This is a genomic window from Dorea sp. AM13-35, from assembly GCF_003473885.1.
GTDB classification, from domain to species: domain Bacteria; phylum Bacillota; class Clostridia; order Lachnospirales; family Lachnospiraceae; genus Dorea_D; species Dorea_D hominis.
On record NZ_QUCZ01000004.1, the window covers coordinates 57,672 to 115,342 of the forward strand.

General features: G+C 41.7%; 51 protein-coding genes, 1 tRNA gene, 1 other RNA gene and 1 pseudogene (2 of these 54 cut by a window edge). 47 read left to right on the forward strand and 7 right to left on the reverse strand.

The window, feature by feature from the left end; all coding sequences use genetic code 11:
- From DW152_RS05995 to DW152_RS06020, 6 genes are all read left to right on the forward strand, one after another.
- On the forward strand, positions 1-296 hold the final stretch of the coding sequence (locus tag DW152_RS05995; RefSeq protein ID WP_117536807.1) for a hypothetical protein. It extends 502 nt beyond the left edge of the window; 296 of the gene's 798 nt are visible here — the last part of the coding sequence; the start codon falls outside the window, past its left edge; the stop codon is at positions 294-296.
- Positions 271-1,176 carry an ABC transporter ATP-binding protein gene (locus DW152_RS06000; RefSeq protein ID WP_117536806.1) on the forward strand — a complete coding sequence of 302 codons (906 nt, stop codon included), beginning with the start codon at positions 271-273 and terminating at the stop codon, positions 1,174-1,176. The genes DW152_RS05995 and DW152_RS06000 overlap by 26 nt, the downstream gene beginning before the upstream one ends.
- Positions 1,173-2,294 carry an ABC transporter permease gene (locus tag DW152_RS06005; RefSeq protein WP_117536805.1) on the forward strand — a complete coding sequence of 374 codons (1,122 nt, stop codon included), beginning with the start codon at positions 1,173-1,175 and terminating at the stop codon, positions 2,292-2,294. Before DW152_RS06000 ends, DW152_RS06005 begins: the two co-directional genes overlap by 4 nt.
- Complete coding sequence (locus DW152_RS06010; protein WP_117536804.1) at positions 2,291-3,451, forward strand: hypothetical protein; 1,161 nt, start codon at positions 2,291-2,293, stop codon at positions 3,449-3,451. The genes DW152_RS06005 and DW152_RS06010 overlap by 4 nt, the downstream gene beginning before the upstream one ends.
- 107 nt (positions 3,452-3,558) lie before the next feature.
- A complete protein-coding gene (locus DW152_RS06015; protein WP_117536803.1) occupies positions 3,559-4,908 on the forward strand; it encodes a D-serine ammonia-lyase in 1,350 nt (449 codons plus the stop codon).
- An 81-nt stretch (positions 4,909-4,989) separates the two neighbouring features.
- A tRNA-Gly gene (locus tag DW152_RS06020) sits at positions 4,990-5,060 on the forward strand.
- Between the two features lie 342 nt (positions 5,061-5,402).
- On the opposite strand, the gene DW152_RS06025 is transcribed toward DW152_RS06020, so the two are convergent.
- Positions 5,403-6,623: a 6-phosphofructokinase gene (locus DW152_RS06025; protein WP_117536802.1), complete on the reverse strand. Its 1,221-nt coding sequence runs from the start codon at positions 6,621-6,623 to the stop codon at positions 5,403-5,405.
- A gap of 206 nt (positions 6,624-6,829) precedes the next feature.
- On the opposite strand from DW152_RS06025, the gene DW152_RS06030 reads away from it, so the two are divergent.
- The 5 genes from DW152_RS06030 to DW152_RS06050 all read left to right on the forward strand — a co-directional run bounded on the left by DW152_RS06030 (position 6,830) and on the right by DW152_RS06050 (position 14,611).
- Positions 6,830-7,846, forward strand: a complete 1,017-nt coding sequence (locus tag DW152_RS06030) for a glycosyltransferase family 2 protein (RefSeq protein WP_117536801.1) — start codon at positions 6,830-6,832, stop codon at positions 7,844-7,846.
- A 69-nt stretch (positions 7,847-7,915) separates the two neighbouring features.
- Positions 7,916-8,497 (forward strand): manganese efflux pump MntP, encoded by a 582-nt coding sequence (locus DW152_RS06035; RefSeq protein WP_117536800.1) that lies wholly within the window; start codon positions 7,916-7,918, stop codon positions 8,495-8,497.
- A gap of 221 nt (positions 8,498-8,718) precedes the next feature.
- Positions 8,719-10,467 carry a S8 family peptidase gene (locus DW152_RS06040; RefSeq protein WP_117536798.1) on the forward strand — a complete coding sequence of 583 codons (1,749 nt, stop codon included), beginning with the start codon at positions 8,719-8,721 and terminating at the stop codon, positions 10,465-10,467.
- Between the two features lie 198 nt (positions 10,468-10,665).
- Positions 10,666-13,821 (forward strand): response regulator, encoded by a 3,156-nt coding sequence (locus DW152_RS06045; RefSeq protein WP_243059828.1) that lies wholly within the window; start codon positions 10,666-10,668, stop codon positions 13,819-13,821.
- A 91-nt stretch (positions 13,822-13,912) separates the two neighbouring features.
- A complete protein-coding gene (locus DW152_RS06050; protein ID WP_021860891.1) occupies positions 13,913-14,611 on the forward strand; it encodes a GTP pyrophosphokinase in 699 nt (232 codons plus the stop codon).
- A gap of 21 nt (positions 14,612-14,632) precedes the next feature.
- Here DW152_RS06050 and DW152_RS06055 read toward each other — a convergent pair whose 3' ends face one another.
- The gene (locus tag DW152_RS06055; protein WP_117536796.1) at positions 14,633-15,520 is read right to left on the reverse strand and encodes an RluA family pseudouridine synthase; all 888 of its coding nucleotides are present in this window, start codon (positions 15,518-15,520) and stop codon (positions 14,633-14,635) included.
- 90 nt (positions 15,521-15,610) lie between these two features.
- On the opposite strand from DW152_RS06055, the gene DW152_RS06060 reads away from it, so the two are divergent.
- From DW152_RS06060 to DW152_RS06105, 10 genes and pseudogenes are all read left to right on the forward strand, one after another.
- Entirely contained in the window at positions 15,611-16,642 is a 1,032-nt protein-coding gene (locus DW152_RS06060; RefSeq protein WP_117536795.1) for an NUDIX domain-containing protein, read from the forward strand.
- 150 nt (positions 16,643-16,792) lie between these two features.
- Positions 16,793-17,140, forward strand: a transfer-messenger RNA (tmRNA) gene (gene ssrA / locus DW152_RS06065).
- A 258-nt stretch (positions 17,141-17,398) separates the two neighbouring features.
- A complete protein-coding gene (locus tag DW152_RS06070; protein WP_118288187.1) occupies positions 17,399-17,926 on the forward strand; it encodes a nitroreductase in 528 nt (175 codons plus the stop codon).
- Positions 17,927-17,997: 71 nt separating this feature from the next.
- A complete protein-coding gene (locus tag DW152_RS06075; RefSeq protein WP_199663821.1) occupies positions 17,998-19,008 on the forward strand; it encodes an aldo/keto reductase in 1,011 nt (336 codons plus the stop codon).
- Positions 19,009-19,152: 144 nt separating this feature from the next.
- Entirely contained in the window at positions 19,153-19,458 is a 306-nt protein-coding gene (trxA, locus tag DW152_RS06080; RefSeq protein ID WP_118288188.1) for a thioredoxin, read from the forward strand.
- Positions 19,459-19,739: 281 nt separating this feature from the next.
- Positions 19,740-21,622 (forward strand): annotated as a pseudogene (locus tag DW152_RS06085) (oxidoreductase).
- 367 nt (positions 21,623-21,989) lie between these two features.
- A complete protein-coding gene (locus DW152_RS06090; protein ID WP_118288189.1) occupies positions 21,990-23,150 on the forward strand; it encodes an MFS transporter in 1,161 nt (386 codons plus the stop codon).
- 28 nt (positions 23,151-23,178) lie between these two features.
- The gene (locus DW152_RS06095) at positions 23,179-25,626 is read left to right on the forward strand and encodes a pyruvate formate lyase family protein (RefSeq protein WP_158570025.1); all 2,448 of its coding nucleotides are present in this window, start codon (positions 23,179-23,181) and stop codon (positions 25,624-25,626) included.
- Between the two features lie 71 nt (positions 25,627-25,697).
- Positions 25,698-26,858, forward strand: a complete 1,161-nt coding sequence (locus DW152_RS06100; RefSeq protein ID WP_118288191.1) for an iron-containing alcohol dehydrogenase — start codon at positions 25,698-25,700, stop codon at positions 26,856-26,858.
- 45 nt (positions 26,859-26,903) lie between these two features.
- Positions 26,904-29,327, forward strand: coding sequence for a glycyl radical protein (locus DW152_RS06105; protein ID WP_158570026.1), 2,424 nt, complete (start codon positions 26,904-26,906; stop codon positions 29,325-29,327).
- 100 nt (positions 29,328-29,427) lie between these two features.
- Here the strand turns inward: DW152_RS06105 and DW152_RS06110 are convergent, their stop codons facing one another.
- Positions 29,428-31,002, reverse strand: coding sequence for a PucR family transcriptional regulator (locus DW152_RS06110; protein ID WP_158570027.1), 1,575 nt, complete (start codon positions 31,000-31,002; stop codon positions 29,428-29,430).
- A 223-nt stretch (positions 31,003-31,225) separates the two neighbouring features.
- Here DW152_RS06110 and DW152_RS06115 point away from each other — a divergent pair, with 223 nt between their 5' ends.
- From DW152_RS06115 to DW152_RS06130, 4 genes are all read left to right on the forward strand, one after another.
- Positions 31,226-32,185, forward strand: coding sequence for a glycyl-radical enzyme activating protein (locus DW152_RS06115; protein WP_118288194.1), 960 nt, complete (start codon positions 31,226-31,228; stop codon positions 32,183-32,185).
- Positions 32,186-32,312: 127 nt separating this feature from the next.
- Complete coding sequence (locus tag DW152_RS06120; protein ID WP_021860882.1) at positions 32,313-32,822, forward strand: PH domain-containing protein; 510 nt, start codon at positions 32,313-32,315, stop codon at positions 32,820-32,822.
- The gene (locus DW152_RS06125) at positions 32,797-34,350 is read left to right on the forward strand and encodes a PH domain-containing protein (protein WP_158549870.1); all 1,554 of its coding nucleotides are present in this window, start codon (positions 32,797-32,799) and stop codon (positions 34,348-34,350) included. The genes DW152_RS06120 and DW152_RS06125 overlap by 26 nt, the downstream gene beginning before the upstream one ends.
- Positions 34,351-34,398: 48 nt before the next feature.
- Positions 34,399-34,980: a hypothetical protein gene (locus DW152_RS06130; protein ID WP_021860880.1), complete on the forward strand. Its 582-nt coding sequence runs from the start codon at positions 34,399-34,401 to the stop codon at positions 34,978-34,980.
- A 165-nt stretch (positions 34,981-35,145) separates the two neighbouring features.
- Here DW152_RS06130 and DW152_RS06135 read toward each other — a convergent pair whose 3' ends face one another.
- Positions 35,146-35,463, reverse strand: coding sequence for a YbjQ family protein (locus tag DW152_RS06135; protein WP_021860879.1), 318 nt, complete (start codon positions 35,461-35,463; stop codon positions 35,146-35,148).
- A gap of 137 nt (positions 35,464-35,600) precedes the next feature.
- Complete coding sequence (gene dapB / locus DW152_RS06140; RefSeq protein WP_117536791.1) at positions 35,601-36,401, reverse strand: 4-hydroxy-tetrahydrodipicolinate reductase; 801 nt, start codon at positions 36,399-36,401, stop codon at positions 35,601-35,603.
- A gap of 167 nt (positions 36,402-36,568) precedes the next feature.
- On the opposite strand from dapB, the gene arcC reads away from it, so the two are divergent.
- From arcC to DW152_RS06175, 7 genes are all read left to right on the forward strand, one after another.
- Complete coding sequence (arcC, locus tag DW152_RS06145; protein WP_021860877.1) at positions 36,569-37,498, forward strand: carbamate kinase; 930 nt, start codon at positions 36,569-36,571, stop codon at positions 37,496-37,498.
- A 61-nt stretch (positions 37,499-37,559) separates the two neighbouring features.
- On the forward strand, positions 37,560-37,745 hold the full coding sequence (locus tag DW152_RS06150) for a ferredoxin (RefSeq protein WP_021860876.1): 186 nt from the start codon (positions 37,560-37,562) through the stop codon (positions 37,743-37,745).
- 169 nt (positions 37,746-37,914) lie between these two features.
- Positions 37,915-38,154, forward strand: a complete 240-nt coding sequence (locus DW152_RS06155; RefSeq protein ID WP_117537098.1) for a PRC-barrel domain-containing protein — start codon at positions 37,915-37,917, stop codon at positions 38,152-38,154.
- 79 nt (positions 38,155-38,233) lie between these two features.
- A complete protein-coding gene (gene nrdR / locus DW152_RS06160) occupies positions 38,234-38,695 on the forward strand; it encodes a transcriptional regulator NrdR (RefSeq protein WP_021860874.1) in 462 nt (153 codons plus the stop codon).
- A gap of 68 nt (positions 38,696-38,763) precedes the next feature.
- Positions 38,764-39,498 carry a tRNA pseudouridine(38-40) synthase TruA gene (gene truA, locus DW152_RS06165; RefSeq protein WP_021860873.1) on the forward strand — a complete coding sequence of 245 codons (735 nt, stop codon included), beginning with the start codon at positions 38,764-38,766 and terminating at the stop codon, positions 39,496-39,498.
- Positions 39,499-39,513: 15 nt separating this feature from the next.
- Positions 39,514-40,269 carry an exodeoxyribonuclease III gene (locus DW152_RS06170; RefSeq protein WP_117536790.1) on the forward strand — a complete coding sequence of 252 codons (756 nt, stop codon included), beginning with the start codon at positions 39,514-39,516 and terminating at the stop codon, positions 40,267-40,269.
- Between the two features lie 19 nt (positions 40,270-40,288).
- Positions 40,289-40,534, forward strand: a complete 246-nt coding sequence (locus DW152_RS06175; protein WP_021860871.1) for a TM1266 family iron-only hydrogenase system putative regulator — start codon at positions 40,289-40,291, stop codon at positions 40,532-40,534.
- Between the two features lie 70 nt (positions 40,535-40,604).
- Here the strand turns inward: DW152_RS06175 and DW152_RS06180 are convergent, their stop codons facing one another.
- Positions 40,605-41,249, reverse strand: a complete 645-nt coding sequence (locus DW152_RS06180) for a PduL/EutD family phosphate acyltransferase (protein ID WP_021860870.1) — start codon at positions 41,247-41,249, stop codon at positions 40,605-40,607.
- Positions 41,250-41,496: 247 nt separating this feature from the next.
- Between DW152_RS06180 and glnA the strand changes: the two genes are divergently transcribed.
- The 6 genes from glnA to crcB all read left to right on the forward strand — a co-directional run bounded on the left by glnA (position 41,497) and on the right by crcB (position 47,146).
- Positions 41,497-42,828: a type I glutamate--ammonia ligase gene (gene glnA / locus DW152_RS06185; protein ID WP_118288195.1), complete on the forward strand. Its 1,332-nt coding sequence runs from the start codon at positions 41,497-41,499 to the stop codon at positions 42,826-42,828.
- A 47-nt stretch (positions 42,829-42,875) separates the two neighbouring features.
- Positions 42,876-43,424, forward strand: coding sequence for an ANTAR domain-containing response regulator (locus DW152_RS06190; protein ID WP_021860868.1), 549 nt, complete (start codon positions 42,876-42,878; stop codon positions 43,422-43,424).
- A 14-nt stretch (positions 43,425-43,438) separates the two neighbouring features.
- Positions 43,439-44,296: a diaminopimelate epimerase gene (dapF, locus tag DW152_RS06195; protein ID WP_118288196.1), complete on the forward strand. Its 858-nt coding sequence runs from the start codon at positions 43,439-43,441 to the stop codon at positions 44,294-44,296.
- Between the two features lie 66 nt (positions 44,297-44,362).
- The gene (locus DW152_RS06200; protein ID WP_118288197.1) at positions 44,363-45,580 is read left to right on the forward strand and encodes an LL-diaminopimelate aminotransferase; all 1,218 of its coding nucleotides are present in this window, start codon (positions 44,363-44,365) and stop codon (positions 45,578-45,580) included.
- Positions 45,581-45,586: 6 nt separating this feature from the next.
- The gene (gene fliB / locus DW152_RS06205) at positions 45,587-46,750 is read left to right on the forward strand and encodes a flagellin lysine-N-methylase (RefSeq protein WP_118288198.1); all 1,164 of its coding nucleotides are present in this window, start codon (positions 45,587-45,589) and stop codon (positions 46,748-46,750) included.
- A gap of 30 nt (positions 46,751-46,780) precedes the next feature.
- A complete protein-coding gene (crcB, locus tag DW152_RS06210; RefSeq protein ID WP_118288199.1) occupies positions 46,781-47,146 on the forward strand; it encodes a fluoride efflux transporter CrcB in 366 nt (121 codons plus the stop codon).
- On the opposite strand, the gene DW152_RS06215 is transcribed toward crcB, so the two are convergent.
- Positions 47,102-48,442: an MATE family efflux transporter gene (locus DW152_RS06215; RefSeq protein ID WP_118288200.1), complete on the reverse strand. Its 1,341-nt coding sequence runs from the start codon at positions 48,440-48,442 to the stop codon at positions 47,102-47,104. The genes crcB and DW152_RS06215 overlap by 45 nt on opposite strands.
- Before the next feature lie 292 nt (positions 48,443-48,734).
- Between DW152_RS06215 and DW152_RS06220 the strand changes: the two genes are divergently transcribed.
- The 9 genes from DW152_RS06220 to DW152_RS06260 form a co-directional block, all read left to right on the forward strand.
- Positions 48,735-49,613 carry an N-acetylmuramoyl-L-alanine amidase family protein gene (locus tag DW152_RS06220; RefSeq protein WP_330416730.1) on the forward strand — a complete coding sequence of 293 codons (879 nt, stop codon included), beginning with the start codon at positions 48,735-48,737 and terminating at the stop codon, positions 49,611-49,613.
- 112 nt (positions 49,614-49,725) lie between these two features.
- Positions 49,726-50,520 (forward strand): HAD family hydrolase, encoded by a 795-nt coding sequence (locus DW152_RS06225; RefSeq protein ID WP_118288201.1) that lies wholly within the window; start codon positions 49,726-49,728, stop codon positions 50,518-50,520.
- A gap of 113 nt (positions 50,521-50,633) precedes the next feature.
- Entirely contained in the window at positions 50,634-51,137 is a 504-nt protein-coding gene (greA, locus tag DW152_RS06230; RefSeq protein ID WP_021860860.1) for a transcription elongation factor GreA, read from the forward strand.
- A 119-nt stretch (positions 51,138-51,256) separates the two neighbouring features.
- Positions 51,257-52,726, forward strand: a complete 1,470-nt coding sequence (locus DW152_RS06235) for a sodium-dependent transporter (RefSeq protein WP_021860859.1) — start codon at positions 51,257-51,259, stop codon at positions 52,724-52,726.
- A gap of 50 nt (positions 52,727-52,776) precedes the next feature.
- Positions 52,777-53,457 (forward strand): TIGR00266 family protein, encoded by a 681-nt coding sequence (locus DW152_RS06240; protein WP_021860858.1) that lies wholly within the window; start codon positions 52,777-52,779, stop codon positions 53,455-53,457.
- 162 nt (positions 53,458-53,619) lie between these two features.
- Positions 53,620-54,603 (forward strand): ABC transporter ATP-binding protein, encoded by a 984-nt coding sequence (locus DW152_RS06245; RefSeq protein ID WP_118288202.1) that lies wholly within the window; start codon positions 53,620-53,622, stop codon positions 54,601-54,603.
- Positions 54,603-55,469, forward strand: a complete 867-nt coding sequence (locus DW152_RS06250; protein ID WP_118288203.1) for an ABC transporter permease — start codon at positions 54,603-54,605, stop codon at positions 55,467-55,469. The genes DW152_RS06245 and DW152_RS06250 overlap by 1 nt, the downstream gene beginning before the upstream one ends.
- A 9-nt stretch (positions 55,470-55,478) precedes the next feature.
- On the forward strand, positions 55,479-56,915 hold the full coding sequence (locus DW152_RS06255) for a GldG family protein (RefSeq protein WP_118288204.1): 1,437 nt from the start codon (positions 55,479-55,481) through the stop codon (positions 56,913-56,915).
- A 28-nt stretch (positions 56,916-56,943) separates the two neighbouring features.
- Positions 56,944-57,671, forward strand: the 5' portion of a protein-coding gene (locus DW152_RS06260) for a DUF4340 domain-containing protein (protein WP_118288205.1). It continues 181 nt past the right edge of the window; 728 of the gene's 909 nt are visible here — the first part of the coding sequence; its start codon is at positions 56,944-56,946; its stop codon lies beyond the right edge, outside the window.

Genomic DNA, 57,671 nt, shown 5'->3' on the forward strand with positions numbered 1-57,671 from the left:
ATACTATATTTTGGAAATTAAGCGCACTCGGAGTCAGTAGCATGTGCCTCTTTGCAGTCTTTGCATTGTATCTGTACCATCGCTTTTCATCGAGCTATGGAATTGGAGTCTTGCTTGTGCTGTGGGGAATCTTAGCTGTATTCAGTGCATGGAGCAGATATGCATGGATCAAAATTCTGCTGACAGAGCTTCCGCTGGCAATTCATTTTGCAGTGGCAGCAGGCTTCTTTATATGTTTTGTGGTCTTAACAGGAAAGGTGGAGAAAGAAAATGTTACAGTTGTCGCATATCAGTAAAAATTATGGAAAATTCTGTGCAGTCCGCGATATTTCTCTTGAACTGGAGGATGGTCTCTACGGAATGCTTGCACCGAACGGAGCCGGAAAGACAACACTTATCAAGATGATCGTTACACTCTTATACCCAACGGAAGGTACAATCACATATGACGGAATAGAAATCCAGAAAATGGGAGAAAACTACCGGGATCTTATCGGTTATCTGCCACAGCAGTTCGGTTATTACAAAAATCAGTCACCTGTGCAGTATTTAAATTATCTGGCAGCATTAAAAGCTGTGCCGAAAGAAGGATTAAAAGAGAAAATAAAGGCGCTTCTGGAGCTGGTCGGGCTTAGTGAAAGCGCAGATAAGAAAATGAAAAAATTCTCCGGTGGAATGATCCAACGTGTCGGAATCGCACAGGCATTGTTAAATGATCCGAAGATTCTTATTCTGGATGAGCCGACTGCCGGGCTTGATCCGAAAGAACGGGCAAGATTCCGTAATCTGATTTCGTCTCTGTCAAGGGATCGGATTGTGATTCTGTCTACACATATTGTGTCGGATATTGAATCGATTGCCAATCAGGTGATCATGATCAAGGATAAAAAGCTGTACCGGAAAGACATTGTAGCAAATATTTGCAGCGAGCTGGACGGCGAGATATTTGAATGTGCAGTTCCGGAGAAGGAATTTCCATTATTTGAAAAGCAGTATCTGGTGCTGGGAGCAAGACAGGAGCATGGCTATCTGAAAGTCCGCTATTATGATCCGGACGGCTCGTTTGCCAGGGCAGGAAAGCTTAAGGAAGAATGGAAACCGGTCTTATGTGCCGCTAATCTGGAAGATGTATTCCTCGTAAGTTATGGCGATGAGAAGACGGAGGTGATACTGTGAGTATTTTAATACAGGAATGTAAAAAGATGTTGTCTGTCCGTTTGTTGTTATTACTTGCGTTATTTACCGTGTTATTTTATAACATGTTTTTTGAACTGAATCTGTATCCGGCAGGTGGTCAGTGTACAGATTCGCCGTATGACATGCCCTATGCCGCTAAACTGATCCGTAAATATGGATCGACACTTCCGGTCACAGAGAAAGGAAAGATTGAAAAAGAAGTTGAAGATTTGAAAAAACAGTCAACAAAGCTGATCCGGGAAGATTCCGCCCTGATAAAGGCAGGAATTTCTGATTTTGATACGATGATGAAAGAGCGTGACCGGCTTGCGGATTATACGGATGAACAGATGTCAGAAAAAGAACAGAAAGAAAAGGAAGCAATCATGGATTTCACGTCATTCGAGACAGAAGGAGAAAAGATCATGTTCCAGATCCAGTATGCGAATAGTCTGCTGGATGATTTTGCCTTAACTGACCGTCCGGAGGTCAATCTGTTAAGAAGTGGCGCATTATATATTTTGCAGACGGATATGAGCAAAATGCCGGTAATGATATTGATCTGTTATGCCGTTCTTCTGGTAGCTTATCATGTGAGGGAACGGATTCGCGGTGTGATGCCGCTCTATAGCACAACAAAAACGGGAAGGGAGATTTATCCGATCCAGTATCTTGGCGGATTCATCTGTTGCCTGATCATTGGAGTGCTGCAGCTTCTGGCATATACAATTGTGTGGTATGCAAAAGGCATGGGAATCTTCTGGCAGTGTCCGGCATGGGAGACAAGAGGTATAGAATGTTGGATTAAAGGTATCTCATTCGGACAGTATATGGGAATATATGAGATCCTTGTATTATTGTTCTGCATCGCAGCAATGGCATTAATTTATGGACTTGCAAGACTTGCACAGGGGTATATTACCGGAGTGGTATTGTCTATCCCCGGCTGTGTAATAACAGGCGCGGCAGGTTCTGTTATATTTGAAGGTTTGTGCAGTTCGTTTAACATGTTTTCCATGAAAATGTGGGAGTTATATGCTCTGGCAGGGTGTGCCGTGCTTGCAGTATTAGTCGTATACTTCAGGCTCAGATGGGATGAAAAGAGGGATATTTTATGATAAACAGAGATAAGAAAGGGGGAAAAAATACCAGACTGACTTACCGGATCATATTTCTGGAATGTCAGAAAATATTCCGTAATCCGTTTGTCCTGCTTGTATTTCTTACTTTCCTTCTGATAAATATAGTTGTCGTGCAGAATGCATATGGTTCGCAGGATGACCAGAAATCGGTGCAGCGAACGCATCGTGTATTACAGGCGAAGGAACAGGGAAAAAAGAACAGTGACGTAGAAGTCTATAATGAATATAAGCAAGCTTATGGGAAGCTGTATGATAATCTGGATATGCTTAAAATTATGAAAATGAAAGAAAAGATGAGCCGTTACGAACCGACTGGAAAATATCAGAAGTTCATTGAGAATAATTATAAAAAACTGCAGAAGAGAACTGATGAAATTAAAGCAAGCGGTGCAGACCAGGCGGATTTTTATCCGGGAATTGTTTATTTTGTACATGGCACATTATTTGGAAAACTTGGAAAGAAACTGCTACTTGAAATTGTAGTGCTTGTCTTTCTTTCGGTGTTGTATCTGATGGATTACGAACGGGTGCAGAAAACAGAAGATCAGGTATTCGTAACAAGATGTGGAAAAGATACATTGCATTTAAAAATGATCGGTGGTATTCTTAGCGGGCTGATATACAGTGCTTTGTTATTGCTTGCAAGCTATGGATGGTTTTTAGCAAAACTGCCGCTTAAGGGGCTGTGGAAGGTGCCGGTCTCTGCAAGCATGATGGCAGAACCAAGGTTTGGAATGCTTAATCCATTTGTGACATTCTGGAATGTGAATCTGCGTTCTTATCTGCTTCTGACGCTTGTAATGTTTCTGGCAATTGCACTTCTGGCGGGTGTACTGGCAGGTGCGGGATGGTATTGCCTGAAAAACAGTTATCTTGTATTTCTGGTTTTAAGTGTACTGCTGATGGGTTCGGTGCAGGCTGCTCTGGTTCATACGACAACATTTCTGGATATTGTACTTGCCATATGTAATCCGGGAATACTGTGGATTACCTGCGGTTCCTGGTTCATAGAAAATGATCTTACGCTTTCGTTTGCGGGAAGTGAATTTTGCTGCCTTTTCGGATGTGGTATTCTGATTTTACTGCCGTATTTTATTGGAAAAAAAAGATTTCGGAAATGGGAACTGAAGTAGTTCGGAAAAAGAAATTGTGAAAAAGATTGTCTCCGTGCCCGGAAATGTCTATAATGTTTTCATAGGATAGAAGAGTGACAGGAAAATGACTGGAAAGGAGACAGACAATGGCGAACGGAACATATAAGAATATATTGGAAGAGCGCAATGCACAGACGATCGAACAGATGCGTGACAAGCAGGAAGTCGGGTGGAGCAATCCGGCATATTTACCATTTGATTTTGTGAATGGTGTCTGCGAACTGGTAGTATCGGACGCAGACATCGAAGATGCAAAAAAACGTCTGGAGAGATTTGCACCATTTATTATGAAAGAATTCCCGGAAACAAGGGAAACGGGAGGACTGATCGAATCTCCGTTAGTTGAGATCGACAAGATGCAGGAAGGCTTAAAGAAGGAATATACATGTGAGATACCGGGAAGACTGTTCCTGAAAAAAGACAGCCATCTCGCAATCGCTGGCTCTGTGAAAGCAAGAGGCGGTATTTATGAAGTATTAAAACATGCAGAAGATCTGGCACTGAAAAACGGAATATTGAAAGAACAGGATTCTTATGAAGTCTTTGCAGATGAGAAGATGAAGGAGTTTCTGTCCGGATACACGGTTCAGGTCGGCTCTACCGGTAACCTTGGCATGTCTATTGGAATTATGAGTGCGGCGCTTGGCTTTCATGTGATCGTGCATATGTCGGCTGACGCAAAACAATGGAAGAAGGACCTCCTTCGCAGCAAAGGAGTGGAAGTTATTGAATATGAGCAGGATTATTCCAGAGCAGTTGAGGAAGGCCGGAAAAATTCAGATGCTGATCCAAAGAGTTATTTTGTAGATGATGAGAAATCGGTGAATCTGTTTCTGGGATATGCAGTGGCAGCAGGGCGGCTTAAGAAACAGTTTGAAGAGCAGGGAGTTGTAGTAGATGAAGAACATCCGCTGATTGTATATATACCAGCAGGTGTTGGCGGCGCTCCGGGTGGTGTGTCTTACGGGCTGAAACGTCTCTATGGAGATCTGGTACATTGTTTCTTTGTAGAGCCGGTAGAATGTCCGTCTGTAATGCTTGGAATTGCAACGCAGAAATTTGAGCATGCCAATGTGCGGGATTATGGAATGACAGGCAAAACAGAGGCGGATGGTCTTGCATGTGCCAGTCCGTCCAGCTTTGTGACAAGAATTATGACGAACTTGCTATCGGGGGGATTCACAGTCAATGACAGCAAACTGTATGATTTCCTAAGACTTCTCTACAAGACAGAAGAGGAGCAGATTGAGCCATCCAGCTGTGCAACTTTTATCGGACCTGTCCGTTTGCTTGAAGAAGAGGAGACAAAGGCATATTGTAAGAAGCATGCTTTAACGGAGAAAATACTTAAAAATGCGACACAGATTGTGTGGGCAACCGGTGGCAGACTTGTACCGGATGAGATACGGAAAGAATATTTAGAGAAACATTTATAGAAACATTTGTAAAAAAGTGTTGACATTTTAAAATTCGCATAATATAATGTTATTCGTGTCACGGAGAGTGATGCGGATAATGCGGGTGTAGTTCAATGGTAGAACACCAGCCTTCCAAGCTGGATACGTGGGTTCGATTCCCATCACCCGCTTTTTTGTATGTTAGTAATAAGATACGAGAGGGGATTTTAGAAAAGCCGTATAGCTGCGCTTGTTAAAGCGCGGTTATGCGGCTTTTATGTTATAGCTACGAGGATCCTGACTTATAAATAAAAAAGCTGCCGGTGGCAGAGTAAAAAAGTTCTTTAAAAAGGGAGGATGCCGGGTGATCGCTTTTGCGATACCCGGCATGTATTATGAAAAAGTTTATTCAAAAGTTTAGTTGTTGCCTTTTCTTTGTATGTTTACATTATATGCAACACCTGTGAAGAAAACGTGTTGTATCAGTGAAAGAATTTTTAAAGAAAAGTGAACAAAATATGAACGTTCCAGAGCTATTTGCGATAAGCAAAAACAGGGAGCCCATCTTTGGTTGGAACCGTTACATCTCCCTGGATCAGCGGGCGTGCATAAGTAATAAATGCAGAACTGATATCTGATCCGTCACCGGTGATCCATTCGGTTGGAACTGCTTTTTCTTTATTACAGATATGATTTACATCGGCAGTGCCGTATGATAACTCATAAGGATGATCCTGACGGCGAATGAAAGTAATCATCTTACCGGTTTTGCCGGCAAGTGCAGCCTGAACGCCGTAAGTACCTGCACCGATTGCTTCTGTAAGATCGGCGGCAGAAAGCATGGAGCTGGAACAGCGCTGGCAGACATTCAGTTCGATGGAACGGACTTTTACACCGACTTTTTCTTTGACAAGATTTTCTAGGTATTTACCGGAACCGGTGAGCATCTTGTGTCCAAAGGTATCTACTCCGACATCGCTTGCATATTCACAGATAAAAGTACCTTTTCCATCGTTAATTCCTTCTGAAATGCAAACAACAAGGTTCGGTGTTGTTTTTAAAGCTTCTTTTACTTTTGCAATGAAAGCATCCGGATCAAAAGCAACTTCCGGCAGATAAATGAGAACCGGGTTATCGCCTTTAAATTTGCGGGCGAGAACGCTGGCAGCGGTCAGCCATCCGGCATGACGTCCCATGATTTCTACGATGGTAACAGACTGTTTATTGTCGTAAACAGAAGCATCTGCTGTAACTTCGCGGACAACAGAAGCAACGTATTTAGCGGCACTTCCATATCCGGGAGTGTGGTCAGTTTCTACGAGATCGTTATCAATTGTCTTCGGAACACCGATAAAACGGATCTTGCTGTTTGTTCCGGCAGCATAGCGGGAAAGCTTACTTACGGTATCCATCGAATCATTTCCGCCAATGTAGAAGAAATATCCGATGTTTTTTTCTTCGAATCTGCGGAACAGTTCCGGATAAACAGGATCAGTTAAATCCTCCGGCAGTTTGTAGCGGCAGGAGCCAAGATAAGCTCCGGGTGTTGTCCTTACAAATTCAAGTTCTCTGTTTTCGGCAAGTGCGTTCATATCCATGATGCGGTCATTTAAGAAACCTTCGATTCCATTTATCATGCCATAGACGTGACTGATCTTGTCCGGATGTGCAAGCCCTTCGGTGACAACTCCGTAGAGACTTCCGTTGATAACGGCGGTTGGTCCGCCGGACTGTCCAACGATTATATTTTTCATATTTAATCCTCCATATTAAAATATTTTATTTCGGTTTAAACAAAAACCCTGTATGACAATAATGCATACTACAGGTTCACTATAACGGAAAATAAAAATATTTACAATCCCAAAGAGAATCTTAAGAATAAATTTAACTGTTCTTTATTGGAAAATTGGGAAAAATAAGGTATACTGATTCGGGAAACGAAAGAAAGGAGAATACAATGAAGTATATTTCATTTGCAATTCCAAGTTATAATTCACAGGAATATATGGCGAAAGCAATTGAGAGCATTTTGCCGGGGAAAGAAGAAGTAGAGATTATTATTGTTAATGACGGATCTAAGGACAGAACATCTGAGATCGCACATGAATATATGGAAAAGTATCCGGACATTGTAAAGGTGGTAGACAAAGAGAATGGCGGACACGGAGACGCGGTGAATGCAGGTTTAAGTCATGCAACTGGAAAGTATTTTAAAGTAGTAGACAGCGATGACTGGGTAGATGAAGAAGCACTGCATAAGATTCTTGCACTTTTAAGAAATCTGGAAGAAGACGGTGAAGAGATTGATATGCTTATTTCCAACTATGTTTACGAGAAGGTTGGAGCAACGCATAAGAAAGTGATTCATTACAGAAATGTACTGCCACAGGATGAGATCTTCCACTGGGAGGATATCGGGCATTTCCATCTGGATCAGTATATCCTAATGCATTCGGTTATCTATCGTACAGATATGCTGAAGCTGATTCAGTTACATCTTCCGAAGCATACATTCTATGTAGATAATATTTATGTGTATTATCCACTTCCGCATGTGCGTAAAATATATTATCTGGATGTGGATTTCTACCGTTACTTTATTGGAAGAGACGATCAGTCAGTCAATGAGAAAGTAATGATCAAACGTCTTGATCAGCAGATTTTTGTTACAAAGACAATGATCGATATGTACCAGTTAAAGGATATCGGCTGTAAGAAACTAAGATCTTATATGTTGAATTATCTTGCAATTATGATGACAGTTTCTTCTATTTTATGTATTCGTTCCAAAGATAAAGAGAATCTGGCGAAGAAAAAGGAACTCTGGCAGTATCTGCGAAGAAAGGATTTCCGTAGCTTTGTAAAAATCCGCTATGGAATTCTTGGACAGACAATGAACATTCCGGGAAGATCAGGAAGAAAGATTTCTTCTCTTGCATACAGCGTTGCAAGACGTCTGATTGGATTTAATTAAAATAGAAACCAGGTATAGTTTGGAACTGTATCTGGTTCTTTTTTGCTATTTAATATCGGAGGAAGAAAGATGGAATGGAATGTATTATTTTTTGTAAACAGTGTGTTGCTGGGTGTTGGCCTTACAATGGATGCGTTTTCCGTGTCGCTGGCGAATGGGCTTAATGAGCCAAAGATGCGGAAGAAAAAAATGTGCGGAGTAGCAGGTGTATATGCATTTTTTCAGGCATTGATGCCAATGACCGGGTGGATATGTGTACATACGATCGTGCAGTATTTCCGGACGTTTGAAAAGTTTATCCCATGGATTGCGTTAATATTACTTCTTTATATCGGTGGAAAGATGCTGTGGGACGGATTTAGGAATGATGAGGAAGAAGAGAAGCCGGGTGTAGGCGCATGGGCTTTATTTGTACAGGGAGTGGCAACATCGATTGATGCGCTGTCCGTTGGATTTACAATTGCAAAATATGACTTTTTTATGGCGCTTGTCTGTTCCCTGGTCATTGCTACCGTAACGTTCTTTTTTTGTATTTCAGGACTTGCGATCGGTAAACGGTTCGGAACAAGATTTGCCGGAAAAGCAACGATCCTTGGGGGAATTATTCTGATCGTGATCGGTCTGGAGATCTTTATTGCCGGTGTATTTTAAGAGAAAAATCAAGTCACAATGGTCACAGAAAAAGCGCTGTATCATTCTGCTCCATGTTACGGTATTTTTACTCATAACAGATATTGTTGTAAATGTAGTTCCGGAAAAATAAAAACGGGAAGAAGTGTTGTCATTTATCATGAGTATGTATTATTTCAGGAAAATGAAGCGTGTACGCGGAATATACTTTCAGTAAATAAGAAAGTATTTAAGGTGTTTATATGACCAGTCAGAAATTGGAGAATCTTTTAAATCTGGCACTGGATTCTACGGAAGAAGAGAGAAAAAGATCACGGAATCTGGATGTTGGGTATGACCGGCTGGAAAGAGAGTGGGACCTGATCGTTAAATATTCCGGGGACCTGGGACGTGTAAGAAATATTGCAGTACGTGTAACGGAACTTCAGAATGAATATGCAGTCATCAGAATCGCGGAATCAAAAATAGAAGAGCTGACGGAGATTACAGAAGTTGAATATGTGGAAAAGCCGAAAAGATTATTTTTTCAGGTAGCGAATGGAAAGCGGGTATCTTGTATTAACGAAGTACAGGATACGCGTTTTTCTTTATTTGGACAGGGAATTCTGATCGGGATCATAGATTCCGGGATTGATTATGCAAATGCGGATTTCAGAGATGCAGATGGAAATACAAGAATCCGTTTTCTGTGGGATCAGTCTTTAAATCCAGAACCGGGGGAGAGCGCGCCGAAAGGATATGAAATTGGCGTGGAATATACAAGTGAGCAGATCAATGAAGCTTTACAGGAAAATTCTGTGACAGAGCGGATGGAAAGAGTGAGAAGCCGGGATGTTTCCGGGCATGGAACAGCGGTGACTGGTGTGGCAGCAGGGAATGGACGAAACAGTAATGGAAGGTATGCGGGCGTGGCGACGGAAAGTGAACTGCTGGTTGTCAAACTTGGAACACCTGATGTGGAGGGATTCCCGCGGACAACGGAGCTTATGCTGGCACTGGATTATGTTATCCGAAAAGCGTTGGAGCTTCGCATGCCGGTAGCTGTGAATTTAAGTTTTGGAAATACCTACGGTTCACATGATGGAACATCACTGGTGGAACGTTATATTGATGATATGTCAAATATGTGGAAAAGTGTTATTTGTGTCGGAACCGGAAATGAGGCGGCAAGTGCCGGGCATACATCCGGTATGCTGCAGGAAAATACAGAAACAGTCATTGAACTTGCGGTACAGGAAAATCAGCCGGCGCTGAATGTGCAGATCTGGAAAGAATATACGGATGTTGTGGAGATTTCTGTAATTGCGCCATCCGGTCTTCGAAGTACGCAGATTGCAGAAATACTTGGAACACAAAGATTTACACTGGGACAGACAGAACTGCTTATTTATTATGGGAAACCGAGTCCATACAGTACTGCACAGGAAATCTATATTGATTTTCTGCCGGTAAGCCGTTTTGTCGGCAGTGGTGTGTGGAAAATTATAATACAGCCCGTAAAGATTGTGAATGGTTTATATGAATTATGGCTTTCGGGAGATATCATGCTGAACCGCGGAACCGGGTTTTTAAAGCCAGAAGCAACGACGACGCTTACGATTCCTTCTACGGCAGGACGGGTAATATCTGTCGGTGCATATAACGGAACAACATTTTCCTATGCTGATTTTTCAGGAAGAGGTCCGCTGAGGGGAGGGGGAGGCATTGTGCAGAAGCCGGATCTGGTCGCACCGGGAGTCGATGTGACGACGGTGACAACAGGCGGCGGATATGCAGCATTTACCGGGACATCTTTTGCAACCCCTTTTGTGACAGGAGCAGCAGCACTTCTGATGGAATGGGGGATTGTGAAAGGGAATGATCCATATTTGTATGGGGAGAAGGTGAAGGCTTATCTGAGAAGGGGAGCAAAACCATTGCCGGGGTATGAGGAGAGACCGAATGCGGAGAGCGGATATGGAAGGTTATGTGTGACAGAGAGCTTGCCATAGATATACTTCTTCTTTTTCCCGAATGGACGTCCGGAATTGGAAAAAGGTTTTGGAGTTTAAAGTTCATTGTTGGAAATTGATGAAAAGACAACCTGTTTTTCCTTTTTTGCGGAAGATTCCATCAGAAGCTTTTGTTGCTTATTCTCAGAAAATCGGCTAAAATAAGTGTAGTCTAACATACGATTTTGGAGCATGAAAATGGATAAAGAACTAAGCAATAAAAAGAAGAAAAGAACATATCTGTTGCGTATCGGGAGGATGATATTAACGCTCGTTCTGATTGTATTATTTGTTTTAATGATGGCACTCGTATCCAGGATTCAGGGAACCGGGCGTGTTGTCAATTATGCCGGTCTGGTCAGAGGAAAAACACAGCGGATCATTAAGCTGGAAGATGCCGGAAAACCGCAGGATCAGATGCTACAGGATGTGCAGGATTATATCGATGGTCTTCGGGGCGGAAGTGATAAGTTACAACTTGTACGTCTGGAAGATAAGAAGTTTCAGAGTAAGATGAAAGAACTGGACGATTATTTCCAGCAGTTAAAAAAAGAAATTCTGATTGTCCGGGAGAAAGGATACGAGCATACACAGATTGTTGAAAAGAGTGAAGAGTTTTTCAAAATATGTGATGAAGCAACCGGACTTGCGGAAGTATATTCAGATAAAAGAACATCAACACTGGATGTATTGGAAAAAATTGTAATTCTTGATATATGTGGTCTGGTACTGCTCCTTGGACTGGAAGTTTTGAAGATGCTGCGTTATGCAGCGCAGAACCGTCTTTTACAGAAAAAGATTTATCTGGATGAGGCAACCGGACTTCCGAATAAAAATAAATGCGAAGAGATTCTGGAAAACGACAAAGAACTTGAAGCGGGAGCACAGATCGCAGTCTGTGTGTTTGATCTGAATAATCTGCGTATGATCAATAACAATCTCGGACATGACAAAGGGGATGCGTATATCCGGTCTTTTGCCGGACAGCTTCGCGCAGCCATGCCGGAGGATGCCTTTGTAGGCCGTGATGGTGGAGATGAATTCCTTGCAGTGCTGACAGGGAAAAATCATACCGAAGTGCAGGAGTGCCTGGCAGGTGTGAGAAAAAGTGTAAAACTGTATTCGCGGCAGCATCCGGAAATGCCGATCAGTTATGCGGCAGGATATGCTTTGTCAGATGATTATGAGCCATGTACGATGCGCATGCTGCTTAAACAGGCGGATAAGAATATGTATGTAGACAAAAACCATGCCAAGGTTCAGGAGAATGAAAGAAAAAGGAAAGAAAGCCTTCAATTGTTGGACCGGATTCGGGAAAAGCATTATGTATTTGCAAACTGTCTGTACTGTGACGCAAGGATGGATACTTATCGTATGTTAAGATCCGAAGAAGGATTTTTCCTTGCAGAAGATGGAAGTTATACGGGAGCGGCAGAACAGGTGCTGCGGGAATTTGCAGCAGATGATACAAGAAAGAAAATGCGGAAATGGCTTGAGATTGCTTCAATGGAACAGTCACTTGGCCCTGCGATGGAGAAGACAGAGTTTTCTTATCAACGTAAAGTGGGAGCGGGATATCGTTATGGAAGAATGACGGCACTTTTTGTAAATGATGCGGCAGATGGAAGACTGCATCATTTCATCCTTGGATTTGATGAATTTCACGACAGTGAGAAGATGGGTACAGATGAAAAATTTCAACTGACGAGATATTATGAGCAGATGAAACAGTCCATTCTGGAGAACGGCAATTATGTAGAAGCACTGATGGAAACCGCACAGGCAATTTATACGGTAGATCTGACCAATGACTGCCTGAAGAGTATTTTCTACCATACCGGAAGACACGAATTTGCGGTAGATGCAAAGACACCGTGTTCCTATGACCTCTATTGTCAGGAACGACAGCAGTATGTTGCAGAAGAGACACTGGAGAATTATCGGATCGTAGATTCGTCTTCCAAGCTGCTGGAACGTTATCTGAATGGCGAAAAACAGGTTACGGTAGAATATCAGGAACGGAATCATACAGGAAAATATGTCTGGATGCAGAAAACAGTTCTTATGTCACTGGACACGTTATTTGACAGTAAAACAGGAAAAAGAAGTACAGTGATCCAGGGAATGATCCTGTTCAAAAATACTTCGCTGTTTCATGCAAAAGAACAGCAGGAGAGAGAACGTCTGCAGGTCGCTTATGAAACTGCAGATTCAGAGAACAAAGCCAAAACAGAATTTATGAACCGTATGAGTCATGATATTCGCACACCGATTAATGGAATTGCCGGAATGATAGATATTATTCAAAAAAACCGGGATGACAAAGAGAAACTGGACGATTGCTTAAGAAAGCTTCGACTTTCTACAGATCATTTACAGGCGTTGGTAAATGATGTACTTGAAGTGAATAAAATCTCATCGGGAAAAATGAAACTTGGTAAAGAACCATTTAATCTGGAAGAATTGATGGATGAAGTAAGTGCACTTCTGGATATCCAGATTAAAGAAAACGGAATTACGCATGAAAAGCACAGAATTGATCTCAGGCATGTAAAATTGATTGGAAGTCCGCTGCATTTACGTCAGATTTTAATTAATCTTTTTAGTAATTCAATCAAATATAATAAAGAAAACGGACATATTGACACGTATGTACAAGAAGTGAAATATAATGCTACACATGCATTGTATGAATTTAAGATTGTCGATACCGGTATCGGTATGAGTAAAGAATTTATTGCAAATCAGATTTATAAGCCATTTACACAGGAAAAGACAGATGCGCGTACACAGTACAAAGGAACAGGCCTTGGAATGTCGATCGTGCGGGGACTGATTGATAAGATGCATGGAAGTATTAAAGTAAAAAGTGTGCTTGGTGAAGGCTCTGTATTTATTGTACAGATTCCATTTGAACTGGATACTGCCGAATATGAGACAGACATATCAGAAAAAGAAAAAACGGATAAATCACTTAAAGGAGTGCATGTTTTACTGGTAGAAGATAATGATATCAATATGGAAGTTGCACAGTTCTATCTGGAAGATGCCGGGGCAACGGTAGAAAAAGCATGGAACGGACAGGAAGCAGTTGATATGGTGAGTAAAAACTGTAACTATGATGTGATCTTAATGGATCTGATGATGCCGGTGATGGACGGTATGGAAGCAGCGAGAAGAATCAGGAAGCTGGAAACTGACCATGCAAAAAATGTCCCAATTCTGGCAATGACTGCACAAAGTGCCTCAGACAGCGAACAGATGTGTAAGGATGCGGGAATGAACGGATATGTGGCGAAGCCGGTGGCTGCAAAGCTATTGACAATAGAAATCAGAAAGGCAATGCAGTGCTGATTTTACATAAAATTTTCCTGGATTTACGAATATATCGATAGATAGAATCGGAAAAATAAGGTACTATTTTGCTTTATAAAGGAGTAAAATCATGACAAAAAAGAAGAAAAAAAGTGTAAAAAAAGACAGGCAGGAAAAAAGATTGCAATGCCTGTCTGAAAAAGAACAACAGAAGATAGATGATATTGCGGAATGTCTGGCTGAAACAGAATATCAAATTAAATGCCAGTGTGCGATAGACATTCTTATAGCGAAACTACAGATGATTAATACAGAATTATCCAAACAAAAAGGAAGAACGGTTGTGAATCAGATCAGCAGCCGGAAGAAGAGTGCAGAAAGTATTTACGCAAAACTGGTACGAAAAGGCTATAAGACAGATTTCCAGACGGCAGCGGAGAAATTGAATGACCTTGTAGGCGTTCGCGTGGTCTGCCCGTTTGAAGATGAAGTATATGAAGTCGCAAATATATTAAAAGCGCAGGGAGATGTAGAAGTTCTTAAGGAGAAGGACTACATCAAGGTACCGAAAAAGAATGGTTATAAGAGTCTGCATATTACGTTGGAAATCCCGATTTATTTTGCAAAAGGTTCTCAGAAGCAGAAAGTAGAAGTGCAGTTTCGGACAGTTGCGATGGATTACTGGTCTGTGTTGGATTATCAGTTGTTTTATAAGAAGCAGCTGGACGGCAGCGATGAAGTGGCAGCAGAATTAAAGAAATATGCAGAGGATATTGCAAAACTGGACGCCCGGATGTTAAAACTCCGAGACAAGATTGAGAAGATATAAAGTTATAAATGGCACAGGAGTTTACTGAAGTACCTGTGCCATATCGTCAGGAAGCGGTGCGGTAAATTCCATTGTCTCACCGGTGATCGGATGTGTAAAAGACAATTTGTGAGAATGAAGAGCCTGTCTTGTAATATGTTCCATGTCGGGATTATACAGATAATCGCCAATGAGTGGAAAACCAAGGTAGCGCATGTGGATCCGGATCTGATGGGTGCGGCCTGTCTCCAGACGGAGGGAGACAAGGCTGTGCCCGTTTTTTTCATCCATGACATGGTAGTGCGTGATCGCTTTTTCTCCATTTTCAAAATCTACCGTCCGTTCAATGATCGTTCCGGGTTTGCGACCAAGAGGCGCATTGATCGTGCCTTCGGACGGTGTGACAGAACCTTTGCAGATAGCGAGGTATTCCCGGTGGATACGCCGCTCCTTTACCATAGTGGATAAAATGCTTCCGCTCACCAGATGCTTGGCAACAACTGTCAGCCCGGAAGTATCCCGGTCTAAGCGGTTGCAGCAACGGAAAATAAAAGGTTTTCCCTGTTCCTGATAGTACCATGCAAGCGCATTTGCCATCGATTCGGTGTAATGATTCAAGGACGGATGGATCGGCATACCGGCGGCTTTATTTATAACAACGATATCTTCATCTTCATAGACAATATCAAGTGGATGATAAACCGGAGGGATCTTTTCCGAACAGGCAGTTTCACAGATTTTGATAACAAGATCATCACCGGTTTTTAAAGTCTGGCGCATATAATAATGTTCTCCGTTTACGAGAACGCTTTTGGGCATACGCTTGATCTCGGCAAGATTCTGACCGGAATAACCTTTGCGGCGTAAAAACTGCTCCACGCGGAGTCCGTTTTGCTCTTCTGTTATTTTATATTCAATCGTTCGATTCATTGCATTTCTCCTGAAAATTCATTATCATAATAATGGAACATTGGTATCATATCATAAGATAAAACGGACACTCAAGAGGAGAGGACGAAAATGACAGGATTAAGTACACTATGTTATATAGAAAAAGACGGAAAATATCTGATGCTTCACAGAACGGTGAAGAAAAATGATGTAAATAAAGATAAATGGATCGGAGTCGGAGGACATTTTGAAGTGGATGAAAGTCCGGAAGAGTGTCTTCTTCGCGAAGTAAAAGAAGAGACCGGCTATACGCTGACATCTTATCAGTACCGCGGAATCGTGACCTTTGTATCCGGTGGCGGTGTGACAGAATATATGTCTTTATTTACTGCAGATGGATTTGAAGGAGAACCGATTCCATGCGATGAAGGCGAACTGGAATGGGTGGATATCGAAGAAGTATGGCATCTGAATATCTGGGAGGGAGATAAGATCTTCTTCCGTCTGTTGGATGAACAGAAAGAATTTTTCTCTTTGAAATTGACCTATGATGGCGGAGACAAGCTGGTTGCAGCAGCATTGAATGGAAAGCCTATGGAGCTTTTCGATGTACTGGATGAAAATGGAAATAAAACCGGCATAACAAAAGAGCGCGGTGTGGTGCATAGAGAAGGAAGTCCGCATGCAACGGTCCATATGTGGATTGTCCGTGAAAAAGAGACAGAACATGGCAGAGATTATGATGTTTTGCTTCAAAAGCGAAGTGCTTGCAAGGATTCCAATCCGGGTTGTTACGATATATCTTCCGCAGGACATGTGGAGGCAGGCGCAGAACTTCTGGAATCCGCAATCCGCGAAATGGGAGAAGAACTGGGACTTGCTGTCGCGGCAGAAGATCTTCATTATGTCGGTGTTCACAATGCGGCATTTGAAGCGGAGTTTTACGGCCACATGTTCCGTGATAAAGAATTCAGCAGTGTCTATGTCTATACAAAGCCGGTAGATATCGCGGATCTTAAATTACAGGAGTCAGAAGTTGAATCGGTAAAATGGATGGACTATGAAGAATGTCTGAAGGGTGTGCAGGACGGAAGCCTGCCGAACTGTATTTATGAAGATGAGTTTCGGATGGTGCGGGAGTACCTCGAGAAGCATATGTAGAAGTTGAAGGAATCGGTGACTGCTGGGGATTGCAGGAAGTGATGATATTTTAAACTACAAGTTTAATGAGCAACCCTTGACTTTTCAGCGGCATCTCCCTATAATGATATCCAGACGAAAGACGTCTGCACACCAGTAGTCTACACATAAGGGCTTGTACTGGTTTCGACGGGGGTCTGGAAGTTGGAGAAGCCATCCGTAGCGGGACACTACGTTAAAAGTTCCAACTAAATATAAACGCAGACGAAAATTTAGCGTACGCAGCCTAATTAGGCGGCAGTCGGCCCGGAATCATCCGCTGTTCCGGTAACCGGCTTCAAACAGGCGGAGCACTTCGTTTCCAAAGCTTTGCGGAGATGGAAGAACTTATGAAGCTACTAAAACGGATAACCTGTCATTAGGTGATTCGCGGAGGGAATGTCAGAATAATGACTGTGATGGGAGATGCTCTGATGGATGGGCTTTCGGACGCGGGTTCAACTCCCGCCAGGTCCACTAAAACTGAACAAGTCGAATTTGGTATATGATATTATCGTATACAGGAATATGTTTTGTTTGGGGTATCGAAGAAAATAAAAGTAACGGCATTGTATGTTGCGAAAGTGAAATACAATGTCGTTATTTTTATGGTATAACAACAGGAGGCAATTTCAATATGACAGAATGGGAAAAACGGAAAAGAAAAAGAGTATTCCAAATCCATTAAAATCATATATAATAGACGGTAGTTTGAAAGATTGATTGGAGGTCATGAATATGAATGAAATAATAAAAGCAATGGAAGAACGCCGCAGTATCCGCAAATTCAAACCGGACATGCCGGCAAAGCAGGATTTGGAGCAGATCATTGAAGCAGGTCTGTATGCAGCAAATGGCATGGGACAGCAGGCAACTATTACAATCGCTGTGACAAATAAAGAACTTCGCGATGAGTTATCAGAGATCAACCGCAAGATTGGTGGCTGGGATGAAGGCTTTGATCCATTTTACGGTGCACCGGCGATTTTGCTTGTGTTAGCAAATAAGGAGAGATCCACTTACGTTTACGATGGAAGTCTTGTTATGGGAAATATGATGCTTGCCGCACATACACTGGGACTTGGAAGCATCTGGATCCACCGTGCAAAAGAAGAATTTGAGATGACGGAATACAAGCAATTATTGAAGAAATTAGGAATCGAAGGCGAATGGGAAGGAATTGCCCACTGTGCTGTCGGATATACAGACGGAGAACTGCCGCAGGCAGCAGACAGAAAAGACGGAAGAGTATTCTGGATCGAGTAAAAAGTAATAGCGTTATATAAACAGAGAGAAAACAATATGCTGATCAGACAGTTGAAAGGAAGGACAGAAGAATGGCAGATATAGCAGATATTTATACAGCGGCATCAGACCGTTATGAGAAGATGACATACAACCGTGTCGGAAGAAGTGGACTTAAATTCCCGGCTGTGTCACTTGGATTGTGGCATAATTTCGGATCAAAAGATAATTATGACAACATGAAGAAAATGTGCAGAACCGCATTTGACAATGGAATTACGCAGTTTGATGTGGCAAATAATTATGGTCCGGTGTATGGAAGTGCCGAGAAGAGTCTTGGAAGGATTTTAAAAGACGATTTTATGCCATACCGGGACGAGCTGGTCATTGCAACGAAAGCAGGATATGATATGTGGGATGGTCCTTATGGGGACGGCGGCAGCAGAAAATATCTGATGGCAAGTCTCGATCAGAGTCTGAAGCGGTTAGGATTGGATTATGTAGATGTATTTTATCATCACAGAATGGATCCGAATACACCACTGGAAGAGACGATGGATGCTCTTACCGATATTGTGCGCAGTGGAAAAGCACTGTATGCAGGCGTATCAAATTATAACGAAGAATATACAAAACGGGCGGTAGAGTTGCTGCGTGAAAGACATTGTCCGTTTATCGTAAATCAGCGCCGCTATTCAATTTATGACCGGACGATTGAAGAGGATGGTGTAAAAGACTGTTGCAGGGAAAACGGTGTTGGAATTATTGCGTTCAGTCCACTGGCGCAGGGGTGTCTGACAGATAAATACTTGCATGGAATTCCAGAAGACAGCCGCGCAGCGAGAGATCCGCGATTTTTACACAAATCCGATATTACAGCGGAACTGGTAAAGAAAACAACAGCGTTGAATGAAATCGCAAAGCTTCGTGGACAGTCACTGGCGCAAATGGCGCTTGCGTGGATTTTAAAAGATGGAGACGTATGTTCCGTATTGATCGGAGCATCCAGACCGGAACAGATCCTGGATAATATTGCAGCATTGCAAAATATATCATTTACAAAAGAAGAACTGGATGCGATTGATCGGATCAGCAAAGCATAAAGATGATGCGGAGAAAAAGGAAAGAGTCATTAAAAGTTAAAAATATGTAACAAATGTTACAAAAATATTTTCAAAATATAGTATAATAATAACTGAAAAACAGAAAAACTAACTTTAAGAAGAATAAAAGAAAGGACGATAGATATGGCAGTGATTCATGTGACAAATGATACTTTTGAACAGGAAGTATTACAGGCAAAAGAACCGGTACTGGTTGATTTCTGGGCAACCTGGTGTGGACCGTGCCAGATGGTGGGACCGATCATAGAAGAGATTGCAGAGGAAAGAACAGATATTAAAGTGTGCAAGATTGATGTGGATGAGAACCCAGAGATTGCAAGACAGTACAAGGTATTTTCCATTCCGATGCTGTTTGTATTCAAGAATGGAGAAGTGGCAGCCAGAACCGTAGGCGCACAGTCAAAAGAAACTATTTTAGAGATGCTTTAGAATAATAAAAATAAGAGGCAGGAAATATGTAGTGGGGTACTTCCTCAAAGGTGCGTAATATTTCCTGTCTCTTATTTTATTTCATCCAAGAATTTTCCGGTTTTTGTATTTAAATAGTAGAGCTGTAATATTTTGCAAAAATATGTTAAGAATTTGTCAGATATGAATATTGTTGGTTTTTTGCGCGCTTTCTATACTAAAAACAGATTTTATACGAAAGGAGCAAAAAAATGAATCACACAATGTATGAACATGTATTGCAACCGATTCAGATCGGACCAATGAAGTTAAAAAACAGAGTATCTTTTACTCCGGTCTGGCCTAGTTTTGCGACGGGAGACGGACATGTAAATCGCGAATTAATGGAATGGGTAAGAGATATTGTAAAAGGGGGAGTTGCCTGTATTAATATTGGGTGCGGATGTGTAAATAGAAATATTCCGCCTGTAGTTACACATTTACTGCGAATGTCTGAAGAATCGGTGGTTAATGAGATGATGTCACTGACAGATCTTGCACATATGTATCAGGCAAAAATCGGGATAGAGTTGTTTGCAATTAATTTTTATGCAGGATCTTTTGAAAAGCGTGATGAAGGAAAGAATGTTGCGGTAGAGCTGGATCCTACAGATTTAACAAAAGAACAGCTGAAAGAAATTATTGAAGATTTTGCAAATGCAGCGGAGCGGGCAAAACGTTGCGGATTTGACAGTCTGGTTGTGCATGGAGCGCATGGACAGCTTCCGGGGTGTTTTTTATCTAAAGTGATTAATCGAAGAACAGATGAATATAGTGCGGATACAATCGAAAATGCATCAAGATTTACAAAAGAACTTTTAGCAGCAATTCGAAAAAAAATAGGAAATACAATGGCAATTGAATATCGAATCAATGCAAGTGATATGATAGAAGGCTCACCGTCATTGGATGATGAGATCGCATTTGCCCGGGAAATTGAAGATAAAATTGATTTGTTGCATGTATCGAGAGGCCTGCATGCAATGCAGAATCTTGCACCATATATGAATCAGCCATTATACTATCCGCATGGAATCAATCTGGAAGATGCATCTAAGATGAAAGAAAAATTACATATTCCAGTGACGGCTGTTGGTTCAGTTACTTTGGAGCAGGCAGATGAATATATAAAAAACGGAAAACTGGATATGGTTTCCATGGCACGAGGACTGATGGCTGATCCATATATGGTGAAAAATGCCTGTTATGGGAAAGAAGAGAAAACGCGTCCTTGTATTCGATGCAATAATTGTATTAACCGTACACACTATTTTATGGCTCCGGTAAGATGTTCTGTAAATGCAGAAATGGGAATGGAAACCTTATATATGAACATAGGGAAAACAAGAAGTAAAAAAGTGGCAGTCATAGGAGGCGGTGCAGCCGGAATGGAAGCGGCAAGAACCGCAGCGGACAGAGGTCATCTGGTTACTTTGTATGAAAAATCAGACCGTCTGGGCGGTGTATTAAATATAGCGGCAGCACCTGCATTTAAAGAAGATTTGAAAAAATATCTGGAGTGGTCGGTTCGTGCAACGGAAGAGGATGAACGAATTGTAATAAAGAAAAATACAGTTGCAACCGCACAGAGATTAAAAGAGGAAAAATATGATGTGATTTTGGTTGCAATTGGGGCAAAACCAATACTTCCGCAAGACTTTATTGTAGAAAATAAAACGTTCTGGGTAGGAGATGTTGAAACAGAAAAAGTACAGACCGGAAAGGAAGTCGTAATTGTCGGAGGAGGACTTACTGGATGTGAGTGTGCCTTAAATCTTGCAAAAAAGGGAAAAAAGTAACGGTTGTGGATATGATTTCAGAGGAAGAATTTGGAAAAGGAGGCGCTAAATTTAACCAGATTGCCTTGTTAGACATGCTGAAAAAAAGAGATGTTTGCTTCAAAGGAAAGAGAAAATTAAAAGAAGTGACGGAAGAAGGAGCCATTTTTGAAATGGAAGATGGAGAAAAAGAGACAATTAAGTGTGAGCAGGTGATACTTTCGCTTGGAGTCAGACCGGAAGAAACGTTGATCAGACAGTTTGAATGCTGTGCTCCGGAAGTTATAAATATTGGTGATTGCAGTGTGAATGCGGGTAATTTATACCATGCTGTACATTCTGCACACGAGGCAGCTTCAACTATTTAATTGAGTATAGAAAAATAATGAAAGCCAAAATGCTGTGTTTTAGCAGTGCTTTGGCTTTTTTAGTTGCCATAACTTCCGGAGGATGCTGCCAGTGGCAGGATCTGTAGGTGTAACTAAAAGAATGACGGTTGCAAAAAATACAAAATGCATTTGAAAAAAACTGTAAAACGATTGTAAAAAATAACAATACAATCTGTTAATTTCTTGACAAAAAAGAAAAAAATTATAAAAAAACTGCTGATGTAAAAAGAAAAGAAGAAATATATAATCAATGTTATAAATTTAACAGACGAAGCTTCGAGAAACTGAAAATGATGGTAATGAAGAGATTATCACAACTCAAAAGGAAAGGAATGAGGTAGTCAAAATGGAGAAAAAGAAAAATATTGGCATTATGGCAGCACTTGGAATTTTATCCATATCCGGAATGGGAATGGGATCTACGGTTTTAACACCTGCAATGAATGTTCTTGGAGAACATTTTGCCGGAAAGAATGTTTCGTTCGCAATGACCATGGGAACTTTGGGAGTTGTACTTGGATCTTTTATCGGTGGTATGATCGCCGGAAAAATAATAACAGCAAAGAATCTTGCGATATTAGGAAATATTGCATGTCTGATTCTTGGATGCTTACCGGTTGCATTTGATAACTTTTCACTTTTGTTGGTTGACAGATTTGTATTTGGTGTTTGCCTTGGACTGATTACACCACTTGCAAATATATTGATCGCAGAAAATTATGAAGGCGATGCAATGAGCAGGATGATGGGATTTACATCGATGTTTATGAGTCTTGGTGGTATTGTATTCCAGTTACTGGGCGGAATCCTGGCAGATATTAGCTGGCAGACAACATTTTTAGCACATGCGTTCTTTATCGTATCTGCAGTCCTTTGCCTTTTTATTCCGAAAGATGAAGTCATGACAAAAGAGCAGATTGAAGCTAAAAAACATGCAGGTGAAAATGAAAAAATGAATGTAAAAGTAGTTATGCTTGTTGCAGTAATCTTACTTGCATTTCAGACGATTAATATGAGTGTTATGATGATGGCTTCTACATTATATGCCCAGAGAGGTTTCGGCGGTGCTACAGAAGCAAGTATTGCGTTGACAATGTATACAGTTGCAGGTGTTATTTCAGGACTTCTCTTTGGAAAAATATTTAATGGATTGAAAAGAGCCTGCATGCCATTGATGATGATTATTGTAGCGATTGGAGCGGCAGTTGTATTTGCATCTACATCACATCTTATGTGTATGGCTGGATTTATCCTGATCGGATTTGGCTTTATGGCTGCATTCCCGGGAATGACAACATGGATTGCCATGGTGAATCCACTTTCTAAGGTGGGTACAGGAACTTCCATTGCGATTGCATTCATGAACCTGGGTGGTTTCTTATGCTCCTTCTGGATGATTGCGTTAGGATATAATATTACAAAATTGATTATGGCAGATATTATCGTTTCAGTAGTGATTGCAGTAATCTTTATTTTCGCAAGTCCATTTGCAAACAAAGAACTTTAAAAAATTATTATAAATGGAGGTAGATAACATGTATGAGTTTAGACCAATTAGTGATCGAATGCAGCATTTACGTCAGAGGATCAGAGATCGTGTGATCCAGACAGATGCAGAACGCGCAGTGATCACAACAGAGTGCTACAAGAAAAACTGGGGAGCACCGGCGGTTATTCGAAATGCGAAGGTATTATATGACATCTGCGAGAAAATGACACTTCGTGTGGAGGATGAAGATGTAATCGTATGTAATATGGCTAAGAATTTTTGCGGAACAGCAATCAATCCGGAGTTCGGAGGTGGCTGGATGCCAAAGATGATCGATGCCGGGCTTTATAAAATAGGAGATGACGGATTATATCATAATCCACCGACAGATGAAATCCCATTTACAATGTCACCGGAAGATTACGAGACATTTAATAAATTGGAAGAATATTGGAAAGGAAAAACTTACTCCGATATATTCAATGTCTGGAGTCCGGAAAGTTATCAGGAATTAGGGAGACTGAGATGTTCACATGCAATGCCTGGTCCACAGATTGTTTCATTGCCGGGAGGACATTCTACACCTGGATATCGTAAAATTGTAGATACCGGATATGCAGCAATTCGTAAAGAAGCCCAGGACTGGCTGGATGCACATCAGTCAACAGCATATGGCGACGATAATATGAGACATTTCATGTTCTATACAGCAGTAACAATTGTGTGTGATGCTGCAAAGGTTCTGGCTACCCGTTATGCACAGGCGTGTCTTGATAAAGCGGAAACTGTAGAAGATGAAGCAAGAAAAGCAGAATTGAAAGAAATGGCAGACGGATTGAATTGGATCAGTGAAAATCCGGCAAGAGGTTTCCGTGAGTCTGTACAGGCACAGATGCTTTATATCCAGTTACTTCTTATGAGTGGTATCGGAGATATTGGATCTTGCGGACGTTTTGATCAGATTCATGGAAAATATCTGGAAAAAGATCTGAAAGCAGGAAAGATTACATTGGATCAGGCACAGGAAATTGTAGATAACTTCTTCCTGAATATTGCAAGAAACTGGGGAGCATCGCTTCCGGAACTTGCCAAAATCATTGGTGTAGGAAATACATATATGCACACAACTATCGGTGGAGTGGATCCGGTTACCGGTAAAGATGCAATTAATGATGTGACATACATGGTATTAGAGTCAGTTGGTCGTATGGGACTGCATGATCCGACAATTACACTGAGACTTACAAAGGATAGTCCACAGAAAATCTATGACTGCGCTATTGAGGCTACAAAATTAGTTGGAGGACTTCCATTATATTATAATGATGAAGTTGTAGTACCTGGAATCGTAAAAGAGATGGGTTGGACAATAGAAGAAGCGAGAGATTATGCACTGATTGGATGTCAGGAAATTACAGGCTCTGGATTTGAGTATGCATGCTGTAATGGAATCATTGCTCCACATGGAACCATTTATTACAGTGTTTGCCTGACAATGGCGTTAAATGATGGTAAAAATCCGGCAAACGGAGAGCAGAGTTCTATACATACCGGATATCTGTATGATATGAAATCTATGGATGAAGTGAAAGCTGCATATTTGAAAATGGCAGATTATGCATTATCTCTTCAGACAGTTATTAATAACTATAATGAATACATGGTGGAATATAATATGTGTCAGCCACAGCTTTCTATTTCTATGGAAGGATGCATGGAAAAAGGTGATGACGTTACCTGGGGTGGTGCCAAGTATACAACATTTGGAGGAACCGGAACTGGTCTTGCAACTGTGGCAGATTCTCTTTGCACAATTGAATATGCATGTTTTGACAAGAAAATCTGTACAACAAGAGAGTTATATGATGCGATGATGGCAAACTGGAAAGGATACGAAGACTTACAGCAGAGACTTCTTGCAGAGGTTCCACACTTTGGAAATAATGATCCATATGCAGATAAGTGGATGAAATTTGCAACAGAGTCTTATGCGGATCTTTGTAAAACAAAATCCGCACATTTTGCAAAATATTACAGAGCAGGTCTTTACGGAGCGTCCGATCATGTACAGCAAGGCTATGTAACATGGGCAACTCCGGATGGTCGTGAGGCAGGAACTCCAATTGCGGATGCAGCTTCACCGGCACAAGGAAGAGATAAAAATGGTCCGACAGCAGTATTAAATTCTTCCTGCTGCTATGAACACAGTCGTTTTATGGATGGCGTTTGCCTGAACTTAAGGATTCACCCGTCCGCACTTGCCAGAGAAGATGGAGAGAAGAAACTGGCAGATATGATAAAAACCTATCATGGAATGGGAGGAGCAGAAGTACAGTTTAATGTTGTTTCGGCAGAAACGATGCGTAAGGCACAGGAAAAACCGGAAGATTACACAAATCTGGTAGTACGAATTGCCGGATATTCCGCATACTTTGTGGAACTAACAAGAGATCAGCAGAATGATTTGATCGCAAGAAACGAAAATATGATCTAAGAAATAGAAATGTGACGTTCATCGGAAGGGAATGCTTCCTTTCCGATGAACATAAGAGAGGAGATTTTATTATGGTAACAAATTATACAATGCTTTGCCCGGTTGTATTCGGAGCAGGCGCACTTGGCGAACTTGGAAATAAAGTAAAAGAACTGGGAGGAAATAAAGTTTTCTGTATTTATGATGCAGGTGTAAAAAATGCAGGACTTGCAGAAAAAATGACAAAGGTTCTGGATGAAAATCAGATCGAATATGAAGTATATGAAGACGTAAAACCGGATCCGGCAGACACAATTATTGATCAGATCGCTGATATCGCAAGAAAGTCAGGAGCAAATCTTGTAATCGGTCTTGGCGGAGGAAGCAGTCTGGATGCTGCAAAATCAGTTGCCGGACTTCTTACAAATGAAGGACTTGTTTCTGAATATTATGCAGAAGATCAAAAAGGCTTTGTAAATGCAACTGCACCGATCATCCTGATCCCAACGGCAGCAGGAACCGGAAGTGAAGTAACAGTAATGGCTGTAGTTACAGATACAAAAAAGGGAGTGAAAAGAACAATCCTTAATCATGCGAACATGGCAATCGTAGATCCTGAACTGACTTTGACGGTTCCGGAACATGTAACAGCTGCAACCGGTATGGATGCATTGTCACATGCAATTGAGGCATATACCTGTACAGGAACGAATCCATTATCTGATACGCTTGCATTAGAGGCAGTGACACGAATTGTAGAAAATCTGAGTAAAGCATGTGAAGATGGAAGTAATCTGGATGCAAGAACGAATCTTTGCCTTGGAAGTAACTTCGCAGGAATTTCATTTTCTGCTGCCGGCGTGCATTTCGGACATGCAGCAGCTCATGAATTAGGAGCGAGATATCATATTCCACATGGCACCTTATGTGCGATCATGCTTCCGGAAGTTATTGAATTCAGTGCAGATGTTCTGCCGGAGAGAATTCAGAAGATTGCCGATGCAATGCATATTGATATAGCAGAAGGAACGACAGATGCTGAAGCGGGAAAGATTGTGGCAGATTATCTGAGAGATTATATGAAGAAAATAAAGGTGCGTTCTTTGAAAGAATGTGGTCTTACAAGAGAAGACGCTGTTGCATGTGCAGAAGGTGCAGTTACAAATAACTGGTTTATCATTCTTTCTCCAAAACCGTGTGATGTAGAAAAGATGAGAGAACTCATTGGAAAAGCATATGACAATTATCAATAGGAAGCATAAAAAGAATTATATCGGATGATAAAAGGAGGCGTAAAAATGTATCAGAATGTACCAATTACAGAACGCGTCAAAAGAATACGAAAAAAATATCGTACAACAAAACCGAAAATTGATTTGAACAGATATAAACTGGTAACAGAGTTCTATATGGAAAATCCAGATATTACCGGTATTTTAAAAAGAGCAAAAAATCTAAGAAATTTGTTTGAAAAAATGCCAACACCTGTAAATGAAGACGAATTAATCGTTGGATTTGCAGCAGAAACTTACAGAGGGTGTGCATTATATCCGGAAAATTCCTTCTGGTGGTTCATGGATGAAATAGATACTCTTCCGACACGTGACGTGGACCCGTATGATATTGATCAGGAGACTTACGATTATATCAAGAAAACAGGACATTTCTGGGATAAAAATTGCATGAGCGCAATTATTGATCAATATCTTCCGGAAGGTTATAAAGACAAGAATGTAGTAGGTTCCGGTGTTTTAAATTTCGTTGCCAAAGGAAATACACAGAATCCGATCGGTCATTTCTGCGGAAATTTCTGGACGGTAGTAGACAAGGGATTTGGAGCTATTCGAGATGAGGCTAAGGCCAAGATGGATGAACTGGAAGAAAAAGGAATCCAGGGTGATGAAGGAAAACGATATAGTTTCTATAGAGCGGTATATATTGTTTCGGAAGGAATCATTATCTACACAAAACGATATGCAAAAGAATGCGAAAGACAGGCAGAGATTTGTACAGATCCAAAGCGTAAAGAAGAATTATTACAAATGGCGGACAGCCTGAATTGGATCATGGAGAAACCATGCCGTACTTATCAGGAAGCGTTGCAGGCATGCTATATGTACCAGCTTGGTCATATTCTGGATGCGCAGCTGCATGGAATCAGTTACGGGCGTCTGGATCAGTATGTCGGCAAGTATCTGGAGCGTGATCTGAAAGAAGGAAGAATTACAGAAGAAAAAGCACAAGAACTAATGGATATGTTCATGCTGAAAGTCGCAGAATGTAATAAGGTATGGTCAGAAGGTGCAACAAGATCAGGCCCGGGTTATACATCCGGACAGCTGATTACGGTAGGCGGAACCGATAAAGACGGAAATGATGCAACCAATAAAGCAACATATATGATTCTGCAGTCTTCTGCAAGATTGAAATTACATAATCCACCGGTAGCATTAAGAGTGCATGATAATACACCGGCAGAACTTTGGGAAGCAGGAATTGAAACAACAAAACAGGTTGGTGGAGTTCCTTGTTTTGAATATGACGAAGAGGCCGAAAAAGCACTTGTGAAACGAGGTATTCCGATTGAAGATGCAAGAAATTATTGCCTGATCGGATGCGTGGAACCTTGTGTATGCGGAAGTGATTTCGCAAACTCAGGTGGAGATGGCAATGCTGCGTATACGATTCTGCCGGCGGCACTATGGTGTGCAATTAATAATGGTGTAAATCCATTCCGTTTTCCGGGAGCACCGGAGCCGACAGCGTCAGGTCCGAAGACAGGATATTTGTATGATATGAAGAGCATGGACGATGTGCTGGAAGCATATAAAACACAGATGGACTTCTTTACAAAATGGCAGGTAAGCATGGTCAATTGCTATGAATATATCTATGCATTCCACAGACCGTTACCACTTCTTTCGGCTACAATGGACGGATGTATGGAAAGTGGCCTGGATGTTCTGTGGGGAGGCGCAAAGTACAATGGCGCAGGTAATTCCAGCATAGGACATGGGACCGTTGCTGACAGTTTAAATGTGATCAATCAAGTGTGTTTCGAAAAGAAGATTGCTACAACAAGGGAATTATACGATGCTTTAATGGCAAATTGGGAAGGATATGAAGACTTGCATCAGTATATTTTAGGTAAAGTTACACATTTTGGAAATAATGACCCGGAAGCAGATAAATATCTTTCTTTTGTAGCAGATACTTATGCAGATGGAATTACACGTGGCAAGAGTCCTCGCGGATGTGACTGGTCCGCAGGATGCTGGCCGGTAACACTCAATGTCGTTATGGGAATGTTCAATGCAGCTACACCAGATGGCAGAAAGACAGGAGATCCTTTGTCTGATGGTATTTCACCGGTACAGGGAATGGATAAAAACGGACCATTTTCAACCATTAACTCTATGTTGAAATTTGATCAAAGTAAATATGCAAATGGTACATTGTGTAATATGAAATTCCATCCAACCGCGTTACAGGGAGAACATGGAGATGAAAAACTCAGAGCGGTAATGGAGTCTTATTTCCGCGGAGGCGGCATGGAACTGCAGCTTAATATTGTTTCAGCTGACACTTTAAGAGATGCCCAGAAGCATCCGGAAAACTATCAGGATCTGGTTGTGCGTGTTGCTGGATTTTCGGCATATTTCGTTGAAGTATTCAAAGAATCGCAGGATGACCTGATCCGCAGAACAGAAATGTGCCTGTAGCAGTAAAAAAAGGCAAAAAGCTAATAATGTAAAAGGCATCGTTTCATCCCCACCCTCCGAATGAAACGATGCCTTAAAAAATTTTTTGATAAAATAAGAATTAGTGAGGATTACGAAGCGGATCAAAATTTTTATCCAGAATATTCATAATCTTTTCACCTATAATAATACGAAACATAACATTCATGTCGCTAAAATCAATACCGGTAAGATCTACAATCTGGTTTAAACGGTATTTCATCGTATTATAATGCAAGTGTAAATGATTTGCAGCTTCGGTAATATTCTGGCAATAACGTACATAAGTAAACAATGTTTCCACAAGATTTGTGCCGTGTGTGGCATCTCGCTTCTGAAGAATGGAAATGCTTTCAGGAATTAAATCTATAAGATTACAGCATTCCTGAAAATGGATAAATAAATGGATAAATTTCCAATCATCATAATCGATGATGGTATCCGTCAGATTGAAACGTGATTTTATTTCAATACAGGCCAGGCTTTGCATATAATGGCGGCAGGCATCGGTATAAGACTTAAATGGCAGGCTGATGCCGGCAATTAAATTATTGGACTTTAAAAAAGTTTGTAATTGTTTGCGGAGCAGATTTAAAGAGTCTGTCGGAACAATCATAAGAATGAGCTGGTTATAAAAGGTGACACAAAGGGAGTGAAACATATTTTGCAATTGTTTTTTAAAAAAGTATAATCGGTCTATTGTACTTTTCTGGATATTATATTGAATTGCAACAACACTGATCTGCTGTGAAATATTCAGGTGATAGAGTTCAGCACGTGCAGTGATCGCATCCGGAGAAGAAATTTTTCCACTTAAAATATCCACCAAAAAATCTTCAATCTGCTGATTGGCAGAAGGAAGGCGTGATTTAGAATCGGACATAGCAATAGAAAGAAAATCACATAGTATAGCTAGGGCGTTTTTCTCAATATCGTTAATAGTATGATTGTATTCGAAAAGTTTTAAATATCCAAGTAGTTGATTTCCGCGGATAATGCGCCCGGCAATAATCGGTGTTTTCTGATATTCTACAGAGCCTTCCGCAAAAAGAAGCAGATCCGGAAAGTCTTTGTGGATGACCGGCGGCTGTTCGTCTACCATTCCGCTTAAAAAAGATTCCGGCAAATGGCCGGTTTCCATTGCGTGCTGTAAAACAGGATCATCAATGCCGGAATAAACGCCTGCTGAACCGATGACAGCCAGAGAGGTGTCTACAAGCAGCATTGGATTGTTGAGAAAACGATAACCGGCATCCAAAAGAGCTTGTGTTTCAGCATTTAAGTGACATAGAGACATTAATTGATATGCATAATTGTTAATCTTTGCCTGTTCGTCAAAAATCTGCTGGATTTTCAGTTTTAATTTTTCAAAAGTATCGGAATCTTTAGTGATAATAAGATTCAATCCACTGATCTGAAAATAGTCTTCGGATATTGGAGTATCTTCATAGATCAGAAGACTCATATTTTCCAGATTGTTTTTAAATTTTTTGATTGCAGACGATTTGAAAGCATACAAATAATCTGTTGATAGATTCTTGCGTGAATGGGGTGGAAGCATAGCCCAGAAGTTCAGCAAGACTTTATCAGGAGTTGCAGCAACAACAAGTTCTGAATGGTCAAGGTTTTTACAAATAGATGCGAATGTAATGCTCATGAATTCCCCTTCTTTCATAAAAATTTGCAATTAAATCAACAGTAATTATAACATGTTTAAGTTTTAACAAACATATAAAAAAAGACAACCGAATTGTAAAATATTACAAGCAAGGGTGAAAAAAAGTGTATATTAATGTAAAAAAAGTAGGTTATTTTCTGATGAAGAATAGAAAAAGTGAGAGTATGATGAAAGAAAGTAAAAAAATGGAGGACGAGAAACTATGAGTGATAAAAAATTAACGGGGCGTCTATATGATATACAGGGATTTTCCGTACAAGACGGACCGGGTATACGAACAACAGCATTTCTTAAAGGGTGTCCGCTTCGGTGTCCGTGGTGTCACAGTCCGGAATCACAGTCCTTTAAAAAGCAATTAAGCTGGATGGCAATGCGATGTCTTGGAACGGAAGCTTGTAAGGAACGCTGCATAAAAGCCTGTTCAAAAAAAGCGATAGAATTGGGAGAAAAAAGAGAGGATATTACAACACATACGCAATTGCAGCTTGTGCATGTAAAAAGGGATATTTGTGATAATTGCGGAGAATGCACAGATTCCTGCTATGCAGAAGCTTTATATTTATGTGGAAAAGATTATACCGTGGATGAATTGGTGGAACGATTGCTGCAAGATCGGAATTTCTATGAAAGATCCGGAGGCGGTGTGACAATTTCCGGCGGAGAAGCTCTCTGCCAGATCGATTTTGTAGAGGAAGTATTGAAGCGGTTGAAGGAGGAAAATATCAATACAGCACTTGACACGACCGGATATGCGGAATGGGAAGTGCTTTCGAGAACAATGCCGTATGTAGATCTGTATCTGTACGATCTGAAACATATGGACAGTAAAAAACATGAAGAAGTAGTAAAAGTACCAAATGAAAAGATTTTAGCGAATGCGAAAAAATTGGCTGAAAATGGGAAAAAATTACAAATTCGTATTCCGGTCATTCCGTTATTTAATCATGATGAAGAAAATATCAGAAAGACGGCAGAATTTTGTAAAGAATTAGGAGATGCAGTTACAATGATTCAATTATTGCCGTACCATAATCTTGGAGTAATGAAATATCTTCGCATCAGTGATAAACCGGTGGCTGAGGCGACTCCGCCGAGTGAAGAATACATGCAGAAGTTGAAAGGTATTATGGAAGAGTATGGACTAAATGTTTCCATTCATTAAAAAAGAAGATTATAAAGGAGAAGATACCGTGGTGTGCTGTATATCAGTGCAGAACAGTATCTTCTTTTTTTGTAATGATGGTTTATTTGTGCTAGAATAGAAACGACTAGTTACAAGGAGAAAATCAATGAGAGAAGAGAAGATGAAATATGAACGGCTCAGTAAACGTGCGCTGGGGTGCATGTATGTGTCGACCGTGATCTTAAGTGTTATTCTGCTGGCAGCGATCATCTGCGTAAATGCATTCTGGCTCAGTCCAAAAGATATCCGGATTGGCGAGATAATATCCTTGGTGCTCGTTGTTCTGATCATTCTGAACTGTGTGATCAGCCCGTATTTCCGATACCGGAGATATGGTTATCACATAGATGAAGAATGTATAGATACGGTCGAAGGGTATCTTTTCATAGAGCGCAATATTGTTCCGATGGAACGGTTACATAAACTGCAGGTGGAGAGAGGCCCGGTTGCCAGAGCTTTCGGCGTGGCAAATGTAGTTGTGACAACAGCAGGTGGAGATGTAGAGATCAATCTTCTGGAAGATGAAAAAGCGGAACAGATCGCAGAGAATTTACAGAAGCGGATCAATCAGATCGCAGCGGAGGAAAAACATGGAAACGACAGAAACGAAATTTAGAAACCATATCTCCATTGTGATTGAACGATTTGGAACTATATTTATAGGAATCGTGATTGTACTTGCAGGATCGGCACTGGATGACCTGAAAGAAATTGTAAAGCATATGGATAATCTGAAAGAATATCTGGCAGATGAGTTTGCGGGAGCCAGTCTGTTTCTTGTATTGTTCCTGATTGCTTTATTCTGGCAGCTCCGCCGTTGGGCGAAAACTTATATTTCTATCCAGGGGCAGGCAATCGTGATTGAGAAAAATACATGGAACCGCAAGGTGCAGACGATCGGCATCAAGCATATTTCCAATGTCAATCTCTCACAGAATATTCTGGAAATGATGCTTGGCACATGCACTGTGAAACTGGATACAGACAGTTTCTCAACGGCAGATGATACAGACGTAAAACTAGTGCTGAAAAAAGAAAAAGCAGAGTGGTTCCGTCAGACGGTTTTTGCGATTATGGAGTCGGAAGGTAACCGTTCCGGGGCAGAAGTTTATGCGCAGGATGCGAATCATCAGACAGAAAGTGGCGCGTACAAAGAAACTGCCGGGATAACAGATGAGGAAAACGGTAAAAACATCACAGAGACAACGGTGACAGCAAATGTAAATGATATGATCTGGCATGGAGTGTTTGCGATTAATTTATTTGCTGTTTTGCTTGCAGTTGGAGGAATCGGAGGCTCCGTATCAAAATTGCTTTCTGGCATACAGGAAGGAATTTCAGGACAAAATATTCTGGAAATAATATCAGGTTGGGCGGTAGCATTTTTTATCGGCGCAACAGCAGTCTGGGATACGGTGAAGGATTTTATTAAGTATTATCAGTATCAGGTTACACGAAAAAGTGATAAGATCTATATTTCTTACGGACTTTTAAAGAAAGTAAGCTATGTAATTCCGGTAAAGCGGATTCATGGTGTAACGGTGAGACAGACATGGATTGCAAGGATTTTTAAGAGATACCGGGTGGAACTTATCAATGTCGGAATGGGAGATGACGATGAAGAAAAGGACGCCTTTTTCCTTTTGTATCAGAGTCATGCAGACGTGATTGAAAAAATGCAGAAACTTCTGCCGGAATTTGCAGAAGCAATGAAACTTCCGCTGCAGAGACAGAAGAAGTCGGTTATCTTTCTTAAGGCAATCCCGGCAGTGATCTGGGCAGTTGCATTATTTGTGGCAGATCGGTTTGCGAAAGAAATCATAGGATCCCATTTTCTGTGGATTAATCTGGCGTGTGTCTGTGGATGGCTGGTTGTATTGGTGATGCTTGCGGGCGGCTATGTTACGGATGCATTTGCCTGTGATAAGAAGAGTCTGGCCGTATCAAGCGGTGTATTTGGTCGAGAAACCACATACATGCATTATCCGCAGATCCAGTATTTTTCATTTAATCAGAATATAGTGGCAAAGAAACTGCGTGTTGTGAAGGGAAATGCATATCTTCTTGCGTCGGCATCGGATTCCAGACATGATCTTCCGTATATGCCAGAAGAGGCTGTGGAAGAATTGAAAGAATATTTTTGAAAAAGATGGTCTTGTAACATAAATAACTGCGAAAGATGAGGGGAAAGTATGATAGAGACAGGTGTTGTAAATGGAAGATTCCAGGTATTGCATTTAAAGCATATGGAATATATTCTGGCGGCAAAGATGCGGTGCCGGAAACTGTATATCGGGCTTACGAATCCGGACGGGAGAATGACCGGCGATTCGGTAAATGATCAGAACCGATCCACAAAAGCGGCAAATCCGCTGACGTATTTTGAACGTTATGAGATGATAAAAGGTGCCATGCAGGAATTTAAAGTCCCTGAGCAGGAATATGATATTCTGCCGTTTCCGATTAATTTTCCGGAATATATTGCAAATTATATGCCGGAAGATGCGACGTATTTTATGGGACTCAGTGATGCGTGGGATGAAGAAAAATATAAGATCCTGCGAAGCTTGAAGCTGGATGTAGAAGTTCTCTGGCGAAGAGAAGAAAAAGACCGCGGAGTCAGTGCTTCATGGGTGCGAAGCTGTATTGCCATGGATGAAGAATGGGCGCATCTTGTCCCGAAGAGCGTGTATAAGTATCTGACGGAAACACATCTCGTGGACAGGATCAAGCATCTGGAGAAAATCCGGATCGAAGAGAAAATGGTGCTGTAAAAATAGCAGAAAAAAGTATTAAAAAATAGAAACAATATTGGTAGATAGTGAAAAAGCATTAATAGTTAAAAAACGCCTGCCATTTGCAATATATTTCACTGGCACCGAACATTCAGACCATTTGTGGATATATCAATATAACAGGATGGCAGGCGCTTTTTGCAACTACTCTTCTACGAATTTTACTGCAGTTCCGTAAGCCATGATTTCAGCAGCACCCTGTACGACAGTACTGGATGCATAGCGGATATTAATGACGGCGTCGGCACCGCATTTTTCGGCTTCTTCGCTCATGCGCTTTGTGGCGATGGCACGGGCTTCATTCATCATTTCTGTATAAGAAGTAAGTTCACCGCCTACAAGTGTCTTAAAGCTGTTTACAAGGTCTTTTCCAAAATGTACAGACTGGATCATATTTCCTTTTACAAGTCCGATCATTTCAAATTTCTTTCCGGTTATATAATCTGTGTTTACTAATATCATAAATAAAATCCTTTCTGATTAATGTTAAGATGTTAGGGGAAAATCCTGACATCTTGTTAATTAAATTGTCAAAGTAGTTACGGATGACCTATGGCAGTCGTTATTACAGATAAACCGCCAGACTGACCCGAGCCGGACTAGCTCAGATGCAGGACATCCTTAATGGTATAATATCCAGGACCTTTATTAGCAAGATACGCTGCGCAGTCGCAGGCGCCTCTTGCGAAACATTCCCAGTTGTAGCAGTGGTGAGTGATTTCCAGACGTTCTCCCATGCCACCAAAGAATACAGTGTGGCTACTTGGAATATTGCCGGCGCGCAGAGAATGATAACCGATTGTTCCAGGTTCTCGCGGAGAAACTCCTTCCCTGCCGTATACAGCGATATCGGATAATTCTTTGCCAAGTGCATGTGCCATGGTCTCACCCATTTCTTTGGAAGTACCGCTCGGTGCATCTTTCTTCCACTGATCATGCATCTCAAGAATCTCAATGTCCAGTTCTTCCCCAACTGTCTTTGTGATAAATTCCAGAACTTTATTCATGACATTGACGAGTTTGGAAGTGTTGGCTGCATAGAGCATTGGAATAGAAGAAGCAGCATCTTCAAAACGTTTCATCTCTTCGTCGGAGAAACCGGTAGAACCGCAGACCAGACCTTTTTTATGTCTGATGGCAAGATCCAGAACTTCCATAGCCATCTCTTTAGTAGAAAAATCGATGATCACATCGCATTTGTCAATAACGGATTCGAGATCATCTACAACCGGAACGTGCAGTTCTTTTCCGACCATTGCGACAGTTCCGAGATCTGTTCCGATGTAATCGCGCCCTTTTGGACCGATACCGGCAACCAGTTCCATGTCATCACGGGAGGCTGCAACCTGTGTGATCAATTTGCCCATTTTCCCTCTTGGGGCTGTTACGATAACTTTCATAAATGTAAACTCCTTTCGTATACGTTTTCAACACGTACCGGGAAATCCCTTTTAATAATTTCAGTTTACCACAAAAGACGAGCAGGAGTTGCATTTTTTTCAGAAAGAGGCTATAATTCTTTTTATAATCTTGAGAGGAAATTTACAGAAAATAAGAGGTATAGAGCATGAAGAAAAGAGTAGTCGTTGCGCTGGGACATCGTGCCCTTGGTACGACCTTGCCGGAGCAGCAGGAAGCAGTTAAGAAAACATCAAAAGTAATCGCGGATCTGATCGAGGACGGATATCAGGTTGCCATTACACACAGCAACGCACCGCAGGTAGGTATGATCCATACAGCGATGAACGAATTTGGAAAAGTACACGAGAACTATACAGCGGCGCCAATGTCTGTATGTTCTGCCATGAGCCAGGGCTATATCGGATATGACCTTCAGAATGCGATTCGCGAGGAACTTTTAAACAGAGGCATTTACAGAACAGTCAGCACGATCCTGACACAGGTAGTTGTGGATCCATATGATGAAGCATTCTATACACCGACCAAGATCCTTGGACGTTATATGAATGTGGAAGAAGCAAATGAGGAGCGTAAGAAGGGTAATTATGTAGTAGAGGAACCAGGCAAAGGGTTCCGCCGCATCGTGTCTGCACCGAATCCGGTACGCATTGTAGAGATTGATGCGATCAAGGCTCTTCTGGATGCAGATCAGATTGTTATTGCGTGCGGTGGTGGTGGTATTCCGGTTCTGGAACAGGATAACCATTTGAAAGGTGCAAGCGCTGTCATTGAGAAGGATCTGACTGCCGGAAAGATGGCAGAGGATACACAGGCAGACGAGCTGATCATTCTGACGAGTGTAGATCAGGTGAAAATTAATCTCGGACGTGACAATGAAGAAGCACTGGGCGAGATTTCCGTAGAAAATGCGAAGAAATATATGGAAGAGGGACATTTCGGAGAGTATAATATGCTTCCGAAGTTAAGTGCTTCTGTTTCTTTCATTGAAAAAGGAGAAGGAAGAAGCGCACTCATTACTTCTTTTGATAAGCTTGGCGAAGCTTTAAAAGGAAAGACAGGAACTAAGATTTCTTAAGAAATTCGTTTAAAATGTCTGCAATCTGGTTATACTACCGGAAAAATGAAGGAGGTAACCGATGAAGGCAAGAGTGATGGATGGCTGCATTTCCTGCGGTGCATGTGTGACAACGTGCCCGGAAGTATTCTCGTTTGATGAAGATGGACTTGCGGAAGCATGTGGAGAAGTTGCATCGGAATATGAAGAAGCAGCAAAAGAAGCAAGAGATGACTGTCCGGTATCTGTGATTGATATTGTGGAGTAATAAAATGCGAAGATAAACTGGGGTATGGTGAAGAACTGTACTCCTGTTTTTGTTTATCGGGAAAGAACTTTCCTTATATATAAAAACGCTCCACCAGATGTGCACCTGTACGAATAAGCAGCGTGCTGCATATAATAAATATAAGAATAATACGAGTGGAAGTGTCAGTGTGCGTTTCAGTGAATTTCAGGAAAAAGAAGTGATCAATGCGTGTGACTGTTGCAAACTTGGATATGTAGAAGATCTGGTCATAGATGAGAAAAAAGGAAAAATTGAAGCAATCATTATACCAAAAGGGCGGGGGATCTGTAATTTTTTCTGTGAGGATGGAGAATACATCATTCCATTTGCCTGTATTAAACGGATTGGACCGGATATTATTCTGATTGAAATGCATGAAGAAAAGTAAAATGTTTCTTTTGATGTTTGACTTCTCTAAGAGCAACCGATATACTAAAAGATAGAATGTATGAAAGGAATTTAGTGTGATGAAATGTCCATATTGTGGTAATTCAGATACAAGAGTTATAGATTCAAGACCGGCGGAAGAAGGCAATTCTATCCGCAGACGCAGATCCTGTGATGCATGCGGGAAACGTTTCACGACTTATGAAAAGATAGAGACGATTCCGCTGATCATTATTAAAAAGGATGATAACAGAGAACAGTATGACCGAGGCAAGATTGAAAGAGGAATTTTAAGAGCTTGTTATAAACGTCCGGTATCGGCGGCAAGGATCCAGAAGACAGTGGAAGCTGTGGAGACACAGGTGTTCAGTCTGGAAGAGAAAGAGATTGCAAGCAGTACGATCGGTGAGATCGTTATGGATGCGCTGAAAGATCTGGACGAAGTTGCATATGTAAGATTCGCATCTGTATATAGGGAGTTTAAGGATGTGAATACATTTATGGATGAATTGAAGAAGATTCTGGATGGACAGGAACAATAAAGTTTTACAATATTCTGTACAGGATATAATATAGTGAGATGAGTACAAATAGACAGGGTGATTAGACTATGAGAACATATAAATTAACGATTTCCTATGATGGAAGCAGGTATCAGGGATGGCAGCGGCAGGCGACGACAGACAATACGATCCAGTTTGTACTGGAATGGAGCATTGGCAAATTAGTCGGATACCGCGTGCGTGTAGACGGTTCGGGGAGAACAGACGCCGGAGTACATGCAAGAGGTCAGGTGGCAAGTGTGAAGCTTTCCAAATTGTATGATCCACAGGAGATGAAGGATTCGTTGAACCGTTATCTCCCGGAGGATATCCGTATCGTGAAGGTGGAACTGGTGCGAAATGGATTTCATGCCAGAAAAAGTGCCAAAGGCAAGAAATATGAATATTATATTGACTGCAGAGAAAAACCGGATGTATTTTCCAGAAGATACTGCTATCATTATCCGGAAAAATTAGATATAGAAGCGATGCGTGAGGCCGTGCCATATCTGCTGGGACCGAAGAACTTTACAAGTTTTACGGATGATAAGGATTGCAAAGATCCGATCCGCAAGATCACCAATATCAAGATTGTAAGTTCCGGTGAGAAGGTGCGTATCACTTTCTATGGAACTGGATTCTTATATCATATGGCACGTATCTTGACAGGTACTTTGCTGGAAATCGGTACCGGCAAGCGTGAGGCATCGATGCTTCCGGTTGTGATTGCGGCAGAAGACAGAAGCCTTGCCGGATTTCTCGCGCCAGCCAGAGGTCTGTTTTTAAGAAAAGTGTATTATTAGAAGGAAAACGAACAGATGAAATGTATATCATGGAATGTAAATGGAATTCGTGCCTGCGTAAAGAAAGGATTTCTTGATTTCTTCAAAGAAGCGGATGCAGATATTTTCTGTATTCAGGAAACGAAGATGCAGGAAGGACAATTAGATCTGGAGCTGGATGGATACGAACAGTACTGGAATTATGCCGTGAAGAAAGGTTATTCCGGAACGGCGGTATTTACAAAAGAAAGGCCCCTTGCTGTTACTTATGGCATGGCAATTGAAGAACACGATCAGGAAGGCCGTGTAATCACACTGGAGTATGAGGATTTTTATTTTGTGACAGTGTATACGCCGAATTCACAGAGCGAACTGGCAAGACTGGATTACAGAATGACATGGGAAGATGATTTTCTCGCTTATCTGAAAGGGCTGGAAGAGAAGAAACCAGTGGTTTTCTGTGGGGATCTGAATGTTGCACACAAAGAGATCGACTTGAAGAATCCGAAGACGAACCGTAAGAATGCCGGATTTACAGATGAAGAACGTGGAAAATTCACAGACCTTCTTGCAGCAGGATTTACAGATACATTCCGTTATCTGTATCCGGATGTGGAAGGAATTTATTCTTGGTGGTCTTACCGTTTCAGCGCAAGGGCAAAGAATGCAGGATGGAGAATTGACTATTTTTGTGTATCGGACTGCCTGAAGGATAAGATTGAAGATGCGAAGATCCTGACCGACGTTATGGGATCGGATCATTGCCCAATCGAACTGGACATTGCATTATAGTGAAGAGAGGAAGAGACGGATGGATAGTCGTGTATCTGTAATCAGCATTATTATAAAAGATGAAGAGGCAGCAGTAACGGTGAATGAACTGCTTCACGAATTTAGAAATTATATTGTCGGAAGAATGGGCATTCCGTACCGGCAGAGAGAAGTGTCGATCATCAGTGTGGTGCTGGACGCGCCGGGAGATGTGACAAGCTCTCTTTCCGGAAAACTTGGAATGTTAAAAGGAGTCAGTGCAAAGACACTGACTGCAAAGTTGTAAACACGACGATTTGAAAATTAGAAATATTTAGAATGCAGTGATGGAATAATAAAAAGAGCGGAATCACCGGCTACAGCCGGTTGATTCCGCTTTGTAATTCGTCTGCCCATTTCTGAAGATTGTATGTACGTCCGCCAAATAATTTTAAGATGACACCGGTTGGGTGTTCATGTCCGGCAAATGCATTTGCTTCGTCTGTATCGACGTGCATGGCGAGTGCAAAGTCCGGGTGTACACGGACAACAACATCAGCAAAGATCAGAGAGCGTTCAAAACTCTCCATAATGACGAACACTTCATCTTTGTCTTTGACATTTAACTGGACTGCCTGCACTGGAGTCATGTGGATATGGCGCTTTGCAACAATCACACCGTGATCGAGTTCAATCTCACCGGCAGGACCGAGCAGCGTGCAGCCGGGTGTGCCCTTCGTATCGCCGGATTGACGGATGATGCCCGGAATGCCGAGCTTTCGTGAATCAGTCATGGAAATCTCCACCTGTGTCTCATTACGGAAAGGTCCAAGCAGAGCAACATTTTCAAATGTTCCTTTCGGACCTTTGATCGTAACGCGTTCTTCACAGGCATACTGACCAGGCTGGCTCAGATCTACCCGGTGGGTGATCGTTTTCCCTTTCCCAAATAAGTGTTCAAAATCTTCCTGGCACATATGGATGTGTCTTGCGCTTGTTTCGATTGGTATTGCAAGTCCCATAGTATCTGAGCCTCCTTCTATTATCTGCATTAATTTTTATTCATAGCCATTTTCTGAAAACCTTATTAGAAATATTGTAACAGAGTGCGTTCGGTTTTTCAATCAAAAGTATCAACAACGACATTTTTCGTTGACAAAGAGGGCTTTTTTTTCTATAATTTTTAACGAGGTAAAGCAATGGCGTTTTCATCTAAGGCATGAGAACGCCCATTTTTACATACAGCAGTAAATGCAGGAGGTGCATATAATGAATAATTATACGCGTGAAGATATTTTACAGATGGTAGAAGAAGAGGATGTGGGATTCATCCGGCTGCAGTTTACCGATATTTTCGGAACATTGAAAAATGTAGCGATCACTACCAGCCAGTTGGAGAAAGCGCTGAATAACCAGTGCATGTTTGATGGCTCTTCCATTGAAGGCTTTGCAAGGGTGGAAGATTCGGATATGTATCTTTATCCGGATCTGAATACATTTGAGATTTTTCCGTGGAGGCCGCAGCAGGGTAAAGTTGCAAGACTGATCTGCGAGGTGCATAAAGCAGACGGAACACCATTTGAGAGCGATCCGAGATATGTACTGAAGAAAGTGATCGAAGAGGCAAAAGAGATGGGATATCAGTTTAACGTCGGGCCGGAATGTGAATTTTTCTTATTCCATATGGATGATGACAGTGTACCGACAACGATTTCCCATGAGCGAGCCACATATTTTGACCTTGGACCATTAGATTTCGGTGAAAATGCGAGACGTGACATGGTATTGACAATGGAGGATATGGGATTTGTCATCGAGGCATCTCACCACGAGATGTCGCCGGCACAGCATGAGATTGATTTCCAATATGACGAGGCGTTGTCTGCGGCAGACAATATCATGACATTCAAACTGGTTGTCAAGACGATTGCCAAGAGACACGGTCTGCATGCATCCTTTATGCCAAAACCGAAGTACGGAGAGAATGGTTCCGGCATGCATACGAACATGTCATTAAGCCGGGATGGTGTGAATGTATTTTCAGACAGTTCAGATGAGAAAGGGCTGAGTAAAGAAGCTTATTATTTCATCGGTGGAATTATGAAACATATCAAAGCGCTGACCTTTATTACGAATCCGATCGTGAATTCATATAAGCGTCTTGTGCCGGGATTTGAAGCACCGGTATATATTGCATGGTCAGCCAAGAACAGAACGCCATTGATCCGGATCCCGACGGCGCCGGAGGGGGAGGAGAGAATCGAGCTTCGCAGTCCTGATCCGTCAGCCAATCCATATCTGGCATTTGCAGTATGCCTTGCCGCTGGACTGGACGGAATCCGCAACAAGATCATGCCGCCAAAAAGCATTGACTGCAATATTTTTGAGATGACGGAAGAAGAGCGGGCGGCAGCTGGCGCAGAACTTCTGCCGAGAACGCTTCTGGAAGCAGCACAGGCATTTGAAGAGGACACTTATATTAAAAATGTGCTTGGCGATGATCTGACGGAAAAATATATCAAAGTGAAGACGGAAGAGTACATGAATTATCGTAATCAGGTGACAGACTGGGAAATCACAAAGTACCTGCATGTCATTTAGGCACCCTTAGTAAGAATAAAAATGAGACGACTAAAGGAGGTGTCAGCATGATAGGTATTATTGTAGTATTTCCAAAGAAGGAAAATGCAATTAATATCCGGAATCTGCTGGTGCGAAATGGAGTAAATGTTACCGGAGTGGCGACAACGGGGGCACAGGCAATGCATTATGCGGATACTGTGGATGAAGGAATTGTCGTGTGTGGTTACAAATTAAAAGATATGATGTATACGGATCTCAGAGAATATCTTCCGGAAAATTTTGATATGCTGCTTGTCGCGTCGCAGGATAAATGGAGTGACGGACTGGTGCGGGGCGTGATGGGATTGTCGATGCCGATTAAAGTGTATGATCTGATGAATACGATCGAGATGATGCTGACCGATATTGACAGGCGCAGACGGAAACGCAAGAAGCAGTTAAAAAACCGTGATCCGAAGCAGCAAGAGACAGTCAGAAAGGCAAAAGAACTGCTGATGGCACGTAACAATATGACGGAAGAAGAGGCACACAGATATTTGCAGAAAAGCAGTATGGACAGTGGAACAAACATGGTAGAGACAGCAGAGATGGTATTGAGCATTATGTCAGAGTAGAGGAGATATAGAAGATGGAATTTACAAAAATGCAGGGGTTGGGCAATGATTATGTCTATGTAAACTGCTTGAAAGAAACAATTAAGAATCCGGCGGAAGTATCGAAGTTTGTCAGTGACAGACATTTTGGAATCGGTTCGGACGGGTTGATTATGATCTGTCCGTCCAAGGTGGCAGATTTTGAAATGCGGATGTATAATGCAGATGGTTCCAGAGGTGAAATGTGCGGAAATGGCATCCGCTGTGTTGCTAAATATGTATATGATTACGGTCTTACCGATAAGACGAGCATTTCCGTGGAGACACTTGGCGGGATCAAATATCTGGATCTGACTGTGGAAGATGGCAAAGTAAGCCTTGTGAAAGTTGATATGGGAAGTCCGCGCCTTGCGCCATCCCAGATTCCGATCGTGCCGGAGAATCCGGAAGATACAAGAATCATTGATGCCCCGCTTGAAGTAGAGGGGAAGATATATTATATGACAGGAGTTTCCATGGGCAATCCGCATACAGTGGTTTATGTAGACGATGTAAAAGGATTGGATCTTTTGAAAATAGGTCCGTCTTTTGAAAATCATAAACGGTTCCCGGAGCGTATCAATACAGAATTTGCACATGTACTGGACCGTAAAACGGTAGAGATGCGTGTGTGGGAGCGTGGTTCCGGTGAAACACTTGCCTGTGGAACAGGTGCTTGCGCTGTTGCAGTAGCCAGCATTTTAAACGGGTTGACAGAGGATCGGGTAACCGTAAAACTACTGGGAGGCGATCTGCTCATTGAATGGGATAAAGAAGCAGATAAAGTCTATATGACCGGACCTGCAAAGGTTGTATTTGACGGAGAGATCGATCTTACAGATATTGATGTATAATGCGTCACACATTGAATTCCAGAAACAACAAAACAATCAGTAAAGTCATAAACAGGAGGAAGAAAGATGTTTAAAGTAAATGAAGATTATTTAAAACTGCCAGGAAGCTATTTATTTTCCACAATTGGAAAGAAAGTACGTGCTTATCAGGAAGAGAATCCGGACAAGAGCATTATCCGTCTTGGAATCGGTGATGTTACACAGCCACTGGCACCGGCAATCATTGACAGCCTGCACAGTGCAGTAGACGAGATGGCACATGCGGAGACATTCCACGGGTATGCACCGGATCTGGGATATGAATTTTTGAGAAGTGCAATGGCAAAGAACGATTATCAGGATAAAGGATGTGATATCAAAGCAGACGAGATCTTCATTTCTGACGGAGCAAAATGTGACTCCGGTAACATTCAGGAAATCTTTGCCAAAGACAATAAGATCGCCGTATGTGATCCGGTATATCCGGTTTATGTAGATACAAACGTTATGGCAGGACGTACAGGAACTTACGATGCGAAGACAGAGACATGGAGCGATGTCATTTACATGCCATGTACAAAAGAGACGAATTTTGCACCGGAACTGCCGAAAGAAACACCGGATATTATTTATCTGTGTTTCCCGAATAACCCGACAGGATCTACCATTACAAAAGCACAGTTACAGGAATGGGTAGATTATGCCAATAAAGTCGGAGCAGTCATTATCTATGATGCTGCTTATGAAGCATATATTTCTGAGGATGATGTACCGCACAGCATTTATGAGTGCGAAGGTGCAAGAACCTGCGCGATCGAGCTTAGAAGTTTCTCAAAGAATGCAGGATTTACAGGTGTCAGACTTGGCGCAACGGTGATTCCAAAAGATCTGAAATCCGGAGATGTAATGTTACATTCTCTCTGGGCAAGAAGACATGGAACGAAGTACAACGGAGCACCGTATATCGTACAGAGGGCCGGAGAAGCTGTATATTCTGAGGCTGGTAAAGCACAGTTAAAAGAGCAGATTGCCTACTACATGAAGAATGCAAAAACGATTAAAGAAGGCCTAAGAGATGCCGGATATAACGTATCCGGTGGTGTAAATGCACCGTATATCTGGCTGGAAGTTCCACAGGGAATGACATCCTGGGATTTCTTTGATCATCTGTTAAAGGATGCCGGTGTTGTAGGAACTCCGGGATCAGGATTCGGACCAAGCGGAGAAGGATATTTCCGTCTGACAGCATTTGGCTCTTATGAAAATACAGTAGCAGCCATTGAAAGAATTAAGAGGATAGGCTAATTTATTATGTTATATACAATACCGGATTATTACCGGCAGTTTCACTGCGTTGCCGGAGCCTGTGAAGATACATGCTGCGCAGGATGGCAGATTGTAGCGGATAAGTCGGCGCTCAGGCAATATAAAAAAGTAACAGGAGAATACCGAAAGGAGATTCGTGCCGGTGTGGACTGGAAAGAAGGCGCTTTCCGGCAGGATGAGGAGAAAAGGTGTTATTTCCTGAATGAGGATAATCTCTGCAATATGTACACAGCACTTGGTGAAAAGGCATTGTGTAAGACGTGTAAGCGTTATCCAAGGCATATTGAAGAATTTGAGGGTGTCAGGGAAATGACGCTCTCTGTGTCATGCCCGGAAGTAGCGAAAATCCTGCTACAAAGAAAAGAACCGGTGCAGTTTCTGATTCATGAAGATGAGAAAGAAGAGTGCTGGGATGATGCATTTGATCCATTTTTATATTCCCTTCTGGCAGATGCAAGAACAATGATGATACAGATCCTGCAGAACCGTGAACTGTCATTAAATCTGCGCACCGGACTTGTGCTTGCAATCGCCCATGACCTGCAGATCCGGATTCAGAAGCAGGAAATATTTGACGGAGAGATGGTACTGGAAAAATACCGGACAGAAAAAGCAATGGATTATATAAAAGGACAGATCGCTAAGCTTTATACAGAAGAAGAGAAGCATAGGTTCTATGAATTTATGACAGAAACTTTCCGGGATCAGTATCGGTTAGAGAGACTTCGGGATAACTGGGAACCACATCTTCTGGAAACAGAACAGTGGCTGTATGGAAAAGGTGAGGCTCACTACTATGAGCTTAGGAATGCGTTTGAAGGATGGATGGCAGAGAAGATGCCGGAATTTGAGATACAGAAAGAACAGCTTCTTGTGTATTTCTTAAGTACTTATCTGTGTGGTGCGGTTTATGATGGACATGCATATTCCAAGGCGCAGATGGCGGTTGTAAGTGTACTGCTTATGCAGGAAATTCTGATGGCGCAGTGGATAAAGAATGAAAAAGAGTTGTATTTTGAAGATCTTGTTGATACAGTATACCGCTTTTCAAGAGAACTGGAACATTCCGATCCGAATCTCAACCTGATGGAGCGTTTGATGAGTGAAAGACCGGTGCCGTGGTTTGCAAAGAAAGCTGCAGAAGAATAGAGTATAAATAAAGTTAGGAAGATAAGTAAATTGATAAATTGTTTATTTGTAGGTTTAGGTGGATTTATCGGAGCAGTCTGCCGTTATCTGATCGGTCTGCTTCCGGTTCAAAGTGAGAGCGGATTTCCATATAAGACGTTTTTGATTAATGTGGCAGGAGCTTTCCTGATCGGCTGCATTGCAACTTATGCAGGAAAGCATCCGTCAGTGAATCCTCAGCTTGTGTTATTTCTGAAAGTTGGAATCTGCGGAGGATTTACTACATTTTCTACGTTTGCTTTTGAAACAACGGATCTGTTTCAGAGCGGACACACAGTGACAGCACTTGTATATGCCGTGCTGAGTGTAGTATCAGGCGTTCTGGCTGTGTTTGCCTCCCAGCTTCTGCTTCACTAGGAAGAAGAGACCGAGGAAAGATACAAGCAGTTCGGAGATCGGAAATGACATCCAGACACCGGTCATACCGAGAATATTTGCAAGTAATATAGATAACGGAACGATAATGAGCAGTCCGCGAGCCAGGGAAATGACCTGTGCCGGGACTGCTTTTTCAATGGATGTAAAGTAAAAGGAAAGCACGATATTGAATCCGGCAAACAGGATGCCGGCAAAATAAATGCGAAGTCCTTTTACGGCGATTTGCTGCAGAAGCGGGTTCTGTTCACTGTTAAATGCAATGGTGATACCATCTGCGCCAAATAAAATTCCTGCATAAATAATAACAGAAAGTGCCGCCATCAGAAAAAGTCCGTAGCGTCTGTATTGTAATGCATGCTGCCGTTCGCCGCGTCCATAGGCACGACTGATAAGTGGCTGGGTTCCCTGTCCGATACCAGTGAAAATGGCGATGACAACGAGAATGAGATTCGCAATCACACCATAGGCTGCAACAGCCGTATTTCCTTCAAGGCGCAGCATTAACATATTAAATACGATCATAACAACACCGGATGAAACTTCGGTTACGAGGGAAGAAAAACCAAGTGCAAGTGTCGAACCTGTAAGTGAAGCGGACAATCCGGTACGGACAAGATGAAATTGGTTTTTCCTGCGGATACGGTAAATGGACTGGATGAGCATACCGAAGAGTGGAGAACATCCGGTTGCAAGTACCGCTCCGAAGATTCCCATATGAAGCGGAAAAATAAAAATATAATCAAACAGGATGTTGGCAAGGCTGCCACCGACCATTGCATACATGGCGAGATGTGGAGCACCGTCATTGCGGACGAATGCCAGAAACACTTCATTAAATATAAATGCCGGAGCAAAGAGAAGAATGATACGCAGGTAGGTATACGTCATATCAAAGACTTCTGCATTGGCTCCAAGGATTCTTGCCAGGGGAGCAGCAAAAACAAGTCCCACACAGAAGAAAAATGTGGAAAATAATGTGGCAAGAAGAATCGTATGTGTAAAAAATTTATTTGCATGGGCCGTCTTTCCCTGACTTTTGCTTACCGTATAGCGTGTTGCTCCGCCAAGACCGAGCATGAGTGCGCAGCCGTGAAGAAAATTATAGACAGGAACTGCAAGGTTCAAAGCAGTCAGACCATCAGCGCCGACACCATTTGCGATAAAGAAAGTGTCAGCCAGTATATAGAGTGAAATTCCGAACATGCCAAGCACATTCAGACTGGCATAGCGGATAAACTGTCCGAAGATAGTAGGTGAAGTTTTAGTTACCTGCATAGTAATGTCCTTTCTGGTTAAATTACGGAAGTATGTATATCGTTCATTTTTGTGAATGTTTATAATGCTTATATTATATGTGTATATGTTCCTGCGGATTGCTCGTATTCTATACGTTTACAATCCACAAGAGTATAACAGAACAAAAATCTGTTGTCCAGAAGATTACACGGAGAAGAACTTGTAAATGAAACAGCAGTAAATTATAATGATATCAAAGTTAAAAGATCTGAACCCATGTGAGCTTATATATAAGCGGGACAGGATCTCACGGAAAGCGAGGAGTCAGCTTATGAAAATGAGAAAATGGATAATATCTGTACTGGCAGTGCTTCTTGTAATTGCGCTGGCAGGATGCGCGACAAAAGAAGAAAAAGCGAAACCAAAAAAAGCGCCAGAACCACTGGTGATCAATACAAAAGATAAGAAAAAAGATTACAGTGACAAAGAAGCAAAAGCCGCAGAAGCTGCAAAGAAAGCAAAAGCGGAACAGGCGAAGAAGGAACGTGCAAAGAAAAAGCAGGAAAAAAAGCGCCAGAGGAATGGCAAACTTGTAGTGATCGATGCAGGGCATCAGGCGCGTGGCAACAATGAACAGGAGCCGGTGGGACCGGGAGCATCTCAGACAAAAGCTAAAGTTGCATCGGGAACAAGTGGTGTTTCCACAGGAAAACCAGAGTATCAGTTAACTTTAGAAGTTTCAAAGAAACTAAAAAATATACTGGAAGTGCGTGGATATAATGTGAAGATGGTGCGCACAACGAATGATGTAAATATTTCCAATGCGGAGCGTGCAGAGGTGGCGAACAATGCGAATGCAGATGCATTTATCCGTGTCCATGCAAACGGAGCAGAGAACAGCAGTGCGAATGGAATGATGACGATCTGTCAGACGGCATCTAATCAATATAATGGCAGCCTGTATAAGCAGAGCAAGGCATTATCGGAGGCAGTTCTGGACGGTGCAGTGAAAGCAACCGGAGCAAAGAGAGAACGAGTATGGGAGACAGATTCCATGAGCGGTGTGAACTGGGCAAAAGTGCCTGTGACGATTGTTGAGATTGGATATATGACGAATCCGGCGGAAGATCAGAAGATGTCTCAGGCAGACTATCAGAAGAAGATTGCATCCGGGATTGCAGATGGGGTGGATCATTATTTCGGAAAATAACTGCAGAGATAAATTTGCAAAATCTCTGTAAGATGGGTATAATGGGAAAGATTGTGAACACAGTCATTACTGAGTAAAAATAAGGGAAGAACAGGCAGGAGGAAGCGGAAAAATGGGAGCATTGTTTTTCGATATAGATGATACCCTCTTAAGTGGTGTTACGAAGAAAGTTCCGGAGAGTGCACTGGAGGGAATCCGGAAAGTTAAAGAGAATGGGCATAAAGTACTGATTAATACAGGGCGGACGATATGCAGCGTTCCGCCGATTATTAAAAAGCTTGATGTAGATGGATTTTTATGTGGATGCGGAACCTATCTGATTTATAAGAATGAGGTGCTTTTTGAGAGCCATATATCTATTGAAGAAGGAAATCGTTATATAGATCTGATGAAAAAGTATCACATTGAAGGATTTCTGGAAGGAACGGATGACATGTATTTCTCAGAACGGGTAAGTCAGTGTGAACCCGTGGAAAGTACACGGAGATATATGGCGTCCATGGGGCTTGGCAGAGAGACAAGCATGGAGAAGAAGAATTTTGAATACGATAAATTATTGATCCATATTAATAAGAAAGATCCGAACTGCAGATATCAGGAATTTTTTGCATCGATTGAAGATGGCATAGATATTATTGATCGATTAAATGGGATGTATGAACTGGTGCAGAAAGGATATTCCAAAGCAACAGCGATTGAATTTATGAGACAGCATCTGGGACTTACGAAGGACGAGGTGTATGTGTTCGGCGACAGCAGCAACGATCAGTCTATGTTTGAATATGCAAAACATTCCATTGCAATGAAAAAGCACGATCCGGTGTTAGATCCATATACAGAGTATGTGACAGATACCGTTGAAAATGATGGTGTATACAAAGCAATGCAGCATTATGGTCTGATCTAAAGAAATAAAGAAGCAGATACTTGTAAAGGATGTATGAAGCATACCGACGAATGGAAAATTATGGTCTGATTTAAAGAAATAAAGAAGTAGATAGTAGAAAGAAGGTTGAAAACGTGGGTGAGCGTTTGACAGAAAGTGATGTAGCCAAGATCAAAGAAGAGATTGAATACCGCAAACTGGTTGTGCGTAAGAAAGAACTGGAAGCAGTAAAAGAGGCAAGAGCACAGGGCGATCTGAGTGAGAATTTTGAATACAAGGCAGCAAAGCAGGACAAGAACCGGAATGAAAGCCGTATCCGTTATCTGGAACGTATGCTCAAACATGCGCAGATTGTTTCTGATGAGTCGAAAGCGGATGAAGTTGGCATTAATAATACAGTAGAAGTATATTTTGAAGAGGATGATGAGACAGAGACTTACCGGCTTGTGACAAGTGTGCGTGGCAATTCGCTGCAGGGACTGATCAGTATTGAATCACCACTTGGAAAAGCGATTCAGGGACATAAAGTTGGTGACCGTGTGTTTGTAAATACGAACGGTAATGCCGGTTATTATGTCAAGATCCAGAAGATTGAGAATACAACAGATGATTCGCAGGATTCGCTGAGAAAATATTAATATAAGCCATTTAACATGATGTTGGGGTTAAAAGATGCTATACGAATTGTTCCGTACTTCGTAGTTTTAGGCTTTTGATCCTGGCACCTTAACATATAAAGGAAAAGAGAGGGCAAAATATGAAACGAGAAAAATTCGGATCGCGTCTGGGATTCATTCTTGTATCTGCAGGATGTGCGATCGGTATTGGAAATGTATGGAAGTTTCCATACTTGTGTGGACAGATGGGAGGAGCAGCATTTATTCTGATTTATCTGGTATTCCTGTTGATCATGGGAGTGCCGGTTATGATCTGCGAGTTCGCCATCGGCCGCGGCAGTCATTTCAGTGTCGCCGCAGCATTTGAAAAACTGGAGCCGGAAGGAACAAGATGGCATATTTCCAAATGGATCGGCATTCTGGGAAGCTATCTGTTGATGATGTTTTATACGAGTGTAGGCGGATGGATGATGTATTACTGCTTCCGCAGCATACGTGGTGATTTTGTCGGAAACAGTGCAGAGGAAGTCGGTGCAAAATTCACAAAGATGCTTGCTGATGCGCCCAATATGGCATTCTGGACGATACTGATCTGTGTGATCGGATTTGCAATCTGCTGGTTTGGTATTCAGAATGGAATTGAAAAAGTATCAAAAGTTATGATGTCGGTATTGATGGTACTGATGATCATTCTTGCAGTACATTCTGTTTTCTTAAAAGGAGCCGGAGCCGGAATCCGTTTTTATCTGATTCCGGATTTCCGGAAAATGGCAGAAATTGGAATTGGAAATGTTATCTTCGGGGCGATGAGTCAGGCGTTTTTTACATTATCAATTGGTATTGGTGCTATGATGATTTTCGGAAGTTATCTGGAACGTAACCGGAGCCTTGCAGGAGAAGCACTCAGCATTACAGGACTGGATACATTCGTTGCACTGATGGCAGGATTCATTATTATCCCTGCATGTTTTGCATTTGGCATTGAACCGGGTGCAGGTCCGAGTCTGATATTTATTACCATTCCGAATATTTTTTCGCAGATGCCGGGTGGACAGGTATGGGGAGCGTTATTCTTCCTGTTTTTGACGTTTGCAGCATTTACAACGCTGGTAGCAGTATTTGAAAATATTATTTCTTTTGATATGGATCTGTTCCACTGGTCCAGAAAGAAAAGCGTAATTGTCAGTGCAATTTTGATTATTATACTGAGTATGCCATGTGTTCTTGGCTTCAATATTCTTTCTGGTATCCAGCCGTTAGGCGAAGGAAGTACAATTATGGATCTGGAAGATTTTATTGTTTCCAATAACTTCCTGCCACTTGGAAGTCTTGGCTATCTTCTCTTCTGTACGAGAGAGAATGGATGGGGCTGGAAGAAATTCTTGGAAGAAGCGAATACCGGAGAAGGAATCGGCTTCCCGAAGGGATTAAAAGGCTATGTAGGCTACGTGATTCCACTTCTTATCATCATTATTTATCTGAAAGGATATTATGATAAATTCAGCCCGCTTGGTACAACAACACTTGTAATCTGGATGGCAGTAGCTGTTCTGCTTCTTGGATTCGTGCTTTACTGTGCAGGTGGGAAAAAGAAAGAAAAGAATAAATAGAAATTAAAAGGTTTCTAATGAAATGATTTCACATAAAAGGAGGGCAACATATGAAATACCAGATTGTAGGCGATACCTTGCCGGCAGTTATCTGTCAGTTAGAACCTGGCGAGAAGATGATCACGGAAGGTGGCGGAATGTCCTGGATGTCTCCGAATATGCTTATGGAGACAACGTCGAATGGCGGTATTGGGAGTATGATAGGAAGAATGTTTTCCGGCGAGAAGGCATTTCAGAATGTTTATACCGCACAGGGAGGAGAAGGAATGATCGCGTTTGCATCCTGCTTCCCGGGATCGATTCGTGCATTTGAAATCGCACCGGGACAGGAAATGATTTTACAGAAAAGTGCATTTTTGGCAGGCGAAGTCGGTATTGAAATGTCGGTATTCTTCAACAAAAAACTGGGAACCGGCTTTTTCGGTGGTGAAGGCTTTATCATGCAGAGGATCAGTGGACAGGGAACTGTATTTGCAGAATTTGACGGACATGTCGTGGAGTATGAACTTGCACCGGGACAGCAGATTGTTGTAGATACCGGCCATCTGGCTGCAATGACAGCAAGCTGCCAGATGGACATTCGAAGTGTGCCGGGCGTTAAGAATATGCTGTTTGGAGGCGAGGGCATATTTAATACAATTATTACCGGACCGGGACGTGTATGGTTACAGACTATGCCGATTAGTAATGTGGCAGGTGTATTGAGACCGTATATGCCGAGCGGAGATTAAAGTGAATGAAGAAACTTTTCTGTTACGGGGGACGGGGCTTTTCTAGAAAAGCCCCGTCCCCCTTTAACGTTTTCACGAAATAAACATATCTTTTCCACATTTTCTTCAAGCTTTCTTCTTATACTGTTACAAGTATTGAACAGTATAAGGAGGATATGTATTTTGATCGAAGTGAAAAATCTGACCAAATGCTATGGAAAGCATCTGGCTGTAGATAACTTAAGCTTCACGGTACAGGAAGGGCAGATCTATGGCTTTCTGGGACCGAACGGAGCCGGAAAATCTACGACTATGAATATTATGACGGGATATCTTGGCGCTACAAAAGGAGAGGTGCTGATCAACGGGCATGACATTTTAAAAGAGCCGGAAGAAGCAAAAAGCTGTATCGGATATCTGCCGGAGCAGCCACCGCTTTATATGGAAATGACAGTTCTTGAATATCTGACGTTCGCAGCGGAACTTAAGAAAATTCCGAAGGCGGAAAGAGAATCACAGATTCTGCGTGTAATGAGACTTACGAAATTAGATCCGGTAAAAGAACGGCTCATTCACAATTTATCCAAAGGATATAAACAGAGAGTTGGTCTGGCACAGGCAATTTTAGGATTTCCGGAGATCATCATTCTGGATGAGCCTACCGTTGGTCTTGATCCGAAACAGATTATTGAGATCCGTGAACTGATCCGTACGTTGGCAAAGAAACATACGGTAATTTTAAGTTCCCACATTCTGGCGGAAATCCGTGAAGTGTGCGATCATATTATGATCATTGCAGGCGGACACCTGGTGGCAAGTGATACACCGGAGAATCTGGAAAATCTGATGAGCGGCACCGGACATGTTGCGCTGGAGACAAAAGCTTCTAAGGAGCAGATGGAAGTGGTTTTAAAATCTGTTCCGGAGATCAGCTCTGTAAAATATGAAGAAACGGATGAGCATACAACACTGGCTTATATAGAGAGCAAAGACGGTACAGATCTGCGTGAGAAACTTTTCTATACATTTGCAAATGCAAGGATTCCGCTCCTTACACTAAGGCTGAACAAATCATCTCTGGAGGACATCTTCCTTGAGCTGACACAGGGTGGTAAAAAACAGAAAGAGGCAGAGAAAAAATTAGCCGGTAAGGAGGAACAGAAGTAATGAGTGCAATTTATAAAAGAGAGTTGAAATCATACTTTCATTCGATGATCGGCTATGTATTTATTGCATTTCTGATCGCATTTACAGGAGTTTATTTTATGGCATATAACCTGAATTATGGATATCCATATTTCTCTTATGTGCTGTCCGGAGTTCTGATCGTATTTGTTATTGCAATTCCGGTGCTCACAATGAGAAGTTTTGCCGAAGAACGCAAAAGCCGTACAGACCAGATGCTATTAACAGCTCCGGTTAGCCTGTTTCAGGTCGTTATGGGAAAATATCTTGCAATGGTAACAATTCTGGCAATTCCATGTGCAGTATATTTGATTTTCCCACTGATCATTAAGACACAGGGAACGGCATATATACTGGCAGATGATATGGCGATTCTCGTATTTTTCCTGCTGGGCTGCACGTACATATCTGTCGGAATGTTTGTTTCGGCATTGACAGAGAGCCAGATTATTGCAGCGATTGGTTCGGTTGGAATCCTGCTTCTTCAATATCTGTGGAACGGAATTATGGATCTTCTTCCGACTTCTGCAGTCACAAATGTGATTGGAATCGGCGTTCTTTTAACACTGATTGTTCTTGCTATCTGGCATATGACAAAAAATATTGTGATCGCCGGAGGTCTGGAAGTGATCGTACTTGCTGGATGTGGGATTACTTACGCAGTAAAGTCAAGCATTTTTGAAAGCGCATTAAATACATTTTTCAGTAAATTTTATCTGGCAGGAACTCTTGATGACATTGTTTCCAATCATCTGGTAGATGTAAGTGGAATCATTATGTATTTTTCGCTTACAGCTGTTTTCATTTTCCTTACGATGCAGATGATACAGAAAAGACGTTGGAGTTAGGAGGGCAATATGTTAGAGAAAATAAGAAATACATTTAAAAATGTATCTTCCAGAAACGGAAGTTACAGTGTCGGAATGATTGCACTGGTTGTAGCAATTGTTGCCGTCGTAAATCTGATTGCGGGACAACTGCCTGAAAATGTAAAAAGCATTGATGTCAGTGATAAGAAAATCTATCAGATTTCAAAAACGAGTAAAAAGATCCTGAACAAACTGGATTCAGACATTACATTTACAGTCTATGCACAGAAAAAATCTACCGATGACAGAATCAAAGCGTTTCTGAAAAAATATACAGCGCTTTCAGATAAGATTACTGTGAAATGGGTAGATCCGGTACTGCATCCGGGAGAACTGACAAAAAATAATGTGGAAGAGAATATGATTCTTGTATCGGATAAGAAAACGAAAAAGACAACGACGGTTTCGTTCAGTGATATCATTGTGACGGATGAGTATTCCTATTATACAACCGGCAGCAGTACAGAGTCTGAGTTTGACGGAGAAGGACAGCTTACCAGTGCAGTCAATTATGTGACAAGCGATACGCAGAAAAAGATTTACTACACGACCGGACATGGAGAAGGAACATTTTCTACATCGGTTACAGACCTTCTTGGAAAGAGTAACATTAAGCAGGAAGAACTGAATCTTGTTATGAAGAATAAAATACCGGATGACTGCGATTTGTTATTTATCTATGCGCCGACGAAAGATCTGACAAAAGATGAAGTAAAACTTCTGAACAATTACATGGACAATGGTGGGAAAATCTACGTTGTTTTAGGTGATGCCGATAAAGTGCAGCCGAATCTTAAAAGTTTCCTGAAAAAATATGGTATTCAGGAAGTGAGCGGCTACATCGCAGATACACAGAGAAGCTATCAGGGAAATTATTATTATATTTTCCCGGAACTAACAGCGACAGGAAATCTGGCAAAAGGTTTAAGTTCAGACATGGTTCTGCTCGTCAATGCACACGGCCTGAAAGTCTCTGATCCGGAAGATGATACTGTGACAACAACAGAATTTATGAAAACATCATCTTCGGGTTATGCAATAAGTGACAATGATCAGAAGCAGGGAACATATACACTCGGAGTTGTAGCAGAAAAATCAGAAAATGGTTCCGATGATTCAGACGGAGAAACAGACAGTTCAGATATAGCAGATACCGGAAGACTGACTGTAGTGTCTTCCGACAGCCTGATCAATCCGGATGTTACAGATAATATGTCCACACTGGAAAATCTGGATCTGTTTATGAATACAGTCACAGCAAACTATGACGATGTAGAGAATGTTTCAATCAAGGCAAAGAGTCTGCAGGTTACATATAATACGGTACACCATGCCGGAATTATCAGCCTGTTCATCATATTTGGAATTCCTGTGCTGATCCTCGTATATGGATTCATACAGTGGTGGAAGAGAAGAAAAGCGTAAAAAGGATTTCAAAGAAAAGAGGACATGTATGAAACAGAAAAAGAGAATGTTACTGCTTGTAGGAATTCTGGTTGTCCTTTGCGGCGCATATGGCGGAATCAAGGCATGGAACGATCAGATGAAGACGCAGAAGGCGGCAAAGAAAAAGGCACAGACCGTGCAGATCATAGATGCAGATGACCTGACAAAGATCAGTTATAAAAAAGGAAATAAAAATATGACTTTTGTCAAGGAAAATGATACCTGGGTGTATGAAAAAAATAAGACCATCAAATTAATACAGAGTGCGGTTGAGCAGATTACAGGTACTGTGGAAAGTCTGACAGCAGAGCAGAAACTGGATGCTCCGGATGCGTTGGAGGATTATGGACTTGCGGATCCGGCATATAAAGTATCTTATGAGACAGCTTCCGGAGAAAAAGGAACGCTCGATATCGGTAATAATGTTGGAGAAGATTACTATGCGAAAATCGAAGAAGAAGATACAGTGTATACGATTGGAAGTACACTGGTAGAAAACTTACAGTTTCAGCTATCTTCCTTTGTGAGTCTGGATACTATGCCGTCCATCAGCAGCGGCAATCTGAAAAGAGTTGCAGTTACGAAAAATGGAACGACAAAGACATACGATGATGAAGATGATCTGGCACAGCTTGCCGGAGGATTCGGAACGATTACGCTGACTGACTGTGCAGATTACCATGTGACAGATAAGACACTTGGCAAATATGGTCTGGAGATTGACAAACGGACAAC

What these genes read in the sequence shown, in the direction of transcription:
- DW152_RS06000 (WP_117536806.1), top strand. Translation starts at nt 271, where the DNA reads ATGTTACAGTTGTCGCATATCAGTAAAAATTATGGAAAATTCTGTGCA.
- DW152_RS06010 (WP_117536804.1), top strand. Translation starts at nt 2,291, where the DNA reads ATGATAAACAGAGATAAGAAAGGGGGAAAAAATACCAGACTGACTTAC.
- DW152_RS06015 (WP_117536803.1), top strand. Translation starts at nt 3,559, where the DNA reads ATGGCGAACGGAACATATAAGAATATATTGGAAGAGCGCAATGCACAG.
- DW152_RS06025 (WP_117536802.1), bottom strand. Translation starts at nt 6,623, where the DNA reads ATGAAAAATATAATCGTTGGACAGTCCGGCGGACCAACCGCCGTTATC.
- DW152_RS06030 (WP_117536801.1), top strand. Translation starts at nt 6,830, where the DNA reads ATGAAGTATATTTCATTTGCAATTCCAAGTTATAATTCACAGGAATAT.
- DW152_RS06035 (WP_117536800.1), top strand. Translation starts at nt 7,916, where the DNA reads ATGGAATGGAATGTATTATTTTTTGTAAACAGTGTGTTGCTGGGTGTT.
- DW152_RS06040 (WP_117536798.1), top strand. Translation starts at nt 8,719, where the DNA reads ATGACCAGTCAGAAATTGGAGAATCTTTTAAATCTGGCACTGGATTCT.
- DW152_RS06045 (WP_243059828.1), top strand. Translation starts at nt 10,666, where the DNA reads ATGGATAAAGAACTAAGCAATAAAAAGAAGAAAAGAACATATCTGTTG.
- DW152_RS06050 (WP_021860891.1), top strand. Translation starts at nt 13,913, where the DNA reads ATGACAAAAAAGAAGAAAAAAAGTGTAAAAAAAGACAGGCAGGAAAAA.
- DW152_RS06055 (WP_117536796.1), bottom strand. Translation starts at nt 15,520, where the DNA reads ATGAATCGAACGATTGAATATAAAATAACAGAAGAGCAAAACGGACTC.
- DW152_RS06060 (WP_117536795.1), top strand. Translation starts at nt 15,611, where the DNA reads ATGACAGGATTAAGTACACTATGTTATATAGAAAAAGACGGAAAATAT.
- DW152_RS06070 (WP_118288187.1), top strand. Translation starts at nt 17,399, where the DNA reads ATGAATGAAATAATAAAAGCAATGGAAGAACGCCGCAGTATCCGCAAA.
- DW152_RS06075 (WP_199663821.1), top strand. Translation starts at nt 17,998, where the DNA reads ATGGCAGATATAGCAGATATTTATACAGCGGCATCAGACCGTTATGAG.
- trxA (WP_118288188.1), top strand. Translation starts at nt 19,153, where the DNA reads ATGGCAGTGATTCATGTGACAAATGATACTTTTGAACAGGAAGTATTA.
- DW152_RS06090 (WP_118288189.1), top strand. Translation starts at nt 21,990, where the DNA reads ATGGAGAAAAAGAAAAATATTGGCATTATGGCAGCACTTGGAATTTTA.
- DW152_RS06095 (WP_158570025.1), top strand. Translation starts at nt 23,179, where the DNA reads ATGTATGAGTTTAGACCAATTAGTGATCGAATGCAGCATTTACGTCAG.
- DW152_RS06100 (WP_118288191.1), top strand. Translation starts at nt 25,698, where the DNA reads ATGGTAACAAATTATACAATGCTTTGCCCGGTTGTATTCGGAGCAGGC.
- DW152_RS06105 (WP_158570026.1), top strand. Translation starts at nt 26,904, where the DNA reads ATGTATCAGAATGTACCAATTACAGAACGCGTCAAAAGAATACGAAAA.
- DW152_RS06110 (WP_158570027.1), bottom strand. Translation starts at nt 31,002, where the DNA reads ATGAGCATTACATTCGCATCTATTTGTAAAAACCTTGACCATTCAGAA.
- DW152_RS06115 (WP_118288194.1), top strand. Translation starts at nt 31,226, where the DNA reads ATGAGTGATAAAAAATTAACGGGGCGTCTATATGATATACAGGGATTT.
- DW152_RS06120 (WP_021860882.1), top strand. Translation starts at nt 32,313, where the DNA reads ATGAGAGAAGAGAAGATGAAATATGAACGGCTCAGTAAACGTGCGCTG.
- DW152_RS06125 (WP_158549870.1), top strand. Translation starts at nt 32,797, where the DNA reads ATGGAAACGACAGAAACGAAATTTAGAAACCATATCTCCATTGTGATT.
- DW152_RS06130 (WP_021860880.1), top strand. Translation starts at nt 34,399, where the DNA reads ATGATAGAGACAGGTGTTGTAAATGGAAGATTCCAGGTATTGCATTTA.
- DW152_RS06135 (WP_021860879.1), bottom strand. Translation starts at nt 35,463, where the DNA reads ATGATATTAGTAAACACAGATTATATAACCGGAAAGAAATTTGAAATG.
- dapB (WP_117536791.1), bottom strand. Translation starts at nt 36,401, where the DNA reads ATGAAAGTTATCGTAACAGCCCCAAGAGGGAAAATGGGCAAATTGATC.
- arcC (WP_021860877.1), top strand. Translation starts at nt 36,569, where the DNA reads ATGAAGAAAAGAGTAGTCGTTGCGCTGGGACATCGTGCCCTTGGTACG.
- DW152_RS06150 (WP_021860876.1), top strand. Translation starts at nt 37,560, where the DNA reads ATGAAGGCAAGAGTGATGGATGGCTGCATTTCCTGCGGTGCATGTGTG.
- nrdR (WP_021860874.1), top strand. Translation starts at nt 38,234, where the DNA reads ATGAAATGTCCATATTGTGGTAATTCAGATACAAGAGTTATAGATTCA.
- truA (WP_021860873.1), top strand. Translation starts at nt 38,764, where the DNA reads ATGAGAACATATAAATTAACGATTTCCTATGATGGAAGCAGGTATCAG.
- DW152_RS06170 (WP_117536790.1), top strand. Translation starts at nt 39,514, where the DNA reads ATGAAATGTATATCATGGAATGTAAATGGAATTCGTGCCTGCGTAAAG.
- DW152_RS06175 (WP_021860871.1), top strand. Translation starts at nt 40,289, where the DNA reads ATGGATAGTCGTGTATCTGTAATCAGCATTATTATAAAAGATGAAGAG.
- DW152_RS06180 (WP_021860870.1), bottom strand. Translation starts at nt 41,249, where the DNA reads ATGGGACTTGCAATACCAATCGAAACAAGCGCAAGACACATCCATATG.
- glnA (WP_118288195.1), top strand. Translation starts at nt 41,497, where the DNA reads ATGAATAATTATACGCGTGAAGATATTTTACAGATGGTAGAAGAAGAG.
- DW152_RS06190 (WP_021860868.1), top strand. Translation starts at nt 42,876, where the DNA reads ATGATAGGTATTATTGTAGTATTTCCAAAGAAGGAAAATGCAATTAAT.
- dapF (WP_118288196.1), top strand. Translation starts at nt 43,439, where the DNA reads ATGGAATTTACAAAAATGCAGGGGTTGGGCAATGATTATGTCTATGTA.
- DW152_RS06200 (WP_118288197.1), top strand. Translation starts at nt 44,363, where the DNA reads ATGTTTAAAGTAAATGAAGATTATTTAAAACTGCCAGGAAGCTATTTA.
- fliB (WP_118288198.1), top strand. Translation starts at nt 45,587, where the DNA reads ATGTTATATACAATACCGGATTATTACCGGCAGTTTCACTGCGTTGCC.
- DW152_RS06215 (WP_118288200.1), bottom strand. Translation starts at nt 48,442, where the DNA reads ATGCAGGTAACTAAAACTTCACCTACTATCTTCGGACAGTTTATCCGC.
- DW152_RS06220 (WP_330416730.1), top strand. Translation starts at nt 48,735, where the DNA reads ATGAAAATGAGAAAATGGATAATATCTGTACTGGCAGTGCTTCTTGTA.
- DW152_RS06225 (WP_118288201.1), top strand. Translation starts at nt 49,726, where the DNA reads ATGGGAGCATTGTTTTTCGATATAGATGATACCCTCTTAAGTGGTGTT.
- DW152_RS06235 (WP_021860859.1), top strand. Translation starts at nt 51,257, where the DNA reads ATGAAACGAGAAAAATTCGGATCGCGTCTGGGATTCATTCTTGTATCT.
- DW152_RS06240 (WP_021860858.1), top strand. Translation starts at nt 52,777, where the DNA reads ATGAAATACCAGATTGTAGGCGATACCTTGCCGGCAGTTATCTGTCAG.
- DW152_RS06250 (WP_118288203.1), top strand. Translation starts at nt 54,603, where the DNA reads ATGAGTGCAATTTATAAAAGAGAGTTGAAATCATACTTTCATTCGATG.
- DW152_RS06255 (WP_118288204.1), top strand. Translation starts at nt 55,479, where the DNA reads ATGTTAGAGAAAATAAGAAATACATTTAAAAATGTATCTTCCAGAAAC.